This window comes from Flavobacterium coralii, from assembly GCF_019891545.1.
GTDB classification, from domain to species: domain Bacteria; phylum Bacteroidota; class Bacteroidia; order Flavobacteriales; family Flavobacteriaceae; genus Flavobacterium; species Flavobacterium coralii.
Map to the genome: position 1 here is coordinate 115,344 of NZ_JAHDIU010000003.1, position 55,925 is coordinate 171,268.

Genomic DNA, 55,925 nt, shown 5'->3' on the forward strand with positions numbered 1-55,925 from the left:
TAAAACGTTCTCCGGAGTTGAGCACGTTAACCAACAGCAGGTCCAGGTAACCGTTAAAGCGTACTTTGCCTTCGTCTTCATCATTACTGAAGCCTATAAAGCCGTCAAAGCTGTTTGGTTTTGCCTTCTCTAAATACACATATACTTTGGTAGAGTCTTCTTTAAACAGTATCTCTGGATACCGTATCTGGCTTACAAATTTTAGGGCATTAAAGTCGTTATACGCCCTTTGCAGGTTTTCTCGGTTAAAGGTCTTGCCCTTATATTTCTTTAAAATGCTCCTTCTTAACCCTTCCGGGAATTTTGTGTAGCCCTCAATCACCAGCCCGTCGAGCGTTCGTTTCTTTTCAATCTCTGCTTTTATGGCGGCAGTTATAATGTTATCTTTTCTTTCGTGTCCCGTTAGCTGAAGGTTGCTCAGGCTGTATCCTTTTTTTTCGAGTAAGGCCGTACGGTTTTCCATATACTGCTTTACAGCGCCAGTTGCCAATACTATTGTGTCTTCTGTTATGTCGAGCAGTTGCTTCTCATTCTCGCTAAGCCCGGCTGTATATATGTGTATGTAATCTGTTTTTTGGGCAAGTGAGAATACATATATAAAAGTGGTATCATTTACTTTTTCGTGCTTAACCTCCTGAGCTTCGAGGTAGCCTTTGCTTAACAGGCTTTGCAGTATATTTGCCGCTTCTGTTTCTACGGCTTTTGCATTTTCGTGGTTTCTTACGTATCCTAAAGAATCTATAACAGCGGTTTCGGCAGCATTAGTGCCTTCGGCTTTAAAGTACAGGTTTTGTGCCCCGCACCAAAAACAGGAAAATAACAGCGTATATATGCAGAAAAGAAATCTCAATGCAGAAAAATGATGTTGGTAAAAGTAACGCAAAAAAAGCGGAAAAAATATTTGAGCCTGCTGTATTGAAGAATACGCTTGAAAATTAATGAATTATGATTTGTTTTATTAATTATAATTCCTACATTTGCAACCCCGAAAAAAGCGGGTTTTTTAATTTATAGAAATATTTAATAACAATTATGCCTACAATTCAACAATTAGTAAGAACAGGAAGGGCCCAGATAACTAAGAAGAGTAAATCGGCTGCTTTAGATTCTTGTCCTCAGAGGAGGGGTGTTTGTACACGTGTTTACACAACTACGCCTAAGAAACCGAATTCTGCAATGCGTAAAGTAGCAAGGGTTCGTTTAACAAACGGCAACGAGGTAAATGCTTACATCCCGGGTGAAGGACACAATCTGCAGGAGCACTCGATAGTATTAGTTAGGGGTGGAAGGGTTAAAGACTTGCCAGGTGTTAGATACCACATTGTTCGTGGAGCTCTGGATACTGCCGGTGTAAACGGAAGGTTACAGAGAAGGTCTAAGTACGGTGCAAAACGCCCTAAAGACAAAAAGTAATTTAAAGAGTTTTTAAAGAGAAGACATGAGAAAAAGACAGGCTAAAAAAAGACCTCTTTTACCGGATCCGAGGTTTAACGACCAGTTGGTAACACGTTTTGTAAACAACTTAATGTGGGACGGTAAAAAATCAACTGCTTTTAAAGTGTTTTATGATGCTATAGACATCGTAGAAACTAAGAAACAAGACGAAGAAAAATCTGCGCTTGAAATGTGGAAAGACGCCCTAACTAACGTTATGCCTCACGTAGAGGTTCGTAGCCGCAGGGTAGGTGGTGCAACTTTCCAGATACCAATGCAAATCAGGCCGGACAGGAAAATCTCTATGGCCATGAAGTGGCTTATACTTTATGCAAGGAAAAGAAATGAGAAATCTATGGCTCAAAGGTTAGCTTCAGAAATTTTAGCTGCTGCTAAAGAAGAAGGTGCTGCTGTTAAAAAGAGAATGGATACTCATAAAATGGCAGAGGCTAACAAAGCATTCTCTCACTTTAGATTCTAATTTCATAAAGAAAACAATACAATGGCAAGAGATTTAAAATATACAAGAAACATAGGGATTGCTGCTCACATTGATGCCGGTAAAACGACAACAACAGAGCGTATCCTTTTTTATACGGGTAAATCACACAAAATTGGTGAGGTACACGATGGTGCTGCTACCATGGACTGGATGGCGCAGGAGCAGGAAAGGGGTATTACCATTACCTCGGCTGCTACAACCTGTACCTGGAATTTCCCTACAGAGCAAGGTAAGCCGGTAGATAACACTACAGGTTACCACTTTAACATCATTGATACTCCCGGACACGTTGACTTTACTGTTGAGGTAAACCGTTCACTTAGGGTACTTGACGGACTTGTGTTCCTTTTTAGTGCTGTAGACGGTGTAGAGCCACAATCTGAAACAAACTGGAGGCTTGCAGATAACTACAGAGTTCCGCGTATGGGCTTTGTAAACAAAATGGACCGCCAGGGTTCTAACTTCCTTGCAGTATGCCAGCAGGTTAAAGACATGCTTAAAAGTAACGCTGTGCCAATTGTATTACCAATTGGTGACGAGGCCGATTTTAAAGGTGTTGTAGACCTTATCAAAAACCAGGCTATCGTTTGGCATGATGATACTCAGGGCGCTACTTTTGATGTTGTTCCTATTCCGGACGAGATGAAAGAAGAAGCACACCAGTATCGTGCACAGCTTATAGAAGAAGTTGCCGCTTATGATGAAAACCTTCTTGAGAAATTCATGGAAGATGAAGATTCTATCACAGAAGATGAAATCAACAATGCGCTTCGCAGGGCTACTATCGATATGGCTATCATACCGATGCTTTGCGGTTCTTCATTCAAAAACAAAGGTGTTCAGTTTATGCTTGACGCGGTTTGTAAATTCCTTCCTTCGCCACTTGATAAAGAAGCGATTGATGGTACAAACCCTGATACAGACGAGCCTATTTCGCGTAAGCCATCTGTAAGCGAGCCATTTGCTGCACTTGCATTTAAAATTGCTACTGACCCTTATGTGGGCCGTTTGGCATTCTTCAGGGCTTACTCAGGGCGCCTTGATGCAGGTTCTTACATCCTTAACACACGTTCAGGAAACAAAGAGCGTATTTCTCGTATCTACCAGATGCACGCTAACAAGCAAAATGCCATCGACTTTATTGAAGCGGGTGACATTGGTGCAGCAGTAGGTTTTAAAGATATTAAAACGGGTGACACACTATGTGATGAGAAACACCCAATTGTACTTGAAAGTATGAACTTCCCTGATCCGGTAATCGGTATCGCGGTAGAGCCTAAAACTAAGGCAGACGTTGATAAAATGGGTATGGCTCTTGCAAAACTTGCAGAAGAAGACCCAACATTTACCGTAAGGACAGACCATGCTTCAGGACAAACTATTATCTCTGGTATGGGTGAGCTTCACCTTGACATTCTTGTTGACCGTCTTAAGCGTGAGTTTAAGGTAGAGGTTAACCAGGGTGAGCCACAGGTAGAGTACAAAGAGGCTATTACACGCAGCGCTAACCACAGGGAGGTTTACAAGAAACAGTCTGGTGGTCGCGGTAAGTTTGCTGATATCGTATTCAAACTTGAGCCGGCTGACGAAGTTGACGGTAAAGCACCAATGGGGCTTCAGTTCGTTAACGAAGTTAAAGGTGGTAACGTACCAAAAGAATTTGTTCCTGCTGTAGAGAAAGGCTTTAGGGAAGCAATGAAACAAGGCCCTCTTGCAGGTTATGAAATGGACAGCATGAAGGTAACTCTTCTTGACGGTTCATTCCACCCGGTTGACTCTGATGCACTTTCATTTGAACTTGCTGCAAAAATGGGTTATAAAGAAGCCGCTAAAGCTGCCGGTGCCGTAATCCTTGAGCCTATCATGAAGCTTGAAGTGCTTACTCCGGAAGAAAACATGGGTGATATTGTAGGTGACCTTAACCGTCGTCGTGGCCAGATTAACAACATGGACGACAGGGCAGGTTCTAAAGTAGTTAAGGCAAGCGTTCCGCTATCTGAAATGTTTGGTTATGTAACTACACTAAGGACATTGTCTTCTGGTAGGGCAACATCTACAATGGAATTCTCTCACTATGCAGAGACACCTTCTAACATTGCGGATGAAGTAATTAAAAAAGCTAAAGGAAACGCTTAATTATTAAAGGAAAATGAGTCAGAAAATCAGAATAAAACTAAAATCATACGATCACAGCCTTGTAGACAAGTCTGCTGAAAAGATCGTTAAAACTGTAAAGAGCACCGGAGCAGTGGTTACAGGCCCAATTCCGTTGCCAACACACAAGAAGATCTTTACCGTTCTTCGTTCTCCGCACGTAAACAAAAAGAGCAGGGAGCAGTTTGAGGTAAGCTCATACAAGAGGCTTCTTGACATCTACAGCTCTTCGAGCAAAACCATTGATGCCCTAATGAAATTAGAGCTTCCAAGCGGTGTAGAAGTAGAGATAAAAGTGTGATAATAAAGAAAAGGGAATTTGAGGATTGAGTATAGAGTTTCTTCTCTTTACTCAATTCTCATATCTCATATCTAAGAAAAAGTATTTTATTTTTTAATTAATAATTATTTATATGTCTGGGTTAATTGGTAAAAAAATAGGCATGACCAGTATTTTCGATGAAAACGGTAAAAACATTCCGTGTACAGTAATTGAAGCTGGCCCATGCGTAGTTACCCAAGTCAGAACCAACGAGGTTGACGGGTATAAGGCGTTGCAACTTGGTTTCGATGACAAAACAGAAAAGCATGTAGTTAAAGCTGCCGAAGGGCACTTTAAAAAAGCAGGTACTTCTGGCAAGAAAAAGGTCGTTGAATTCAAGTATTTTGAAACAGAGCACAACTTAGGTGATGTGCTTACAGTAGACCTTTTTAAAGAAGGTGAATTTGTAGATGTTCAGGGAGTATCTAAAGGTAAAGGCTTTCAGGGTGTTGTTAAACGCCATGGCTTTGGCGGTGTTGGGCAGGCTACTCACGGTCAGCACAACCGTTTAAGGGCTCCGGGTTCTGTTGGTGCATCATCATATCCATCAAGGGTATTTAAAGGTATGCGTATGGCAGGAAGAACTGGTGGAGAGAAAGTAACAATACAAAACCTTGTAGTTTTAAAAGTTGTGGCAGAGAAAAACCTTCTTGTTATTAAAGGTGCTGTGCCCGGCCACAAAAACTCGTATGTAATCATTCAGAAGTAATGGAAGTAAAAGTATTAAACATAAACGGAAAAGAAACTGGCAGGACGGTAACCCTTTCTGATTCAGTATTCGCTATAGAGCCAAACAAGCACGCTGTATACCTTGATGTTAAACAATACCTGGCTAACCAAAGGCAGGGTACCCACAAAAGTAAAGAGCGTAACGAGGTAACCGGTAGTACCCGCAAAATTAAAAAACAAAAAGGTACCGGTACAGCCCGTGCAGGTAGCGTTAAGAACCCATTGTTTAAGGGTGGGGGTACAATTTTTGGCCCAAGGCCAAGAAGCTACTCTTTTAAGCTTAACAAAAACCTTAAGCGCCTTGCAAGAAAATCTGCCCTTGCATTAAAAGCAAAAGAGTCTAACCTGATAATTGTAGAAGACTTTAATTTTGATGCACCAAGCACTAAAAATTTCATTAACGTTTTGAAAGCTTTAGGGTTAGATAACAAAAAATCTTTATTTGTGTTGGGTGATACAAATAAAAACGTATATTTGTCGTCACGCAATTTAAAAGCGTCTTCTGTTGTAACTTCTTCAGAATTAAATACTTACGCGATAATGAACGCTAATAATTTAGTTCTTACAGAAGGCTCGGTAGAAGGAATTACAGAAAACTTAAGCAAATAAACAGGGATATGAGCATTATAATTAAGCCTATCATCACTGAAAAAGTAACCAAAGACGGTGAAGTTTTTAACCGTTTTGGTTTTGTTGTTGATAAAAGGGCCAACAAAATCCAGATAAAAAAAGCCGTTGAGGCTGCTTATGGGGTTTCTGTGGTTGAAGTTAACACAATGAACTACAGGGCTGATAGAACAGTTAAGTACACAAAAAGTGGACTGATAACAGGAAAGACAAGTGCTTACAAAAAAGCAATTGTTCAAGTACAGGAAGGAGAAACAATAGATTTTTACAATAATATCTAATAGAAAATGTCAGTTAGAAAATTAAAACCTATTACCCCGGGCCAGCGTTTTAGAGTTGTAAATAGCTTTGACACTATTACAACTGATAAGCCGGAGCGTTCTCTTATCGCACCGAAAAAAAGCTCAGGAGGTAGAAATAGTCAAGGAAAAATGACCATGCGTTACACAGGCGGTGGTCACAAAAAAAGGTATCGTATTATAGATTTTAAAAGAGCTAAAACCGGCGTTAACGCAGAGGTTTTAACTATAGAGTACGACCCTAACCGTTCAGCATTTATATCCCTGGTACAATATACTGACGGAGAAAAGGCATACATTGTAGCCCCTAACGGGCTTCAGGTGGGCCAAACTATTGTTTCCGGAGAAAATGCAGCACCAGAAATTGGTAACGCACTTCCTTTAAGTAAAATTCCTCTGGGAACTGTTATATCTTGCATAGAACTACGTCCGGGACAAGGTGCTGTTATAGCACGTAGTGCCGGTACTTTTGCCCAGCTAATGGCAAGGGACGGAAAGTATGCTACTATTAAAATGCCAAGTGGTGAAACAAGGCTTATCCTTTTAACCTGTATGGCTACAATAGGAGCTGTTTCTAACTCAGACCACCAGCTTATCGTTAGCGGTAAAGCAGGTAGGAGCAGGTGGTTAGGCCGCAGGCCAAGAACAAGGCCGGTAGCTATGAACCCTGTAGATCACCCGATGGGTGGTGGTGAAGGACGCTCTTCAGGAGGTCACCCACGCTCTAGGAAAGGTCTTCCGGCTAAAGGTTACAGGACTCGTTCTAAAGTTAACCCGAGTAATAAGTATATCGTAGAACGTAGAAAGAAATAATAAGTAAGATATGGCACGTTCATTAAAAAAAGGACCTTACGTTCACTACAAACTGGAAAAGAAAGTTCTTGAAAATATAGAAAAAGGTAACAAAGGAGTTGTTAAGACATGGTCTCGCGCCTCTATGATTACCCCTGATTTTGTAGGACAGACTATAGCAGTGCACAACGGTCGTCAGTTTGTTCCTGTATATGTTACAGAGAACATGGTAGGTCATAAACTAGGAGAATTTTCGCCGACCCGCTCTTTCAGGGGCCACGCCGGTGCTAAAAATAAAGGAAAAAAATAATAAGCAATGGGAGTTCGTAAAAGACAGGCAGCAGATGCCAGAAAAGAGGCTAACAAGTCAGTTGCTTTTGCAAAGCTTAACAACTGCCCTACTTCTCCAAGGAAAATGCGTATTGTAGCAGACCTTGTAAGGGGACAAAAAGTAGAATTAGCACTTAATATATTGAAATTTAACAGCAAGGAGGCTTCCCGCAAACTTGAAAAACTTTTGCTTTCTGCCATTAATAACTGGCAGCAAAAGAACAGCGAGGAAAACCTGGAAGAAGCCGGCCTGTTTGTAAAAGAGATAAGGGTAGACGGTGGTACTATGTTAAAAAGGCTTAGGCCTGCACCTCAGGGCCGCGCCCACAGGATAAGGAAACGCTCTAACCATGTTACAATTGTACTTGGAGCTATTAATAATAACACACAAAGCAATTAATAAGCAGTATGGGACAAAAGACAAATCCAATAGGAAATCGCCTTGGTATCATCAGAGGCTGGGATTCTAACTGGTATGGTGGAAATGATTACGGCGATAAACTTGCCGAAGACCACAAGATCAGGAAATACATCCATGCGCGTTTATCAAAAGCAAGTGTGTCTAAAGTAATTATCGAGAGGACTCTTAAACTTGTAACCGTTACTATCACCACTGCCCGTCCCGGTATCATTATCGGTAAAGGTGGCCAGGAGGTAGACAAGCTAAAAGAGGAGCTTAAGAAGATTACTGACAAAGAGGTTCAAATCAACATCTTTGAAATTAAAAGACCGGAACTTGATGCTTACCTTGTAGCATCAAGCATTGCCCGCCAGATAGAAAGCAGGATTTCTTACAGGCGTGCTATTAAAATGGCTATTGCTGCTGCTATGCGTATGAACGCAGAAGGTATCAAAGTTATGATTTCCGGCCGTTTGAATGGTGCTGAAATGGCACGTTCAGAAATGTTTAAAGAAGGTAGGATCCCTCTTTCTACTTTCAGGGCGGACATTGATTATGCACTTGCAGAGGCTCATACTACTTATGGTAGGATGGGTATCAAAGTGTGGATCATGAAAGGTGAGGTTTATGGTAAGAGAGATCTTTCTCCGTTAGTAGGTATGGACAAAAAACAGTCTAAATCTGCAGGATCTCAAAAACCGGCCGGAGCAGGCAAACCGCGCAAAAGAAAGTAATTTTTTAAAAGAAAGAAAAAATGTTACAGCCTAAAAGAACGAAATACCGTAAGGTACAGAAAGGTAAAATGAAGGGCGTGTCTCAAAGAGGGCACGAACTTTCTAATGGTATGTTTGGCATAAAATCTTTAGATTCATCTTTTATTACTTCCCGTCAGATAGAGGCTGCGCGTATCGCTGCAACCCGTTTTATGAAAAGGGAAGGGCAATTATGGATTAAAATTTTCCCGGATAAGCCTATAACCAAAAAACCTCTAGAGGTAAGGATGGGTAAAGGTAAGGGTGCCGTAGAATATTGGGCAGCCGTTGTTAAACCGGGAAGGATAATGTTTGAAGTAGGTGGTGTGCCGCTTGCAGTAGCAAAAGAGGCTTTACGCCTTGCAGCACAAAAGCTTCCTGTTAAAACTAAGTTTATTGTTGCCAGAGATTTTGAAGCATAATCAACAATTATTATGAAACAATCAGAAATTAAAGATCTATCTGCAGCTGAGTTACAAAGTAAACTTGGTGAGCTAAGAAAGACATATGCCGACCTAAAATCAGCTCACGCTATCTCTCCAATCGAGAATCCGTTACAAATCAGGACCGTAAGAAGGTCTATTGCGAGAGTAGCTACTGAGTTAAGCAAAAGAGAGTTACAATAATTGTAGTCTAAGCTGAAAGATGGAAAAAAGAAATTTAAGAAAAGAACGAGTAGGTGTTGTAACCAGCAACAAAATGACAAAATCTATTGTTGTTTCTGAAACGAGGAAGGTTAAGCACCCGTTATATGGTAAGTTCGTGTTAAAGACTAAGAAATATGTTGCACACGACGAAAAGAACGACTGTAACATTGGAGATACTGTAAGGATTATGGAAACACGTCCTTTAAGTAAAACTAAATGTTGGAGATTAGTAGAAATCATTGAAAGAGCGAAGTAATTATGGTACAGCAGGAATCCAGATTAAAAGTAGCAGATAACACGGGAGCTAAAGAAGTTTTAACTATCCGTGTTCTAGGAGGTACAAAAAGGCGTTATGCTTCTGTGGGCGATAAAATTGTAGTGGCTGTAAAAGATGCAACACCAAACGGTAACGTTAAAAAAGGTGCTGTTTCTACCGCTGTAGTTGTTCGTACCAAGAAAGAAGTTAGGAGAGCCGACGGTTCATACATCAGGTTTGACGATAACGCTTGCGTATTGTTAAATGCTGCCGGTGAAATGAGGGGAACCCGCGTTTTTGGCCCTGTAGCAAGAGAACTTCGTGAAAAACAATTCATGAAAATTGTATCATTGGCACCTGAAGTGCTTTAATTGATTTTAGAGATGATAAAGCTAAAGATAAAATCAGGAGACACAGTAAGGGTAATTGCCGGCGACCACAAAGGTAGCGAGGGTAAAGTGCTTCGTGTTCTTCGTGAAAAGAATAAAGCGGTAGTAGAGGGTGTAAACATGGTGAGCAAGCACACTAAGCCAAGCGCCAAAAACCCTCAGGGTGGTATCGTGAAGAAAGAAGCTCCTATCCATATTTCTAACATTGCACTTGTAGATCCTAAAACTAAGGAAACTACAAAAGTGGGTGTAAGGACAGAAGGAGATAAGAACGTGAGATTTTCAAAAAAATCTAATCAAGTATTATAGTAATGGCTTATATACCAAGATTAAAACAAGAATATAAGGACAGGGTTATAGCTGCCCTTAAAGAAGAGTTCGGTTACAAGAACGTGATGCAGGTTCCTAAACTTGAGAAAATCGTTCTTAGCCGTGGAGTTGGAGCCGCTGTATCAGACAAGAAACTTATTGACTATGCAGTTGAGGAATTAACTAAAATTACCGGCCAGAAAGCTGTTGCCACCATTTCTAAGAAAGACGTTGCTACGTTTAAACTAAGGAAAGGTATGCCAATTGGTGCTAAAGTAACACTTCGTGGCGAAAGGATGTATGAATTTCTTGACAGGCTAATTACATCAGCTTTACCACGCGTAAGGGACTTTGGTGGTATTAAGGCTACAGGTTTTGACGGAAGGGGTAATTATAACCTGGGTGTAACCGAGCAAATCATTTTCCCAGAAATTGATATTGATAAGGTTAACAAAATATCAGGTTTAGATATTACATTTGTAACTTCTGCAGAAACTGATAAAGAAGCAAAATCATTATTAGCAGAACTGGGTTTACCTTTTAAAAAGAATTAAGATATGGCTAAAGAATCAATGAAAGCCCGTGAGGCAAAAAGAGAGAAGCTGGTAGCTAAGTATGCCGAGAAAAGGAAGGCTTTATTAGAAGCCGGAGATTATGAAGGTTTACAAAAACTGCCTAAAAACGCTTCCCCTGTTCGCCTGCACAACCGTTGCAAACTAACAGGAAGGCCAAGAGGGTATATGCGTCAATTCGGTATTTCACGTGTTACATTCCGTGAAATGGCCAATAACGGATTGATACCGGGAGTTAAAAAGTCAAGTTGGTAATTAAGATTAAAAGGAAAAACAAATGTACACAGATCCTATAGCAGATTTTCTAACCAGGATTAGAAATGCAGTAAGGGCTAACCACAAAGTGGTTGAAATTCCTGCTTCTAACCTGAAAAAAGAAATCACAAAGATTTTATTCGATCAGGGATATATCTTAAGTTACAAATTTGATGACAACTCTGTACAGGGTACAATCAAAATAGCCCTTAAGTATGATAAAGATACTAAAGAGCCGGTAATAAAAGATATCCAGAGAATTAGTAAACCGGGTTTACGTAAATATGCAGGTTCATCTAACCTTCCAAGAATCCTTAACGGTCTTGGTATTGCTATTGTTTCTACATCTAAAGGACTGATGACAGGAAAACAGGCAAAGCAACTTAATGTTGGTGGTGAGGTAATTTGCTACGTATACTAATTAAAAGAGACTTATACAATGTCAAGAATAGGTAAAAATCCAATTACAATACCATCCGGCGTAACTGTAGAGGTTAACGGAGATGTTGTTAAGGTAAAAGGTAAAAGGGGCGAACTTACCCAAAACTTTTCTGATGTTACCGTAAAGGTAGAAGATGGCAAGGTTTTAGTTGAAAGGTCGTCTGATGATAAAGAACAGCGATCTAAGCACGGTTTATACAGGGCGCTTATCAACAACATGATTGTTGGCGTTTCTGAAGGCTTTACAAAACAGCTTGAACTTGTGGGTGTAGGTTACAGGGCTTCTAACCAGGGTCAAAAACTGGATATTGCGCTTGGTTTCTCTCACAACATAGTTCTTGATGTAGTGCCTGAAGTAACTGTAGAAACAGTATCTGAAAAAGGTAAAAACCCTATCATTAAACTAACTTCACACGACAAACAACTTGTGGGCCAGGTAGCGGCTAAAATCCGCTCTTTCCGCAAGCCTGAGCCTTACAAAGGTAAAGGTGTTAAGTTTGTTGGCGAAGTATTAAGAAGAAAAGCAGGTAAATCAGCTTAAAAATTAAGACTATGTCATTAAACAAATCTGAAAGAAGACAAAGAATTAAGTTCAGGATCAGAAAGATTGTAAGCGGAACTGCTGCTAAGCCAAGGCTTTCTGTTTTCAGGAGCAATAAAGAGATCTATGCACAAATCATAGACGACGTAAACGGTGTAACTTTGGCCTCTGCATCTTCAAGAGATAAAGGAGTTACCAGAGGTACTAACATCGAAACTGCTTCGGCTGTTGGCAAAATGATTGCCGAGAAAGCCCTACAGGCAGGTATAGAAACTGTTTCTTTTGACAGGGGCGGTTACCTTTACCACGGACGTGTTAAATCATTAGCTGAAGGCGCAAGGGAAGCCGGACTTAAATTCTAAAGTAAATTATGTATCATAATTATAAAAACGTAGAAATAGTAAAACCAAGCGGGCTTGAGCTTAAAGACCGCCTGGTTGCTGTAAATCGTGTAACCAAAGTTACTAAAGGTGGTAGGGCTTTCGGCTTTTCTGCCATAGTAGTGGTGGGTGATGAAAACGGAGTGGTAGGCCACGGCCTTGGTAAATCTAAAGATGTATCTGAAGCTATTGCTAAAGCAGTAGAGGATGCTAAGAAAAACCTTGTTCGTATACCACTTGACAGCCAGACTGTGCCGCATGAGCAAAAAGGTAAATTTGGCGGTGCACGCGTGCTGCTAATGCCTGCATCTCACGGTACCGGTGTTATTGCCGGTGGTGCTGTTCGTTCAGTACTTGAGTCTGTTGGTATTCACGATGTATTATCTAAATCACAGGGTTCATCTAACCCTCACAATGTTGTTAAAGCTACTTTTGATGCTTTACTTCAAATGAGAAGCGCATCTACTGTTGCAAAACAAAGGGGCCTATCTCTTGATAAAGTATTTAAAGGTTAATTCAGGGAAATCATGGGAAAAATCAGAGTAAAACAAGTAAAGAGTAAAATCAACTGTCCGCAAACACAAAAGCTTACGCTTGAGTCTTTAGGCCTACGCAAGCTTGGACAGGTTGTTGAGCACGAAGCAACTCCTGCTATCCTTGGAATGGTAAACAAAGTTAAACACCTGGTTTCTGTAGAGGAAACTAACTAATAAATACAGAAATGGATTTAAGTAACTTACAACCGGCAGAAGGTTCAGTTCACAACAAAAACAAAAGAGTAGGCAGGGGCGAAGGTTCAGGCAAAGGCGGTACTGCCGCACGTGGCCACAAAGGAGCTAAGTCTCGTTCTGGTTACTCTAAGAAAATTGGTTTTGAAGGTGGCCAGATGCCTTTACAAAGGCGTGTTCCTAAATTTGGTTTTAAAAACATAAACCGTAAGGAGTATGCAGGTGTTAACCTGGACACGCTTCAGGCTCTTGTAGATAATGGTGTAGTTACCGATACTGTAGATTTTGCAGTACTGGTTAACAACCGCCTTGCTACAAAAAATGAACAGGTAAAGATTTTAGGAAGAGGAGAGCTTAAAGCAAAACTAAAAGTAACTGCTCACAAATTTACTGCTACTGCCAAGGCTGCCATAGAGGCTGCTGGCGGAGAAGCTGTAAGTTTATAATCTTTAAACAGCAATGAAGAAATTTTTCGAAGCGTTTGCCAATGTCTGGAAGATAGAGGAACTAAAGAACAGGATTTTAGTTACTCTTGGATTACTTCTTGTATACCGTTTTGGTGCACACGTAACCCTTCCTGGTATTGATGCTACAAAATTAAACAGCTTATCAGATCAGACCCAACAGGGTATTGGCTGGCTTATCGATGTATTTACAGGTGGTGCGTTCTCGCAGGCATCTGTATTTGCATTGGGTATCATGCCTTATATTTCAGCCTCGATCGTGGTACAGCTTATGGGTATTGCAATACCTTACCTGCAAAAACTACAGAAAGAGGGCGAAAGCGGCAGGAAAAAGATAAACCAGATAACCCGTTGGCTTACCATTGTTATTACACTGGTGCAGGGACCCGGTTATATTTATAACCTGTACAGGACACTGCCTGCAGATGCATTCCTGTTACCGTCTGACTCTTTCCAGTTCCTTTTCTCTTCAGTAATCATCCTTACCACAGGTACTATATTTGCTATGTGGCTGGGCGAAAAAATTACTGACAAGGGTATTGGTAACGGTATATCGCTGTTAATTTTAGTTGGTATTATTGCAAGGATGCCTCAGGCATTTATACAGGAATTCTCTTCAGTAGTAACAGATAACCAGGGTGGGCCGCTTGTGCTTGTGCTGGAGGTTGTTGCATGGCTGTTGGTAATTATAGTATGTATATTGCTTATTATGGCTGTCCGCAGAATTCCTGTACAGTATGCAAGGCGCACTGTAACGGGTGATTATGAGCAGGACGCAGCCGGAGGCAACAGGCAATGGATACCGTTAAAGCTAAATGCTTCGGGAGTTATGCCAATCATATTTGCACAGGCTATTATGTTTATTCCTGCTGCTGTGGCAGGGTTATCCGAGTCTGACATGGCACAAACCGTTACGGCACAGTTTCAAAATGTGTTCGGTTTGGCCTACAATGTTGTTTTTGCGTTATTAATTATAATTTTTACGTACTTTTACACCGCAATTACAGTACCTACCAATAAAATGGCCGATGACCTTAAGAGGAGCGGTGGTTTTATACCGGGCATTAGGCCGGGTGTAGAAACCGGAGATTATCTTGACAAAATTATGTCATTAATCACTTTCCCTGGTTCATTATTCCTTGCGCTTATAGCCATACTTCCTGCTATCGCAGTTAGCTTTGGCGTTCAATCGCAATGGGCATTGTTTTACGGTGGTACCTCTCTGCTTATTATGGTAGGGGTTGCAATAGATACTATTCAGCAAATCAACTCATACCTGCTAAACAGGCATTATGACGGTTTAATGAAGAGTGGTAAGAATAGAAAAGCGGTAGCTTAATAATTTTTATGGCAAAACAAGCAGCAATAGAACAGGACGGATCAATAATTGAGGCATTATCTAATGCTATGTTCCGTGTTGAATTAGAAAACGGGCACGTAGTGATTGCTCATATTTCAGGTAAAATGCGAATGCATTACATCAAATTATTACCCGGTGATAAAGTGAAACTTGAAATGAGCCCTTACGACTTGTCTAAAGCAAGAATTACTTATAGATACTAAAGCTATATTAAAATGAAAGTAAGAGCATCAGTAAAGAAAAGAAGTGCCGATTGCATAATAGTGCGCAGGAAAGGCAGATTATACGTTATTAACAAAAAGAATCCTAGATTTAAACAAAGACAAGGATAATTATGGCGAGAATTGCAGGGGTAGATGTACCCAAAAATAAAAGAGGAGTTATTGCTTTAACCTATATCTTCGGTATTGGTAACAGCAGGGCTAAAGAAATCCTGGCTAAAGCTCAGGTTAGCGAAGATAAAAAGGTTCAGGAATGGAATGATGATGATATCAGTGCAATCCGTGAAGCTGTATCTTACTACAAGATAGAAGGTGAGCTTCGTTCTGAAATATCGCTTAACATAAAACGTCTTATGGACATTGGTTGTTACAGGGGTATCCGCCACAGGGCAGGTCTTCCGCTTAGGGGCCAGCGCACCAAAAACAACTCAAGGACTAGGAAAGGTAAGAGAAAAACTGTTGCTAACAAGAAAAAAGCAACTAAATAATAAGAAGTAGTAATGGCTAAAGCGAATACAAAAAAACGTAAAGTTGTTGTAGAATCTACAGGCGAGGCCCACGTTTCTTCAACTTTTAACAATATCATCATCTCTCTTACAAACAAGAAAGGTGAAGTTATTTCTTGGTCTTCTGCCGGTAAAATGGGTTTCAGGGGTTCTAAAAAGAACACTCCTTATGCTGCCCAGATGGCTGCTGAAGATTGTACAAAAGTTGCTCTTGAAGCCGGCCTTAAAAAGGTTAAAGTTTACGTTAAAGGCCCGGGTAACGGACGTGAGTCTGCTATCAGGTCTCTGCACAACGGAGGAATTGAAGTTACCGAGATTATCGATGTAACCCCGCTACCACACAATGGTTGCCGCCCTCCAAAAAGAAGGAGAGTTTAATTTTTATTTTATAGTATAACACGAACAGGATACGGGTTATCGGAGGATGAGACCTGAATTCATAGCTCCCTGTTCAATAATTTTTTAAAATGGCAAGATATACTGGTCCAAAAACTAAAATCGCCCGTAAATTTGGTGAGGCGATCTTCGGAGACGATAAGTCTTTCGAAAAAAGAAATTACCCTCCGGGACAACACGGAAACGCCAGAAGGCGCGGTAAAAAATCTGAATATGCTGTACAGCTTATGGAAAAGCAAAAAGCTAAGTACACATACGGCATCCTTGAAAAACAATTCAGGAACCTGTATGAAAAAGCTGCTGCAACCAAAGGTGTAACCGGTGAAGTTCTTTTACAGCTTTGCGAAGCAAGGTTAGACAACGTGGTTTACAGAATGGGTATTGCACCTTCAAGAAGGGCTGCAAGGCAAATTGTTGGCCACAGGCATATTACAGTAAACGGCGAGGTGGTTAACATACCTTCATACCACTTAAAGCCGGGCGATAAAGTAGCGGTTCGCGAAAAATCTAAGTCTCTTGAGGCTATCGACCGTTCTTTATCTAATTCATCAAGCGTATATGAGTGGATTACCTGGAACAATGATACTAAAGAAGGTACTTTTGTTTCAGTTCCTGCCAGGATACAAATCCCTGAAAACATCAAAGAACAACTAATCGTTGAGTTGTATAACAAATAATAATTGACATTAGTCGAAATATGGCAATATTTAATTTTCAAAAGCCCGATAAAGTTATCATGATCGATTCTACCGATTTCGTGGGGAAATTCGAATTCCGTCCACTGGAACCGGGCTACGGACTGACCGTTGGTAACGCACTAAGAAGAGTTTTACTTTCTTCGCTGGAAGGTTATGCAATTACTTCAGTTCGTATTGAAGGAGTAGAACATGAATTCTCTACCATACCAGGGGTTGTTGAAGATGTTACAGAAATTATACTTAACCTTAAGCAGGTTCGCTTCAAGCGTCAGATAGAAGATATCGACAACGAATCTGTTACGGTTTCTTTTACCGGAAAAGACCAGCTTACAGCAGGTGATTTCCAAAAATTCATTTCAGGCTTCCAGGTGTTAAACCCTGAGCTTGTTATCTGCAACATGGACAGCAGCATAAACATTAACCTTGAGCTTTCTATAGAAAAAGGCCGTGGTTATGTTCCTGCTGAAGAGAATAAAAAGCCAAATGCACCTATAGGAACTATTTTTACAGATTCAATTTACACTCCTGTAAAGAATGTAAAATATACAATAGAAAACTTCCGTGTAGAACAGAAAACCGACTACGAAAAGCTGGTTTTTGAAATAGTTACTGACGGTTCTATTCACCCTAAGGATGCACTTACTGAGGCAGCAAAAACACTGATTCACCACTTTATGCTGTTCTCTGATGAGAGGATTACACTTGAGGCCGATGAAATTGCCCAGACTGAATCATATGACGAGGAGTCGCTGCACATGAGGCAGTTGCTTAAAACTAAACTTGTAGATATGGATCTTTCTGTAAGGGCGCTTAACTGCCTGAAAGCGGCTGAAGTTGATACACTGGGAGACCTGGTATCGTTTAACAAAAACGACTTAATGAAGTTCCGTAACTTTGGTAAAAAGTCGCTTACAGAGCTTGATGAGCTTGTAGCTTCTAAGAACCTGCACTTCGGTATGGATCTAAGCAAATACAAATTAGATAAAGAATAATCTGAATCAAGCCACTGATTCACATTAAAGATAACAATGAGACACGGAAAGAAAATAAATCATCTTGGCAGGCAGGCAGGGCACAGGAAACTGATGCTTGCTAACATGGCCTGTTCACTTATAGAGCACAAGCGTATTAATACGACTGTGGCTAAAGCCAAGGCCTTAAAACAGTATGTTGAGCCTTTGGTAACAAAATCTAAAGAAGATACTACCCACAACAGGCGTGTTGTTTTCTCTTACCTGAGAAACAAATATGCTGTTACTGAACTATTCAGGGAAGTTGCCGCTAAAGTAGGCGACCGTCCGGGTGGTTATACACGTATCATTAAACTTGGTAACCGTCTTGGTGACAACGCTGATATGGCAATGATAGAGCTTGTAGATTTCAACGAACTATACAACGCTACTAAGAAAGAAGCTAAGAAAACTACACGCCGTAGCAGGGCTAAGAAAACTGAAACAGCTCCGGCTGCACAGGCTGCTCCTGCAACAGAAGCTGATAACGCTCCTGCGGCTGACGAAAATAAAGAAGCTACAGAATAATAATGAAGCATTTGAATTTTCAATAATACAAAAAAGGATAAACTCTCAGGGTTTGTCCTTTTTTTTTGCAGTTAAGTTACATGCCCTGCATGGTACGGAAATTGCACAAACTTTTTAGCGACACAATTTTTTAGAGTAAATTTGCACACAACACAACAACAAACTACTTAAATGAAATATTCTAACAGAAAGCAGGCAATACTACTTTTAGCTGACGGCACAATTTTTCACGGAAAATCTATAGGTATAGAGGGTACAACCTTTGGTGAGGTTTGTTATAATACCGGTATGACAGGCTATCAGGAAATTTTTACAGACCCTTCATACTTTGGGCAGATAATGGTTGCAAGTAATGCCCATATTGGCAACTACGGTACTAATGAAGAAGAAATTGAAGCCGATAAAGTGATGATATCGGGGCTGGTTTGTAAAAACTTCAGCTTTAACCACTCGCGTACCAATTCAAATCATAGCCTTAAAGAGTATTTTGAGGCACATAACCTTGTAGCCATTTCTGATGTTGATACAAGAGCACTGGTAAGTTACATACGCGATAATGGCGCTATGAATGCCGCTATATCTACAGATGGCACGCCTGTTGAAGAACTGCGCAGGCAACTTGCAGAAGTGCCTGATATGAAAGGGCTGGAGCTTTCTTCAAAGGTTTCTACAAAAGAGCCTTACTTTATCGGTAACCCTGATGCTAAATATAAAATATCCGCACTTGACCTTGGTATTAAAAAGAATATATTAAGGAACCTTGCCAAGCGGGACTGCTATATAAAAGTTTTCCCGTATGATGCAAGTTATGAAGACCTTAAGAGTTTTAACCCTGATGGTTACTTCCTTTCTAATGGTCCAGGCGACCCTGCACCACTTGTTGTAGCGCAGGAAACGGCTAAGAAAATCCTTGAAAAAGATGAGCCGGTTTTCGGTATCTGCTTAGGGCACCAGGTGCTTGCACTTGCCAACGGCATCCCAACCTATAAAATGTTTAACGGGCACAGGGGCATAAACCATCCTGTAAAAAATATACTTACAGGCGAGGGCGAAATTACCTCTCAAAACCACGGCTTTGCAGTTGTGCGTGAAGAGCTTGAAAAACACCCGGATTTTGAAATTACACACGAACATATTAATGATGGAACGGTAGCCGGTATGCGCATGAAGAACAAAAACTGTTTTTCTGTGCAATATCACCCGGAGGCCAGCCCGGGCCCTCACGATGCATCTTACCTGTTTGATATGTTTGTCAGCAATATAGAAAAAGCAAAAAATAAATAAGGCCTACCTAAAACGTTTGCGTTTATAACTTTTTGTTTCTTAGCAGTTTTCGTATTTATAATTATATAAATTTGTGTAAAACATAATAAAATCAACCAAAAATTAATAATTCAAAACTCATGAGCATAATTATTAAAGTATATGCAAGGCAGATACTGGATTCGCGCGGAAATCCTACAATCGAAGTTGACGTTATAACAGAAAACGGCATTTTAGGAAGAGCTGCGGTACCATCAGGAGCATCTACAGGAGAGCATGAAGCAGTAGAGCTTCGTGACGGTGGAAGCGCTTATATGGGTAAAGGTGTTTCTAAAGCTGTTGAAAATGTAAATACTATTATAGCCGCAGAGATTGTTGGTACATCTGTATTCGAGCAGAACGGTATAGATAAAATGATGATTGAGCTTGACGGTACTTCAAATAAATCGAAACTGGGCGCTAATGCAATACTTGGTGTGTCGCTTGCTGTTGCTAAGGCTGCCGCTAACGAGCTTGGCCTGCCGTTATACCGTTATGTAGGCGGTGTATCGGGCAACACCCTGCCTGTGCCGATGATGAATATCATTAACGGTGGCTCGCACTCTGATGCGCCTATCGCTTTCCAGGAATTTATGATTATGCCTGTAAAAGCAAAGAGTTTTACGCATGCTATGCAAATAGGTACAGAGGTTTTCCACAACCTTAAAAAGGTGCTTCATGACCGTAACCTTAGCACTGCAGTAGGTGATGAGGGTGGCTTTGCGCCAAACCTTGCCGGTGGTACAGAAGATGCACTTGATACCATTAAACTAGCCGTTGAAAAAGCGGGATATACTTTTGGAGGTGATGTAATGATAGCGCTTGACTGTGCCGCTTCTGAATTTTATGTAAACGGAAAATATGATTACACAAAATTTGAAGGCGAGACAGGTAAGGTAAGGACATCTCAGGAGCAGGCAGATTACCTTGCTGAGCTTGCCGCTAAATATCCTATCATTTCTATTGAGGACGGTATGTATGAAGACGATTGGGAAGGCTGGAAATATCTTACCGAAAAGATAGGCGATAAAGTACAGCTTGTTGGCGATGACCTTTTTGTTACTAACGTAGAGCGTCTTTCTACAGGTATAGAGAAAGGTATTGCAAACTCTATACTTATAAAAGTAAACCAGATTGGTACACTTACTGAAACTATTGCGGCTGTAAACATGGCGCACAATGCAGGTTACACTTCTGTGATGTCACACCGTTCGGGTGAAACTGAAGATAACACGATAGCCGACCTTGCTGTGGCGCTAAATTGCGGACAGATAAAAACAGGTTCTGCTTCACGCTCTGACCGTATGGCAAAATATAACCAACTACTTCGCATTGAGGAAGAACTGGCAGAAGTGGCTTATTTTCCGGGTGAGAAAGCATTTAAAATAAAGAAATAGTTTAACCCTTTTTCAGGTTATACAGGCACCCTGCTTATGCAGGGTGCTTTTTTTATGGCAAATTCTAAATTAAAGCAGGCAAATTCTAAACAGTAAATTATAATTTGATAGTAAGTTATACTTTTGTTGTTGTATAACCTTTAGTGTATGAAAACCTTAAAACTAATCCTGCTGGCTTTACTGTTGGTATGCGGCAGTATGCTGACTGCACAAACCAAAGTGCTGGACAGCCTTACTGATTTGCTTGCTAAAGCTGATACCGCTAAAGATAAGGCAGGGCTGATGAACCTTATAGCATCTGAATACACGGGCAATGATCCTGATAAAATTAAACATTATGCCGAAAAAGCCCTTGCCATTGCCAAAAAGGGAAATATAAGGGCAGAGGAGGCCAACGCATTGCTGAATCTTGGTAATGTAAGCATTATGATGAGTAACTATCCACAGGCGGTAAACAGGTTTACACAGGCTCAGGATATACTCGAAAAAATGCTTACCGAAACAGCATATGCATCTGACGCTAATATCAAAAACACGCTTGCCAGTATATACGGCAGCCTTGGAGTAGTTTTTAGTGAACAGAACAATTATGCAAGGGCGCTGGAATATTATTTTAAAGCCCTTAAAATATATAAAGCCGATAAGCAGGAATATATAGAGGCTGCCTTGTATAACAACATAGGTGTTGTTTATAAAAGCCATGAGGAATATGATAAAGCACTTACTTATTTTGAGAAAGCGCTTGCGTTGCAACAAAAGCTGAAAGACAGGTTTTCATCTTCCACTATGGCTAATATTGGGAATGTATATCTTGAAAAAGGGCAATATGATAAAGCTCTTAACTATTATAACGATGCGCTTGCCATGCTTACTAAGTATGAAGATAAGCGTGCACTTGCAGAATTGTATAATAATTTCGGGGACTACTACAGCAAAACAGGTAATATTAATAAAGCGGAAGAAAGTTATAAAAAAGCGCTTGCTATTTTTAATGAAGCAGGCGAGAAGTTCGGGGCATCTGCATCGCTTAATTTATTGGGCGAGCTCTACCTGAAAAAGAAGAATGATAAACAGGCTTTAGATTATTTCAGCAAGTCTTCTGCCTATGCACAGGAGATAGGCTCGCTTGAACACGTGCGGGACTCTGAAAAGAGCATCAGCAGCCTTTATGAAAAACAGGGCAATTTTAAAGAGGCGCTTGTTCATTATAAAAAATATACGGCAGCACAGGACAGTATTATTAATGCCGAGAACATCCGTACTATGGTCCGTGAAGAGATGAACTACGAAATGGAACGCCGCGAAGCCCTGCAAAAAAAGGAAAATGAAAAGCGGGAAGCCATCTACATAGAGCAGGAAAAGCGCCACCGCCAGCAAATGATATTTGCAGGGCTTATAGTTACTTTGCTTGTGGGGCTTGTTTTTGTTATTTACAACAGGCTTCAGCTTAAAAAGACGCTAACCCTGCAACGCGACCTGGCAGAATATGAGCAAAAAGCGCTGCACCTGCAAATGAACCCGCATTTTGTTTTTAACTGCCTCGGCTCCATATCCAGTTTTATAGTACAGAACGGTACCGATTCTGCTATAAAGTACCTTTCAAAATTCAGTAAGCTGATGCGCCTTACATTAGAGTACAGCAAGGAATCACTTATCCCGATAGACAGCGAAATAGAGGGCTTGCAGAACTACCTTGAACTGGAGCAATTGCGCTTTAACAGGATGTTTGAGTTTACCATTACAAAAGACCCGGATATAGAAGATGATATGGCCATACCGCCGCTTTTGCTTCAGCCGTTTGTAGAAAATGCCATTATACATGGAATTATCCCAAAAAAAGAAAAGGGTACTATTATGGTAGATTTCAGGCTGGTAAACAACAAGCTGGTTTGCACGGTAACGGATGATGGTATCGGTTTCAGCAAATCGAAGGAAATGAAAGAAAAATCGGTAACGGTACATAAATCGATGGCGTTAGAGATAACCCGCAAGAGGCTGGAAGTGATACAGGCATTTACCTCTAAAACATCGCAGGTTGAGATTACAGAACTGCACAATGCTGCAGGAGAGCCGGCGGGAACCAAAATAGTATTAAATTTACCAATACAATATGCTTCAAACTGATATGATTACTGCACTGCTAATAGATGACGACAGCAACCTGAGGACAGGGATGAAAGGCCTTTTGGGTATGTATGCACCCGATATACATATTTTGGGTGAGGCAGACAGCGTGAAAACAGGTATTAATGCAATAGAGCACTACCAGCCAAACGTAATTTTTCTTGATATACAGCTTGGCGATGGTACCGGGTTTGATATACTGGAGCAGCTCGCGCAAAAGCGGGGCAGTATTAATGCCCATGTTGTTTTTATAACCGCACATGAACAGTATGCGGTTAAGGCATTCAGGTTTAGCGCGCTTGATTATCTTTTAAAGCCCGTAGATCCGGAAGATTTGCGAAAAGTAACAGAGAAGATTAAAAAAGTGGTTACAGGCAATGACAGCTTTGCCCACATAGATTTATTGCTGGAAAACATAAGAAAGAAAGTAGATAAATTTAAAAGGATAGCGCTTTCTACAGCCGAGGGAATACACTTGTTTGAGGTAAGTGATATTATCAGGCTTGAAAGCCAGGATAATTATACTAAGTTTTATATTAAAGACAACAAGCCTGTACTCATCTCGAAAACGCTTAAAGAGTATGAAGATTTACTGAGCGAGCAGGGTTTTGAAAGGATACACCAGTCGCACCTTATTAACCTTGCCTACCTTAAATCATACATAAAAAAAGACGGTGGATATGCCGTAATGGCCGATAACAGCCACCTGCCTATTTCGCAGCGAAAAAAGGAAAGATTACAGGAATTGCTCCGCACGCTGTAACGAATTCTAAATGAGGCTGGGCAAATTCTAAGTGAAAAAGCCTGTATACTTTAATTAGTATATTTTTGTGATACCACACGCTCAAAATAAATAAGTTATGAAAAAATTACTACCCATTATAGTGTCACTGCTTATAAGTGCTGCTGCCGGGGCACAAATTGTAAACATACCCGATGCCGCTTTTAAATTAGTGTTGCTTTCGGCAACTGCTGATAATGATGTAGCACGTAACCTTGATAACGACCCCGCTGTTATTGACATAAATAATGATAATGAAATACAGGTTAGTGAAGCACTGAATATTTCAAGGCTTGATGTTAGCGCAGCGGGAATATATTCCCTTGAAGGTATAGAAGCCTTTATAAACCTTGACCACCTTGAGTGTGCGGATAATTATTTAGATACGCTGCCAATATCAGCCCTTATAAACCTTGAGGAGCTTAATTGTGCCAATAATAATATTACTGACCTTGAGCTTAGCGGGCTTATTAATATTGCTGAACTGATTTGCGGCGGCAACCCTTTTACCACGCTTGATGTATCTGAACAGGTTAACCTTGAAGTTATAGACTGTACAGCCGCTGTAATAACCGAGCTTGACCTTAGTAATAATCCGCTGCTGGTTAATTTTGTTATAAACGATTGTATATCTCTACAATATCTTAATATTAAAAACGGTACTATACTACCATCGCCAGAACTTTCAGGAATAAATAATACTCCACAGTTATCATTTATATGCGTAGATGAGGGTGAGGCGGCCATACTTGAATTGTATTTTTCAGTTTACATGAGTACTTACTGTACATTTACTCCGGGTGGAGCATATAATACTATAACAGGTACTGTAAAGTATGATGCCGGTAATGACGGGTGTGATGCATCTGACCTGCCGCAGCAGTTTGTAAAACTGAAATTATCAGACGGACTGAATGAAGGTTGTGTGTTTACAAATGCAGCAGGGAATTATGATTTTTATACAGGCGCCGGTGATTATACTGTAGTACCTGAATTTGAAGATAATTACTTTACTGCAACACCGGCTTCGGCAAGTGTTAACTTCCCGATTGCAGATAATAGTGTCGCCACAGAAGATTTTTGTATTACAGCTAACGGCACAAGTGCTGATATAGAAGTGGTAATGGTACCTGTTATACCTGCACAACCGGGTTTTGATGCAGTTTACAAGATTGTGTACAGGAACAAGGGCAATACTGTACTCTCGGGCACCGTAAATTGCCAGTGGGATCCGGCACCTTTTGAATTGATAAATTTAGTACCTAATGCAGATATAAGCATGCAGGGGGATTATACCTGGAACTTCTCGAACCTGCAGCCGTTTGAGAACCGTGAAATACTAATGACGCTGAATGTAAATTCACCTTCAGATACCCCACCGGTTAATATTGATGATGAGCTTTTATTTACTGCTAATGCCGCAGTAACAGGCGATAGCTATCCCGGTGATAACAGCTTTGCCCTAAACCAAATTGTTGTAGGCTCTTTTGATCCGAACAACATAATATGCATACAGGGTGAAACCGAGCCCGCAGATGCTATTGGCGAGTACCTTCATTATGTGGTGAATTTCGAGAATACAGGAACTGCGCCTGCAAGTTTTGTAGTGGTAAGGCATGATTTTAATGCAACAGATTTTGATGTAGCCTCGTTGCAAATGCTTAATAGTTCGCATGATGTTTCTGCAAGGATTGTTGGCAATACTGCCGAGTTTATTTTTCAGAACATCAACCTGCAGGCAGCAGGGCATGGCAATATATTATTCAGGGTTAGGACAAGGAGCAGTGTAATGGCAAACGAGATGGTTACTAATAATGCTAAGATTTTCTTTGACTACAATTTGCCAATTGCAACCAATGATGCCAATACAACATTTGAGATATTAAGTAAAAATGACTTTGCGAAAGATGCTTCGGTTACTGTATATCCAAACCCGGTAATTAATACTGTTAACCTGTCGGCAGCAAGCACCATAACTTCTGTTCAGCTTTATGATATACAGGGCAGGCTGTTAGAGGTAAGCACTATAAATTCAGAAAATGCAGTAATAGATATCAGCAACAGGCAGTCGGGAGTTTACTTTATAAAGGTTATAACAGAAAAAGGAAGCAAGGTAGAAAAACTGGTTAAACAATAAATTTAAGAATTTTCAGATAATAAAAGGATGCTTTAAACAGTTATAGTATTGTTTTGTCACCTTTTAATCATTATTTACTTTTTGTTTAGTTTCTGATAAGTGCCACCGCTATGCGGTGGCACTTGCATTTTTAATGCATATTTATCACATTTTTTAAATTTAGCAAGTCTAGCTTTTGAGAATATACGATTTATCAACTGATAATGTAGTAATTGTATATAATTAGCAGGCATTTTCTATATTTGCCGAAAAGCAAACAAATGTATGTTACAATTAAATGTAAAGAACGAGACTTCGCGTCTTCGTGCGGTTATACTGGGTACAGCCGTTAGCAATGGCCCCACACCCGAACCTCATGAAGCCTACGACCCTAAATCATTAGAGCATATCCTTAAAGGCACTTATCCTACCGAAGAAAATATGGTAAAGGAAATGGAAGCACTCAATGATGTTTTCCTAAAATATGATGTTCAGGTATTCCGCCCTGAAATAATAGAAAACTATAACCAGATATTTAGCCGCGATATTGGCTTTGTGATAGATGATTACTTTATAAAAGCCAATATACTGCCCGACAGGGAGCGCGAGCTTGATGCAATACAATATGTAATTGACAGGATAGAGCCTGCAAAAGTGGTTCGCCCGCCGGAAGAGGTGCATATAGAGGGTGGTGATGTTATGCTGTGGGACGACCATATCTTCATCGGCACCTATAAAGGCAGCGATTACAAAGATTATATAACGGCGCGCACCAACATGCATGGCGTTAACTTTATTAAAGAAATGTTCCCCAACAAAATTGTAAAGGAGTTCGATCTCGTAAAATCGAGGATTGAGCCAAGGGACAATGCACTTCACCTTGACTGCTGCTTTCAGCCGGTAGGTAAAGATAAAGGTGTAATTTACAAGAGTGGGTTTAGGGAAGAGGCAGATTATCTGTATCTTGTAAATCTTTTCGGGAAGGAAAACCTGTTCCATATCGAGCGTGAAGAAATGTATCACATGACCTCTAATTTCTTTTCTATAGATACAGATGTAGTGGTTATAGAAAAAAACTTTACAAGGCTTAAAAACTGGTTGCTGGAGAAGGGCTTTACTGTTGAAGAGGTGCCTTATGCCGAAATATCAAAACAGGAAGGGCTGCTGCGTTGCTCTACACTGCCACTTATACGCGATTAACTTTAACGACATGAAACAGACAACAAACACAATATTGATGATTCGCCCGGCTGCCTTCAGGATGAACGAGCAAACGGCTGTAAATAACTATTACCAAAGGGTACTGAACAACCTGATTGCAGATACGGTAAATGCTAAAGCACAGCAGGAGTTTGATGCCTTTGTAGAAAAGCTCCGCTCGGTTGGTGTTAATGTGCTTGTAGTGCAGGATACGCTTGACCCAGATACACCCGATTCGGTTTTTCCGAATAACTGGGTGTCTTTCCACGATAACGGAGATGTGGCACTGTATCCTATGTTTGCCGAGAACCGCCGCCATGAGCGCCGTGAGGACATATTAGACATGCTGGAAGATGAAGGCTTTAAAATAGAGAACATAGTTGATTATACTTCTGCTGAAGAAGATGGCTTCTTTTTAGAGGGGACAGGCAGTATAGTACTTGACAGGGTAAACCAAAAGGCATACTGCGCACTTTCGCCACGGGCCGATGAAGAGCTCTTTATTGAGTACTGTGAAGACTTTGAGCTTAACCCGATAATATTTGAGGCTTTTCATGATGTAAACGGCGAGCGCAGGCATATATACCACACCAATGTTATGATGTGCATAGGCGATACCTTTGCGGTTATATGCGCTGATTGCATAGATGATAAAAAGGAGCGCAAAATGGTACTTTCCAGTCTTAAGGAAGATGGTAAGGAAATAATCCTACTAACTGAAGAGCAGCTGAACCACTTTGCAGGGAATATGCTGCAGGTTACTGGCGCAGGCGGAAAAACCTATCTTGTGATGAGTGATTCGGCTTATAATAGCCTTACAAAAGACCAGGTTGCCAGGATTACTAAACATACAGAAATACTTTCTGCAAACCTTGATACCATAGAAGCTTGTGGCGGCGGCAGTGCACGCTGCATGATGGCAGAGGTATTCCTGCAAAAAGAAGAGTAGATGCTTTCAAAAAAAACGAAATACGGATTAAAGGCCCTTGTTTATATTGCCAAGCAGGCAGACAATGGGCCTGTCCTTATTTCTGATATTTCAGAAAAAGAAACTATACCTAAAAAATTTCTTGAAGCCATTTTGCTTGACTTAAAGAAATTCGGCATACTGGGTTCCAAAAAAGGTAAGGGTGGGGGTTACTATCTTTTAAAAGACCCGAAGGAAATCACTATGGCAACATTAATAAGGGTTTTAGACGGGCCAATAGCAATGCTGCCCTGCGTAAGCCTTAATTTTTATGAGCGTTGCGAAGATTGCCCCAATGAAGAATTATGTTCATTACACCACTTTATGGCACAGGTTAGGGACAACACACTTAACCTGCTTCAGCAAAAATCGTTATACGATTTAACACTGCTTTAAAAAATTTTTCTCATTACTCTATAAAATCTATAGAGTAATAGTTATATTTGGCAATCGAATAACTGCAAATCATTTTATGGTTTGCAGTATAAAGGAAACAGTATGTCAGAGATAGAAAGTGACCTTGAATATTTAAACCGCGCTGTAGAAGGCATGTCTTTAGCAGATGCCATAGCATTTGTTACTACCCACATAAAAGGGAAGAAAGTTTTTTCTACTTCATTTGGCATAGAAGACCAGCTGCTTACGCATTATGTGGCACCGCATAACAACATAAACGTATTTACACTTGATACCGGCAGGCAGTTTAATGAAACCTATGAAGTTTTCCAGAAAACGCAGCAAAAATACCCGCAGCTTGCCATAGAAACATATTACCCTCTGGAAGAGGATATAAGGGAATATACCAAAAACAGTGGCATTAATGGTTTTTATGACAGTATAGAGAAGCGTAAGTCATGTTGCTACATCAGGAAGGTAAAACCGCTACAGAGAGCTTTATCGGGCGCTTCATTATGGATTACCGGGCTGCGTGCAGAACAGTCTGCTAACAGGAATACCATGCGTTTTTTGGAGTGGGATGAAAACCATAAGCTGATTAAGTTTAACCCGCTGCTGCATTATAAGCTGGAAGAAGTTGAAGAGGAGGTTAAGCGTTTAGATATACCTGTTAACAGCCTTTATTATAAAGGCTATTTAAGCATTGGCTGTGCACCCTGTACACGTGCGCTTGCCCCCGGAGAAGACTTTCGTGCCGGGCGCTGGTGGTGGGAAGATGGCAAAAAAGAGTGTGGGCTGCATATTCATGCAGACAAAAATTTTTAATTGTGAGTACAAATAGTTAGTTTGTATATATTTAAAGTTGTTTGCAAACCGCCTGAAAGGGCGGTTTTTTATTGCAGGCTGTTTTTTTTAAATCTGTTTAATGCACCGAATTTTATATTGCCAATAAACTATGGTTATTAGTTTGAAAAACAGATATATTGAAAGTGACTTGTAGAGTAAGAGTTAATCCGCTTTTTATGTTGAAGTAGACGAAAGTTAAAGATAATTTAAAATAATATTAAGAAACAAATAACCTTATATTTTTGGGTTCATTATTTGTTGTGAGCAGATCTTTAACTAATTATTACTAATTTAATTTATCCAAACTAAAATGAAAAAAAGAATTTTATTATTCGCTGTTACACTATTCGCTATCAGTTTTACTTCTTGTAGCAATGATTCGGATCAAACCGAAAACAATCAAAACAATCAGATGGTAATGAAATCAGACTGGCCAAAAGTTAAAGAAGGTGGCGTGAAAACAGTCTGGACAATTGGCCGTAAATCGAGGAATTGTGATGGTATAGGAATATGCAGGCATGAAAAAACTTCAGGCTACATCAAATTTGAGCAGGGGACTTTAAATTTTACAATTGCAAAGTCATCAGCTGACAGGGATATTTTGGCTTATGTTTCTCCTGCACCAAATTCTAATGGTTTTTCACTTTTAATTGATGACGCCGGTATGGAAAAAGTAAAAAAATACTTTGGTTCTGAGGCGCTGGTTCTTGAAGAAGATTATCAGTTCACATTACAGGATTATGATTCTGATGTAGAAGTTAACATTGACTACCTTATCAAAGCAGGTACTTATAACTTTAGTTATGACAGTACTTATGGTTGCTATGAAATAGTATTTAATGACTAAAATTAACTGAAATGAGAATTTTATCATTATTATTTCTATGCATGGTTAGTTTAACTGTATCTGCACAGGGTAACAGCAAGCTTTATCTCGAAAAATATGGTATTTATAAAGATTCGATTAACGAGTTGTCTTTTAAGAGCGAAGAAGAATTTAAAAAATTTATAAGCGCTTTCGAGGTTGAGGAAGGATTTGAGCTGCCAAAATTTTTAATAATTGACAATACGGGTAAGTTATTAAAACACAGACTGGATGTTCTTATCAGCCAATGCGGAAAGGGCGATGTAAATGGTTTAAAAAAGAAATATTTTAAAGATCTTCCTGATTTAAACAGATTAAATACCTATTTAAATGAACAGCTTAAAACTCCTGAAGAAAATAACTTTATTGTAATTTTTGTATGGCATGAAGCTGCTGACAAATACAATAAGCATACCTTTGAAACTTATCATGCATGGAAAGAAGATGATAATATTTCATTTTATTTTCTTGATTTAAACATGACAAAATAAAGTATTTGCTCACAACGATAAAACAATAAGGCAATTAGTTTAATTTGAACTAATTGCCTTTTTATTTGAAACTTACCGTTTGCAGGATGTTTACGATAGAGCTGCTTATATACTCTACACCAATAGCTATAACAATAAAGCCAATAATCCTGGAAATTGCCACAATGCCCGAAGCGCCAAGTATACGCGACAGATAGTGTGCACTGCGCATAATAAGAAAAATGCTTATGGCTACAGCAAACATAGCTGAACATGCAATTGCCTGCTCTGTAATGCCTGTGTACTCCTGATATAGCGCTATAAGTAGTGATATAGAACCAGGTCCCGCCAGCATTGGTATGGCAAGTGGTGTAAGTGCTATATCGTTTCTTTTTTGGGCATCATTCTCAACTTCTTTGTTAATACCCCTTGTTTTACTGAATTTACCTGTTAGAAGTGAAAATCCGCTGTTAACAATGATGAAACCGCCCGCAATGCGAAGCGCGTTAATGCTTATCCCAAAAAAATTAAGCACATACTGCCCTACAAAAAAGGATATTAGCAAAATGAGAAAAACATTAATAGCCGCCCATAACGATATGCGTGAGCGTTCGGTTTTGGTGTCGTCCTGAGTAAGACCCACAAATATTGGCACGGCACCTAAGGGGTTAATTACAGAAAAAAGTGCGGCAAAAATGTATATGAATAGCTCCATGTGGTTAGGTTAGTATCACAAATATATTATTAAATACCTTAAAACCCTACTACAATCAGTTAAGTGAAAGGGTTTTTACCTGAGATATAATCCTGCCATCCGGACCAATGCCTTCTATTAATACCTTTACAGAACCCTGCTGGCTGTACGGCATCGATATTTTAAAATGCCCTTTTTCATCGGTTGCTATTATTGGCTCCCAACCTATAATCCCAAAGTTCTCAAAACCTTTAGTGGCGGTAGAGAGATACTGGCTGTTCTTAAAAGTATCTATAATACTGAACCCTTCTGCAACCATAAACGAAGTAGGCGATTTTGTTTTCGCTTTTGAGCTGATATTCTTCTTCATGTATATTTTTATGATACCTTCCCGATTATCCACACTGGGTACAGTAGCATGCTGGTTTACATAAAACTCATCAACATCAGATGTCTGCATCATAAACAATATATCATAGTCCATCACAATAATATTGTCTATATATATCATCGGAGTGGTTTTTTGCCCGTTAATGGTCCTGACGCTCCTGCCTGTTATGCTTACCGAGCCTCCCTTTATAGTAACATCAAAGCCATGATAACGTATCAGGTCGGTTATATAAAAGAAACTCCTGCTATCAGTTTCGGTTATTTTATACGGCCTGAGCTGCGAGTTACCAAAGGCGGTTTTATACTTAAGCCGTGTTGGGTCGGCCTCTATTTTAACCTCTTCCAGCATGGTAGCGTTAGTGGGTGCGAGATAGTCGGGTAATTCAGGAAACTGATCGGCAGTAGCTGTATTGGTGTCAGGACAAAAAGAGGCTGACGGCTTGTATGATTTATTATATGTCCTCTTATTATTAAATACCTGCGGATACAATTTCACCTCTTTCTTTTCATCTCCCTTAAGCAATATAAAGTCCAATTTTGTAGAGTCTGCAAGGATAAGGTGGTCTAAATAAAACTCGTTATTGTTGTCTATTTCAACAATTTCATCCAGTTGTCCTGAAAGTGATGAAACACGCAATTTATATTTTCCCGATCCGGGTATGTTCTGGTTGATTTTGCCTTTAAGCGCAAGCCCGATATCAAAAGTATAACTACTGGAAGGTGGGCTATTCTTGATATTTTCCCATTTATATTTACTGCCCTTGCCCATTAAAAACAAGTCAAGCTCATATTGGTTACGACGGTTAGCATCACTTAAATAATTTCTTGCGGCAATACCCTGGCTGCTGTCGAGGTAGGGTGCAAGCAAGAGTGAATTATAAATGTCACTTTCTTCGTTTACAGTTAGCGTATTAGAAGGGAGCATAGATATACTCAGGTTCATATTAGGAGCATATACATTTCCGGATAGCTCTATATTGCCTTGGGCATCTTTTGTATAAGAGAGGTTTATGTTATTACTGTTTTCTTGAGGGTAAATATAAAAAACCCTGTTTGCCAGTTCATTCAGGTTACCATCTAACAGGCGGACAGTGTTAAGCCCCTCAAACAAGTCTGTATTGCTTATAACCAGTACTTCCTCATTTTTTCCAGCTTCGAATTTTACATCAAAAATCACGGATTTTTCATCCTTGTGTGCGAGGAGGAATAAAGCATTGTTGCTTTTTTCTGCCTTAGCTGTCCTTACTTTTACAATAGTTTTTCCGGGCATGGCAAAGCTGTTAACTTCTATTGCTGCTCCCGTTAACTGCGGATAAGGCAGCGGCTGCTTATGTTCTGTTCCGTTAACATTTACAGAAACAGTATTTACCTTTCCAGACTCGGGTACGTAATCAAATTTGCCAAAACCTTTATCATTAATAGCAACCGTTTTCAGTATTCTGCCCTGAGAATCTATAAGGTGTGCTTCGTTAAGTATTGTAACCGGCCTGTTATTGCAGTCGGTAATGCTTAAAGCTATATTGTTGTTTATGCCCGCTATAAGCTTTCCGCCTTCCGGGTGCAAGTCAATATTTATTTTAGAATAATTCGGCGCGTTAAGTAAAGCGGGTGCGTTTTTATTTATAACCCTTATTTCTTTTACAAAAGACTCATCCTCGCTAAAATTATTCATCCAGTTTGTGTAAAACTGTACATAGTACCTGCCTGTTGGCAAATTAGTGTCAAGGTTAAAACTGCCGCTGAAAGTTCCCATATTGCCATACAATAGCTGGCTGTCCAAAACCTTCCCGGAATCATCTATAAGGCTGGCAAATATATTTACACACGAATAAAATGGCTTACCGGTTTTGCGGTGGTAAACATAACCTTTAAACCAGACTTTCTCATCCGCAAGGAAAACATCTTTATCAAAATGGGCATGGATATTTTCTCTTTCTAAAAAGAAGTAATCATTTAAAACTTTACTGATTTGTTCTTTTTTGGCTTCCTGTGCAAAGGTTAAAAATGACATGAAGCAGCAAATGAAAGTTAAGATAAAAACTGTCTTTTTCATTATGTGTAATTTGTGTTGGAAATGTTTTTGCTAAAATAACGATGTTATTATTATAATAGCGTAATTCATAAATGTTAAAAAATAAAGGGGATGTATTTTACATCCCCTTTATTATACTATATGCAGTTTGATGCAAAATTACATCATGCCCGGCATTCCGCCGCCCATTGGCATTCCGCCACCTGCATTTTCTTCTTTTATGTCTATAAGAGCACATTCTGTAGTAAGTATCATACCCGCAACAGAGGCAGCGTTTTCCAGCGCTACACGTGTTACTTTCTTAGGGTCTATAATACCTGCGCTAAGCATATCTACATACTCATCTGTTTTAGCATTGTAGCCAAAATCAGCAGTACCTTCTGCAACCTTAGCGACTACTACAGAGCCTTCAAGGCCTGCGTTCTCTACAATGGTGCGTAGCGGTGCCTCTACAGCGCGAGATACAATCTGAATACCTGTAGCCTCATCGCCGTTTTCTGCCTGAATGCTGGCAAGAACCTGCTTAGCCCTTAGTAATGCAACACCACCACCGGCAACAATACCTTCTTCTACGGCAGCCCTTGTAGCGTGTAATGCATCATCTACACGGTCTTTTTTCTCCTTCATTTCAACCTCGCTGGCTGCACCTACATAAAGTACGGCTACACCACCTGCAAGCTTGGCAAGGCGCTCCTGAAGTTTTTCCCTGTCATAGTCAGATGTTGTAGCTTCCATCTGAGATTTTATCTGGTTAACACGGTTTTTAATCATATCCGCATCACCTGCACCGTTAACTATGGTAGTGTTATCTTTATCTATGGTCACTTTTTCGCAAGTACCCAGCATATCAAGTGTAGCATTCTCAAGTGTATAGCCCTGCTCTTCTGCTATTACGGTACCACCTGTAAGTATAGCGATGTCTTCGAGCAATGCCTTTCTCCTGTCGCCAAATCCCGGAGCTTTAACAGCCGCGATTTTAAGCGCACCGCGAAGTTTGTTTACAACAAGTGTTGCAAGAGCCTCACCATCTACATCTTCTGCGATGATAAGAAGCGGCTTGCCGCTTTGCGCTACCGGTTCAAGTACCGGAAGCAGGTCTTTCATCGAAGATACTTTTTTATCATACAGTAAAATGTATGGCCTTTCAAGTTCGGCCTCCATTTTTTCTGAATTTGTTACAAAGTAAGCTGAAAGGTAACCCCTGTCAAACTGCATACCTTCTACAACATCTACATAAGTATCTGTACCCTTAGCTTCTTCAACGGTAATAACACCTTCTTTACCAACTTTGCCGAACGCAGTAGCAATCAGTTCACCAATTGCTTCGTCGTTATTAGCAGAAATAGAAGCTACCTGCTTAATTTTGTCGGTAGAAGTACCTACTTCTTTTGTTTGGTTAGACAGGTCTGCAACAATTGCCTCAACAGCTTTGTCTATACCACGCTTCAGGTCCATAGGGTTTGCACCTGCGGCAACGTTTTTAAGACCTTCTTTTACTATAGCCTGTGCAAGCACAGTTGCAGTAGTAGTACCGTCACCTGCAAGGTCGTTGGTTTTCGAGGCAACCTCTTTAACCATTTGTGCACCCATGTTTTCAATAGGGTCGGTAAGCTCAACCTCTTTAGCTACAGATACACCATCTTTGGTTACTGTTGGCGCACCAAATGATTTGCTGATGATAACGTTACGTCCTTTAGGGCCTAATGTTACCTTAACAGCATTAGCCAGTGCATCTACACCACGCTTTAAACCGTCGCGTGCTTCAATATCAAATTTTATTTCTTTTGCCATTGTATTAGTTGTTATTGTTTTTAAATATTAAACTGTTTTTAAAGTACTGCGAAAATCTCGTCTTCTTTCATTATAAGGTAATCTTTACCTTCAAATTTAAGCTCTGTACCTGCATATTTTCCATAAAGAACAGTGTCGCCCACCTTAACGGTCATTTCATAGTCTTTACTACCGTTGCCTACGGCTACAACAACACCTTTCTGCGGTTTTTCTTTTGCAGTGTCAGGGATAATGATTCCGGAAGCAGTTTGTGTTTCTGCAGCAACCGGTTCAACCAGAACACGGTTTGAAAGCGGTTTAATGTTTAAAGCCATATAATTTAAATTTTGTTTGTTATTAAAGTTTGACGCTTTCTGTTTTTTCAGAAATTATGCCAATTGAGAAAACTGACATATAATGCAAAAAAAAATGCCAGCATGTCAGTGCCGGCATATATATATTTTGATATAATATTTTTTATTGCTGAGGTGCAGCCTCTTGCGCCGGTGTAGTAGCCGGAGCCGGTGTAGCAGCGCCTTCACCCTGTGCAGGAGTGGCAGGAGTTGTTGCAGCAGGTGCAACAACAGACTCATCTATATATTTACTGTCTCCGCCGTAGCTGTTAGAAAAGCTAAGTGTTGACAAAATGATAAGCACTACAAGTGCAGTAGCCAGGAACCATGTGCCTTTATCAAGGAAGTCAGACGTTTTTTGAACACCACCTACTATCTGAGAACCGCCAAATGATGAAGAAAGACCGCCACCTTTCGGGTTTTGTACCATTATGAATATTATCAGTAAAAGGCAAACAAATGCTATCAGCGCTAAAAATATTGAAAATCCCATTTCTATACTAAATTATTATTTTGTTGTAAACTACGTATTTCTGTAATTCGGTCTGCAAAGAAAACACTTTTTTCCGGATATTTCAAAATTAAAATTTCATAAGCCTGTATGGCTTTTGCATATTTTTTTTGTTCCAGGTAAACTTTTGCAAGTGTTTCTGTCATAAGGCTGCTGTTATCTGCGGTTTCATTAAGCGTAGCAGGTGCAACCGATATTGTTTTTGAGGGAATAATTTTCGGATTCGACTCTATAAAACGGTCTATCAGGTCAAGTTTTTTAATAAGCCCGCTTTCATCTTCCTGCTTTTCAGGCTCAGGTGTGCTTTCTTCTCGCTTAACAGGCGTTATTTTAGAAAGCTGCAGCCATTCGCTGAACGAATGTGTTTCTTCTTTGCTGAAAGGTAGTGGCCTGCCTATTTCGAGTTTTTGTTCTGTCTCTGTTAGTGGGCTTTCACTGGCGGTTTCGGCTGTAGTACCTGCTTTTTCAGGCTGTGTAGCTTCCGATTCTCTAATGGTAAGCTTTATAGACTCTTCCAACTTGTTTACAGGTTCGGCAGGTTTTTGCTCTTCAGCTTTAATTTCTTCGATATGATTAACAGCTATTTCTTCCACAGCTTTTTCTGCCGCTTCAAAAGAATTTTTCTCTATACTCTGAAACTGTTCTGAAGTAATAAAATCAAACAGCACCGACCTGTCAGTGGTGTAGGCTGCCGTTTTTTTAAGCTCGGTATTGTACCGGAAGCTGTCATTATTATATAAACCCTTTAAATAAATAGCACGCGCACTTTGCAGGAAAGGAAACTCGGCAAGTATCTTTTCCAGTTCAACAGTCTGCTTCTCGTTTAAAGAGGAAGGCCTGTTAAGCAGCGCTATGTATTCTTTAGTGTTCAAGTTTTTGTCTGATGTTGGGTGTCCTATGTCCGAAGTCAAAGGACACTTAATAGTTTAGATATGATATATCGGACTTCCTGCATCCGATATGTGACAGTTTACCATTTCGCCAGCGATTCATTAAAAATATCCTGTGTTATCCTTTCAAATATTTCATCAAGGGCGGTAGTAAGAATCCGTCCGTTTAACAATTCGTCGGCGGGATAATCATAAAAGAAACTGAAAGGTTTCTCAAAATTATCATCTTCTTTTTTCCTGTTGGTAAACCTCACGTTTACAGTTACCGTAAGCCTGTTCTGTGCTGCGCGCTGGTCGGCTGTTGCCGTCATAGGTGTAATGCGGAACTGTGTTATCTCTCCTTCATACACAAGGTCGCCGCCACTATTAGTAAGGCTCAGGTTAGTCTGGTTCTGTATAAGGTCTTGTAACGCCCTTGTAAAGGTTAGTTCCACGCCCGGCTCTACGATATCAGCGTTGTTCTGAAAGTAATTCACCTGAAATGTCTCAGCGTCAATTTTTCCGGTTCCCGTAAAGTTATATATGCCGCAACCGTTAAGCATTACAGCTACAACTGCAAGCAATAAAAATTTTATATTTTTCATTCCTGTTTTAAAGGTCATACTGTTTTATTTTCCTGTATAATGTCCTTTCGCTTATGCCAAGTTCATCGGCTGCTGCCTTTCGCTTGCCTTTATTTCGCTCTAATGCTTTTTTAATCAGTTCCACTTCTTTTTCATCAAGGCGCAGTGTTTCTTCTTCCTCAACTGTTTCTGCAAAAAGGTAATTACCGTCATCATCATCTTCGTCATGGTGCTCTACTATAGGCTCGGGCCTGCTTACATGCTGCGAAGGCAATATATCATTACGCGACATTTCTTCAAATATCCTGCCGTCTTCCTGCGGAGTGCCATAAATACGCTGAATCAGATTTTTATTAGATTCCTGCACTTTAGCACCGTTTCCGTTTTGCATCAGCTCCATTGTCAGCTTCTTAAGGTCGTTAAGGTCGCTGCGCATATCAAACAATACCTTATATAGTATCTCCCTTTCATTGCTGAAGTCGCTTTCCGGTTTTTTGTCCCTCACCACTGCTGGCAGGTTGGTGCCGGCTTCAGGAAGGTAACCTCTTAACGTGTTGCCTGTAATGTTGCGGTTTGTTTCCAGTACAGATATTTGTTCTGCAATGTTTCGTAGCTGACGTATGTTACCGCTCCAACGGTACTTCAGCAAAAGCTGCACCGCGTCATCCTCCAGCCTTATAGGCGGCATTTTATATTTCTGAGCAAAATCTGCCGAAAATTTCCTGAATAGGAGGTGTATATCATCTTTACGCTCACGAAGCGGCGGTAGCGATATCTCTACAGTGCTGAGGCGGTAGTAAAGGTCTTCCCTGAATTTCCCCTTTTCTATAGCCTCCATCATATTAACGTTGGTGGCTGCCACAATGCGTACATTGGTTTTTTGTACCTGGCTGGAGCCTACTTTAATAAATTCGCCATTTTCCAGCACGCGCAGCAGGCGCACCTGTGTAGTAAGCGGCAGTTCGCCCACTTCATCCAAAAAAATGGTACCGCCATCTGCAACCTCAAAATAACCCTCGCGGGTAGATGTTGCCCCGGTAAAGGCACCTTTTTCGTGCCCGAAAAGCTCACTGTCAATAGTACCCTCAGGTATGGCACCACAGTTTACCGCTATATATTTGCCGTGCTTGCGGTGCGAAAGGGCGTGTATAATTTTCGGGATGCTTTCCTTACCCACACCGCTTTCTCCGGTAACCAGTACCGAAATATCGGTAGGGGCTACCTGCATGGCTTTTTCAAGCGCACGGTTAAGGCGCGGGTCGTTCCCTATAATTTCAAATCGTTGTTTTATGGCTTGTACGCTTTCCATAAGCCCTATCTCCCTGAGGAGACATTTTATTTAGTAATTATTGATTTATTGTTTGAAAGCCCTCTGCATTTTCACCTTTTGGGTTTAGTGGACTGGTCATTATTTCACTATAGCCAACAGCCTCACCAATAAGTGTTGCCGAAGTGCACTCGGTAATTTTTACATTTACAAAGTCGCCCGGCTTGTAATCGCCCTTAGGGAATACAACCGTAGTGTTTTGCGAGTTGCGCCCGCTCCAGTGTGCATCGCTGCGTTTTGATGGTTTTTCTATCAGTACTTCAACGGTTTGGCCTACAAAACGCCTGGTGCGCTCCCATGCCATTTTTTGTTGCAGGTTTATTATTTCGGTTAGCCTGCGGTTCTTAACCTCCGTTGGTACATCATCTTCAAGTTTTCGTGCGGCAAGTGTACCGGGGCGTTCAGAATAGGCAAACATAAACCCGAAGTCATATTTGCAATGCTCCATCAGGCTTAGTGTGTCTTGGTGGTCTTCTTCGGTTTCGGTAGGGAAGCCCGCTATCATGTCCTGCGATAGTGAAATGTCAGGTATAATGCGGTAAATGTTATCCACCAGCTCCATATATTCCTCGCGGGTGTGCTGGCGGTTCATGGCCTGCAATATCCTTGTACTGCCGCTTTGTACCGGCAGGTGAATGTACTTACATATATTATGGTGCTTTGCCATAACCTCTATTACTTCAAGGTGCATATCCTGCGGGTTAGAGGTACTGAAACGGAAACGCATTTTAGGGAAGGCAGTAGCCACCATATCCAGTAGCTGAGCAAAGCCCACAGCAGTAGCCTTTTGCATTTCGCTGGCCTTGTCATAATCTTTTTTAAGCCCGCCGCCATACCACAGGTAGCTGTCCACATTCTGCCCCAGCAGCGTTATTTCTTTAAAGCCCCTCTGCCACAGGTCGGCTATTTCTTCCATTATACTTTGCGGCTCTCGGCTGCGCTCCCGCCCACGGGTAAACGGCACTACACAAAAAGTACACATATTATCGCAACCACGGGTTATAGAAACAAACGCGGTAACACCATTGCTGTTAAGGCGCACAGGCGCTATATCTCCGTAGGTTTCTTCTTTACTGAGGATAACGTTAACCGCTTCGCGGCCTTCATCAACTTCTTTAAGCAGGTTGGGTATATCTTTATAGGCATCTGGCCCCACAACCATATCTACAATTTTCTCTTCTTCAAGAAACTTGCTTTTAAGGCGTTCTGCCATACAGCCCAGTACACCCACCTTCATGCCTGGGTTTATTTTTTTGATGCTGTTATACTGGTCCAGCCTTTTCCTTACGGTTTGCTCGGCTTTATCACGAATAGAGCAGGTATTAACCAAAACAAGGTCGGCCTCCTCAATATTCTGGGTGGTGTTGTAGCCCTGTTCGGCTAATATAGATGCTACAATTTCACTGTCAGAAAAGTTCATCTGGCAGCCGTAGCTTTCTATAAAAAGTTTTTTGGTATTTTCTGTTTTCTGCTCTAAAACAAGGCTTTGGCCCTGCTTGCTTTCTTCAATTATCTTTTCCATAAATCACTCGGTAGTGCTTTTTTCTGAATTGGCAAAGATACTATTTAATTTGGATTGTATGACAAGATGACAGATTTGTTTATGCGCTTTTAAGGGTTTTAAGATTAGTGAGCAGGCGTAATATATATAAGGAGATAAACAAAAAGAAAACCATGTTTATGGCAAAAGAGGGTGTTATAAAAATAAAGGCAAGCGCAAAAGCCAATGCTGTGGCTATAAGGCGGCTTTTATAATCGTACAGAAGTATTTTGCCCCTTTCTGCCCTAACCATTAACAGCGAGACTAAACTTGATACCCCAATAAAGAACAGTAAGTCCTGATACGGATTTTCCTGCTGTACTACAGATGTTATAACAAGCCCCGCCGAAATAAGCAATCCTAATAATACCGAAGCGTTATCATAATTGACAGTAGGGAGATATTCCCTTGCGTTCTCATAAAAGCTCAGATCGAAATTATCAAATGCTTCGGCGGTCATAAACTGCCCGGTAAGGCATTTGCGTTTAAGCGTATCAATATATTTATGAGGGAAGCGGTCACGGAAGTCCATATAAATCCCAAGGAAAATATTTTCTGCATCATCCGGTACCGGAATTACCGATTTATAAAAGTCAAGTTTTATAACAACATGCCTGCAGTTGTCCTGCACCTGTACCAGTACGTGTTCTAAGTGGGCAATTTTTACAAGCAGGTTGCCCGCATCGTCATAAACCCTTATCCTTCTTGCGTGTGCCCAGTTATAGGGCAGTAGTAATTTTATTTCCATCTGTTTCATAATCAGCTTCTTTTTTTGGATGTCATTACAAGATACAAAAAATATTTATTTTACATCAATTTGTAATTTGTAGGTATTTTCAGCGTATAGTTAAGGTTAATCTTTTCCAAAAAACTATGCATTTAATTGTGCAGAAATCTAATATTTAAAAAATTCGCATACTTTTGCGCTCAAACAAATGTATGATGGCAAAGAATTTAGTGATTGTTGAGTCGCCTGCAAAGGCAAAAACCATAGAAAAATTTTTAGGGAAAGATTATCAGGTAGAGTCAAGCTACGGACACATTGCCGACCTTCCGTCTAAGGAAATAGGTGTGGATGTAGAGAATGGCTTTAAACCTAAGTATGAAGTTTCTCCTGATAAGAAGGCTTTGGTTAAAAAACTCAGGGATCTTTCTAAAAATGCCGAAACGGTTTGGCTGGCAAGTGATGAAGACCGCGAGGGTGAGGCTATTGCATGGCACCTTGCGGAAGAGCTGAAGCTGGACAGGGATAAAACCAAACGCATTGTTTTTCATGAAATTACTAAAACCGCCATACAAAAAGCCATACAAACCCCACGCAATATAAACTATGACCTTGTTAATGCACAGCAGGCACGCCGGGTGCTCGACAGGCTTGTAGGGTATGAGCTCTCTCCGGTTTTGTGGAAAAAAGTAAAGAGCGGGCTTTCGGCAGGCAGGGTGCAATCGGTATCGGTTCGCCTTATAGTAGAGCGCGAACGCGACATCCAGCATTTTAAACCGGAAGCTACCTATAATATTAATGCTGAATTCAGCAATGAAGCCGGAAAGACATTCAAGGCGAAGCTGCCAAAAAGTTTTTCTACTAAAGAAGAGGCTAAAGATTTCCTGAATAAAAATATTGGTTCTATATATAAGGTGTCAGACCTTGAGACAAAGCCGGCAAAAAAATCGCCTGCCGCACCATTTACAACATCTACGTTACAGCAGGAGGCGGCGCGTAAACTGTACCTGCCCGTTGGTGTTACCATGATGCTGGCGCAGAGGCTGTATGAGGCGGGACTTATTACCTATATGAGGACAGACAGCGTAAACCTATCGCAGGAGGCTATGGCTGCTGCCGAAGATGAAATAACAAGGTCTTACGGTAAAGAGTTCAGCAAGCCGCGCAACTATGCAACCAAAAGCAAAGGTGCACAGGAAGCGCACGAAGCCATTCGCCCAACAGATATGACCCGCCACACGGTTAATGTTGACCGTGACCAGGCAAGGCTTTATGACCTTATATGGAAACGAACGGTAGCCTCACAAATGAGTGATGCCCAATTAGAGCGTACTAATGTAAAGATAGAAGCAAACAACCATAACGAAATATTTACAGCATCGGGCGAGGTGCTTAAATTTGAGGGCTTTCTTAAAGTATATCTTGAAGGCCATGATGATGAGGATACAGAGCAGGAAGGCATGCTGCCTGCACTAAGGGTAAACGAAAAGCTTTTGGCAAACGGTATTACCGCTACAGAGCGCTTTAGCCGTCCGCCTGCACGATACACCGAAGCATCATTGGTTAAAAAGCTGGAAGAGCTTGGCATTGGCCGCCCGTCAACATATGCACCAACCATTTCTACCATTATCAGCAGGAACTATGTAGAGAAAGGAAGCTTTGAGGGCCAGGAGCGTAATTATACACAACTGGCACTAAAAGGCAACGAAGTAAAAGAAGAAATGCTTACAGAAAATGTAGGCTCTGATAAAGGTAAGCTTGTGCCTACTGACATCGGTATTATTGTGAATGATTTTCTTGTAAATCATTTTGATACCATACTCGATTATAATTTCACAGCTAAGGTTGAGCAGGATTTTGACGAAATAGCTTCGGGTAATGAAGACTGGACCAAAATGATGGAGGATTTTTACAGTCATTTCCATCCAACCGTAAAAGATGTAGAGAAGAATGCCGACAGGGAATCGGGCGAAAGAATACTTGGTGCTGACCCTAAAACCGGTAAACCTGTAAGTGTGCGTTTGGGCAAGTTCGGGCCAATGGCTCAAATTGGTGATGCCGAAGATGAAGAAAAGCAATTCGCAAGCCTGCTGCCTGAGCAGAATATTGGTACTATTACCCTTGATGAAGCACTTGGCCTTTTTATGCTGCCTAAAACTTTAGGCGATTATAAAGGAGAAGAGGTAGAGGTTAACAATGGCCGCTTTGGCCCATACGTAAGATTTGGCAAAACATTTATATCATTACCAAAAGGCGAAGACCCGCTTGATGTTACTTTTGAAAGGGCTAAGGAACTGATTGCTGAAAAAGAACAGGCCGACGCACCAATAGGTACTTATAAAGGTGAACCGGTGCAAAAAGGAGTGGGGCGTTTCGGCCCATTTATAAAATGGGACGGCATGTTTATCAATGTCAATAAAAAATATAATTTCGACAGGTTAACGCAGTCGGATATTAATGAGCTGATAGAAGATAAGCTGCAAAAGGAGCGTGACAAGGTTATCCATAACTGGGAAGAAGAAGGCATACGTGTAGAAAAAGCACGCTGGGGCCGCTCGGTTATATTAAAGGGTAAAACCAAAATAGAGCTTAATAAAGATGTAGATGCCACAAAGCTTACCCTTGATAAGGTAAAGGCCCTGATAGAAGAAAAAGCACCAGCAAAGAAAACGGCAGCCAAAAAAGCAACTGCCACGAAAAAAACGGCATCTAAAAAAGTTTCAGCAAAAAAGAAATAAAATTATGGCTTTTGAGTTTTTACAGCCTCTTGATGCCTCGCTGGCAGATTTTATAGAAGGACTATCACCACAATCGCTGGGTAAAAAAGCCCTTTTGCATCTTGAGGGAGATTTTCCAGATACAGAAGGTGTTTCGGTGGCCATAATAGGAGTGTTGGAGAACAGGGGCAGGGGAGAAGCGGTACTTCATCCACACCTTAATTATATAAGGAAACAACTTTACTCATTATTTCCGGGTAACTGGTACACAAAAATTGCCGACCTGGGCAATATAAAACCGGGTGCTTCGTTACAGGATACTTATTATGTGTTAAAAACTGTAGTTGAGGAACTGATAAAAAACAAAGTTATACCTATAATAATAGGTGGCTCGCAGGATTTAACCTATGCCATTTACCGAGGGTATGACAGGCTGGAGCAAATGGTTAACCTTGCCGTTATAGACAGCCGGTTCGACTTTGGTAAGGAAAATGAGGCAATAAACGCAGGCTCTTACCTTACACGTATAATTGTAGAAGAGCCCAACAACCTGTTTAATTACAGCAACGTGGGTTACCAAACCTATTTTAACCCTCAGGAAGAAATAGATTTGATTGAAAAATTGTATTTTGATGCTTACCGCCTGGGTGAAGTAAGCGCCAGCCCTGCAATAGCAGAGCCTGTTTTCAGGGATGCCGATATCGTAAGTGTTGATATGGGGGCTGTTAAGTCAGGAGATTCAGGCAAAATTGTTAATTTTTTGCCAAATGGTTTTAATGGCAAAGAAATTTGTACATTAGCACGCTACGCAGGGATTAGCGATAAGGTAACATCTTTCGGGGTTTTTAATCATGATGATACGAAACAGGAAGCAGTACTTATTGCACAGGTGATATGGTATTTTATAGAAGGTGTAAATTACAGGAGTAACGAATATCCGTTCAATACTAAAGATACCTACCTTAAATATATAGTACCTGCGGAAGACGAAGAACTGGTGTTTTACAAAAGCGATAAAACAGACAGGTGGTGGATAGAAGTGCCCGTTGTGGCAGGTGTAGATAATAAATTAAAGCGTAACACGTTATTACCATGTACGTATGATGATTATATAGGCGCATGTAATAACACTTTTCCTGAAAGATTGTGGAAAGCTCAAAGAAAAAACATTATTTAATCTTTTTGTTATAATTAGTGGTTGTATTCCTTTTACTATTTAAATCTTTATCTTGTGTTGAGGTTTTTTTAATAAAAAAATTGTTTTTTTAAAAATAAATAAATAGGTTTACGCCCTTAAAAATAGAATTACATTAATAACCCAAATTTATGAAGAAGTTCATTGCATTAACAGCAACTTTATCATTATTAATCAGCTGTGGTTCCAGTGACCGGGGGGAGCTGGTAGGTGTTAGAGGAAAAAACTGGAGGCCAGAGCAACCGTATGGTATGACCTTAGTTCCGGGCGGCGCTTACATTATGGGTAAATCTGACGACGATTTAGCTAATGTGCAGGATGCTCCTACTAAGACTGTAACTGTGCGTTCTTTTTATATGGACGAAACAGAAATTACAAACAGCGAATACCGCCAGTTTGTAGAATGGGTTAAAGACTCTATTATCAGGACAAGGCTTGCAATCCTTGCGGATGAAATGGGAATGAAACCCGGAGGTGAAGGCGGAATAGGTGAATATGCCTTTTTAGATCAGGTTGCAGAAGGTGAAGAGCAGTCTCCATACGATAAATATATGTATGAGAATTACTATAGTATAGGTATGGATCCTAACGACCCTTATGTTGGCAGGAAGCTAAACCATGATGTTGACCTTATCGATGATCCGCAGGAATACCCGGATGAATATTATGTTGAGGTAATGGACTCAATGTACCTGCCTGCGTCAGAATCTTATAACGGTTTAAGGACTGTGGATGTTTCTAAGCTTAAGTTCAGGTATTCATGGATGGATATCGATGCTGCTGCAAAAGATAAATCTAAAAATACAAGGAGCAAGAGGAGTAAGTATATGAAGCACGAGCAGGTTGAGGTTTATCCTGATACTACTGTGTGGATAAAAGACTTCTCATACTCATATAACGAACCAATGCACAATGACTATTTCTGGCATGATGCGTATGGAGAATATCCTGTAGTGGGTGTTACCTGGGGTCAGGCTAAAGCGTTCTGTGCCTGGAGGACATTATACAAAAATGCTTACCAGAAAAGCAAAGGAAGGCAGTATGTAAACTCTTTCCGTTTACCAACTGAGGCCGAATGGGAGTATGCTGCAAGGGGCGGATTACAATCTGCTACTTATCCTTGGGGTGGTCCTTATGCTAAAAACGACAGGGGTTGTTTCCTTGCTAACTTTAAGCCAAACAGGGGTGACTATGCTGCCGACGGTGCGCTTTATACTGTTGAAGCCAAATCTTTCGATCCTAACGAATTTAACCTGTACAATATGTCAGGTAACGTAGCGGAGTGGACAGATTCATCATATGATGCAGCTTCTTACGAATATGTATCTACTATGAACCCTAATGCTCCGGATCCTTCAAACAAACGTAAGGTTACACGTGGCGGTTCATGGAAAGATGTGGCTTACTTCCTTCAGGTAAGTACAAGGGACTGGGAATATGCCGACTCATCAAGGAGTTACATAGGCTTCAGGACTGTTCAGGATTACATGGGTACTCAAAACACAGGTAATCAATAATTTTTAACCAACTCTATTTTTTGAATATTTAAATTAAATTTAACTTAACTAAAAACTAAAATTATTTCATTATGGCACTACCTAAAAAAGTTATGAATTTTGCCTATGGTATGGGGGCAGCGGTTGTAATTATCGGAGCATTATTTAAGCTTATGCACTGGCCAGGTGCTAGTTTGATGCTTATAGTTGGTCTTAGTACTGAAGCTCTTATATTTGGTCTTTCTGCGTTTGACCCGGTAGAAAAAGAGTTGGACTGGTCGTTGGTTTATCCTGAACTTGCGGGTGGCGATGCTAAGAAAAAAGATGCTAAGAAAGAAAACCCTGCTGAAGCGCAAGGCCTGCTTTCTCAAAAACTTGACAACCTACTTAAAGAAGCTAAAATTGACGGTGAGCTTATGGCAAGCCTTGGTAACAGCATCAAAAACTTTGAATCTGCTGCTAAAGGTATATCTCCAACAGTTGACTCTATTGCTTCTCAGAAAAAATACAGCGAAGAAATGTCTATGGCTGCCGCTCAGATGGAGTCTCTGAACAGCCTTTATAAAGTGCAACTTGAAAGTGCAAGCCGTAATGCTGAAGCTAACAGGGATATTGCAGAAAATGCTGCCAAGCTACAACAGGAAATGGCTGCTATGACTAAGAACATATCTGCGTTAAACAATGTTTACGGCGGTATGCTTTCTGCAATGGGTAACAGGGCCTAATTAGGTCTTACTTTGACTAACTTTATAAAAACAAGAGACTAATTAGAAAATGGCAGGAGGAAAATTAACCCCAAGGCAAAAGATGATTAACCTGATGTATCTGGTTTTCATCGCGATGCTTGCACTAAATATGTCGAAAGAGGTACTATCCGCTTTCGGACTTATGAACGAACAGTTTGAGGAAGCAAATACTCAGGCTACTAAAAACAACGAAGCCCTTTATGAAGCTCTTGCAGCTAAGGCAGCCGAAAACCAGTCTTTCGTAGCGGCTAAGCAGGTGTCAGAGAAAATTAAAGGTATCTCTAACCAGTTTTATGCTTACATAGAGAAACTTAAAGGTGATGTAACCAGCCAGTTTGAGAAGGAAGATGTTAACGGTGTTATGAAACTTCCTTATGAGGCAATGGACAAAGGTGACATGATTGATGAGAAGTGGTTTGAAGGTGACGGACTTTCTCCTAAAGGAAAAGAAATCATCGCTACCATGGAGAAGTATAAAAATGACATGAAAGCGGCTATTGGTAACGACGTTAAGTATGTTGCTATTATCAAAGAACTTAATAGTAAATTTGATACTTCTGAAGTTACAGATGGCGAAGGTGTAAAGAAAAACTATCTTGATTATCACTTTAAAGGCTTCCCTGCAATTGCTTCCTTAACGAAGCTAACAGCTATGCAGAATAGTGTTAAAGTTATAGAGGCTAACGTTTATAACATTGCACTTGGTAAAGCAGCTATCGAAGCTACATCACTAAATAAGTATAAAGCTATTGTTATCCTTGATAAGAATGCTTACTTCCAGGGTGAGAAAGTTACAGGTAAAGTTGTACTTGGTAGGTATGACGAAAACACTAAGCCTGTATCTTTTGAAGGTCCGGGTAAAATTGATCCTGCAACAGGCCAAGCCGTAATTGAGCTAAGTGCCGGTTCTATAGGTGAACAAAAAATAGCAGGTAAGTTTAACTTTATTGAAGACGGCAAGCAGGTACCACTTCCTTTTGAAGGTACTTATGTAGTAGTTCCCCGTCCTAACGAAGCTACTATCTCTGCTGACAAGATGAATTCTGTTTACCGTGGTGTTGAAAACCCAATGACAATATCTTTCGCAGGTATATCTGACAATAACGTTACAGCTTCTGCACCGGGCTTAAATAAAGCTGGTGGTACAGGAAAATACAACTGGAATGTTACAGGTGTATCAGGAACTGAAGCAACTATCAGTGTAACTGGTAAACTTCCTGACGGAACTTCTGTTTCTTCTAAGAAAGTATTTAAAGTTAGGGATATTCCTCAGCCAACTGCAACTCTTAGGGGTAAAACCAATTCATCTAAAGGTCGTGCAGCTGACTTAGCGGTATCAACAGTAAATGTAACTTTCCCTGATTTCGTTTATGATCTTAACGTTCAGGTTGTTTCTTTCGAGCTTTACGTTCCTGGTAATGCAGGTATGATTGTTCAGGGAGACAGGTTTGACGCGAGGGCTCAGGCTGCCATTAACAAAGCCAAAAGAGGTGACGTGATTACCATTACTGCAATCAAAACTAAGCTTGTGGGTAACAGTACTTACAGGATTAAAGATTCTACACCTTTCCTTTGGGAAGTACAATAATATAATTAAAAGAACGTTTTCTTTTATAGAACAAAGAGGATATGAATAGCAAAAGTTTTTTATTAGCGGCATTGTTTTTGGCTGGTGTAGGTTCTGCTACAGCACAATCTAACCTGCTAAACGCTAAAACGCCGGATGAGATCGGACAAAAAACTGCAGAGCAGGAAATGTTGGATAATGATAACCCGCTGCCATACGGCTACGTGGGTGACAGGGATGTTTTGTTCGCCAAAAAAGTTTGGGAAACAATAGACCTTAACCAAAGGATTAACTTCCCACTTCTTTTCCCGGTTGAAGAGAATATTGGAGACGACAGGAAATCGCTTTTCAACGTTCTTATTACAGCTATAAAAGACAGTACGCTTACAGAAGTGTATGCTGATTCTTATTTTACACAAAAGAAAACCCTTGAAGAGATACAGTCTAACTTTTACGTTAGCATGCTAAACAGCTATGGTGTGGAGGTTCTTAACCGTTATCCGGGAGAAACTGAAGAAGCACTTAAAGCTAAAGGCGTACTTACTGCTGAGCATTTTGATACTCAGGAAGTAACAGCCAATGACGTTGCTGCTTACAATATTGTTGGTACATGGTACTTCGATAAGAGGCAGGGCGAGCTTAAGTACAGGATTTTGGGAATCTGCCCACTTGCTGTAGATGCTCTTAGTAAAATGCGTATGGGTGACACCGCTGAACCTATCGAGCTTTTCTGGGTATTCTATCCGGGTGCGAGAGATGTGCTGCACCGCCACAAAGCATTTAATGAGAAAAACTCTGCAATGCCTATTACTTTTGACCACCTGTTAAATTCAAGGCGCTTTAGTGCTGTAATTTATAAAGAGGAAAACGTTTATGGTGACAGGCTTATTAAGGAATACCTTAAAGACAACGCACAAATGCAGTTGTTAGAGTCTGAGCGTATTAAAGATAAGATACGCAACTTTGAACAAGACATGTGGAATTATTAATAATTCTTCATAATACTATAAAAACTCTTACCGCGAGGTAAGAGTTTTTTATTTTTGTACCCATGAAAGATTTTATCATAGTTGGCGGCGGCATTGCAGGCATTAGCTTTGCTGAAACCTGCCTTTTAAATCAAAAAGAGTTTGTGCTGATTACCGAAACGTCCGGTAGCGCTACAACGGTTGCAGGTGGTGTGTATAATCCTGTTATTTTAAAGCGCCTCAATTTGCCATTGGATGCCGCTGCACACATGCAATTCATTATGCCGTTTTACAGGCATATAGAGCAAAGGCTTGGTGTTTCTTTCATGCATGATATTCCGGTTTATCGCAAATTCGCCTCTGTAGAAGAACAGAACAATTGGTTTCAGGCAGCAGATAAGCCTGCATTAGAACCTTTTCTTGATACAGATGTAAAGCATACAAACTATATTGGCCTTCCGGCAACTTATGGTTTTGGCAGGGTCATCGGTACAGGTTATATGGATACTGCGTTATTCCTCAAAGAATATTATAACTTTTTGACAGAACAATCAAGGTTTTTAATTGAAGCTTTTGAATATTCTGAATTACAGGTAAACACCGACAGCGTCAGCTATAAAGGTATAGAAGCTAAGCATATAGTTTTTGCAGAAGGTTTTGGGCTTAAAAACAACCCATACTTTAACTATCTGCCGCTTAATGGTACAAAGGGCGAGCTACTGTTGATAAAAGCTCCCGGCCTTAACCTTAATGTTATTGCAAAAGGCAATGTGTTTATAATACCCCTCGGTAACGATATATATAAAGTTGGCGCAACATACGAATGGGAAGACAAAACTACTTTACCCACCGAAAAGGCACGTGCTGAACTTGTTGAAAAACTGGACGAACTTATTAACTGTCCCTATGAAATTATAGGGCAGACTGCAGGAATACGCCCTACAGTGACAGACAGGAAACCTTTGGTTGGTACGCATCACATGTATTCAAATTTACATTTGCTGAACGGCTTAGGTACGCGTGGCGTTATGCTGGGCCCGCCAATGGCAAGACATCTTTTCGATAGTATCGAAAATAACATACCTGTGCCAAAAGAAGTGAACCTTAACCGTTTTAAGGTTTAGGTTTTTTATCTGCATCTTTGCGGTAGCTAACAAAGAAGTTGATCCAGATATTGCGGCTAAGCCTCATTATAACGGACATAAAGACTACAAGCGTACCTATAATGGCAAAAAAAGATGTTTTAAGGCTTGTGCCCATAAGAATATAAGCAATAACAAATGCCGCAACGCTGAAGGCCACACCAAGCCCGTAACTTACATACATAGCTCCGTAAAAGAAGGATGGCTCTATTTTATAATGAAGTCCGCAGTGGCTGCATTTTTCGTGCATTTTATACACTTTGCTCAGGTGGTACGGATTTTTATCAATGTACATACTCTCCTGTTGGCAGCGCGGGCAGGTTCCTGTTAAAATACTATAGAGTTTAGATCCTTTTTTAAACATTTGCAAATTGAAATTTATATCCTCAAATTTACGCTTTTAATAGGACAATTATAATGCTGAACATACATAATCTATCGGTTTCATTTGGTGGTACTTATCTTTTTGAAGAGGTAACCTTCAGGCTCGGGGCAGGCGACAGGGTAGGCTTTGTGGGCAAAAACGGGGCAGGAAAATCTACCATGCTTAAAATACTATCGCGCGAACTTGCACCCGATAGTGGTACCATTGCTACCGAAAAGGAGGTTAAGATTGGTTTCCTGAAACAGGATATTGATTTTGTAAAGGGGCGAACAGTACTTGATGAGGCTTATCAGGCTTTTGAAGAGATTAAGAGGGCTGAGAGCCGCATTGAAGACATAAACCACCAGCTTGCTACCCGTACGGATTATGAAAGCGAAGAGTACAGCAAACTTATAGAAGACCTTAGCGATGTAACGCATCATTATGAAATACTGGGAGGCTATAACTATGTGGGTGACACCGAGAAGATACTATTAGGACTTGGTTTTAAGCGCGAAGATTTTACCAAGCTTAGCGATACTTTTTCGGGTGGATGGCGTATGCGTATAGAACTTGCCAAATTGCTTTTACAGTATAACGACGTGCTGCTGCTGGATGAGCCTACCAACCACCTTGATATAGAAAGTATCATTTGGCTGGAAAATTTCCTGAAAAGCTATCCGGGAGTTGTAATAATCGTATCGCACGATAAAATGTTCCTTGATAATGTTACCAACCGCACAATAGAAATATCTCTTGGAAAAATATATGACTTCCCGAAACCTTATTCGCAATACCTTGAGTTGCGCAATGAAATAAGGGAAAAGCAGCTTGCCACGCAAAAGAACCAGGAAAAAATGATTGAGCATACCGAAAAGCTCATCGAAAAATTCAGGGCAAAGGCATCTAAAGCCTCAATGGCTCAGTCACTCATTAAAAAGCTTGATAAGGTTGAGCGCATAGAAGTTGATGAAGATGATAATTCTGTTATGAATATATCGTTTCCGGTTTCCGTTACGCCCGGGCGGGTTGTTGTAGAGGCAGAAAATGTTACCAAAAAGTATGGTGATAAAACCATTTTAAGGGATATCGACTTGCTTGTAGAGCGTGGCAGTAAAATAGCTTTTGTGGGCCAGAACGGCCAGGGTAAGTCCACATTAATTAAGGCAATTACAGGCGATATAGACTACACAGGTACAATTAAGCTGGGGCATAATGTTCAGCTTGGTTATTTTGCACAAAACCAGGCCGAGTACCTGGATGGTGAAATTACTCTTCTTGATACCATGACGAATGCCGCTAACGACAGTAACCGCAGCAAGGTGAGGGATATGCTGGGCGCGTTCCTTTTCAGGGGAGATGATGTAGAGAAAAAGGTTAAGGTGCTTTCAGGGGGCGAAAGAAACCGCCTTGCGCTTTGTAAACTGCTGTTACAGCCCATAAATGTGCTTGTGATGGATGAACCCACCAACCACCTTGATATAAAGTCTAAAAACGTTTTAAAAGCCGCCCTTAATAAATTTGAGGGCACTTTACTGCTGGTATCGCACGACAGGGATTTCCTGCAGGGGCTAAGCAACATTGTTTATGAATTTAAAGACCACAAGATAAGGGAGTATTTAGGCGATATCAATTTTTACCTGGAGCAGCGCAACATGCAGAACATGCGTGAGGTTGAAAAACGCGAAGTTGTTAAGGAAGATAAAGCCCAGAAACAGGCAAAGCCGCAACTTACTTATGAGGAGCAGAAGAAAAACAAAACCCTGCAAAATAGGCTTTCTAAAATAGAGAGCCAGATACAAAGCCTTGAGAATGACATTCAGCATGATGATAAACGCCTTGCGTCAGATTACGAAAAGCTGATGGCAGATGCCGCATTTTTTACGGCTTATGAAAATAAGAAAAAAGAACTTGACAACCTGATGGCAGAGTGGGAGCAGGTTCAGGAAGAACTGGAACAGGCATAAAAAAGAGTTGCCTCAAGAAATAATCATATTTTGAGGCAACTTTTGATTTATTAATCCGTTTTTATCTGGATTTCTTTCTTGTCACGAGAAATGGTTACATTATTTTCTTTGTCACCATTCTTGTTTTGCACGCTAACACCATCCTCGTTTATATTTACCGATGTGCCGTCATTATCTTCTTCAACAGGTACGGTTGTGTTAACGGTTGGCTCCGGTGTTGCAGGCGGTGCCGGGTTCTCTACCGGTGGCGGTGTTGCAGGCATTTCAGGCTCTTCTTTTTTATCCTTGCAGGATGCCAGCAGCAACGCTGCAATAGCTCCCGAAAGCATCATCATTTTTCTCATAGTTATAGGTTCTTTATGGTTAATATTTCCTAAATTAAACAATTAGGTTTACACGCCGAGCGGCTATAACTAAATTTTAAGAAACTATCCCAATTTTTCGGGAGTGCTCAATAGCCTCGTTACTGTCTTTAAAATAGCAAACGGCAATATTTAAAGATTCTATGTTTTGCAGTGCTGCAACAGCTTTCGGTTTTTTGCTGCGCCCTGTCTGCCTTATATATACTGCTATGACCGTCTGCGGGAAAATTTTGCAAATATTCTCATAAAGGTAAGGGTCGTGTTGGCTGTCATCTCCCAGCAGGGTATATTTCAAATGCGGATAAAATTCCAGTATGTGCTTTATCTTGTCAAATTTATGGTTGTGGTTGCCGCGCCCTGTCACTAAAAAATCGGCAAGGCTGGTCTTTATATCCTTAAGCAGCATAACAGCCCTGGGCAATTCGTGTATCTTGGTAAATTTTACAATAAAGCTGTACAGGTTCCACTCGCTGCTCGATACATAAAAAAAAGCGTTGCGCTCTTCTTTGTTGTTCCTCCCCGCGGTGCTTAGTGCCTGGTAGTGGGGAACCACACCTTCAAACAGCCGCCTGTCGTTTACGTTTTTCCATAACAGTATATAAAGCTTTTTAAAGAAGTTTCGGGTGTGTGAGACAAGGAAAGTGTCATCTATATCAGAAATGAAGCCTAAATCGCCTTTAAATGGCCTTATATATGATCCCTTTTCACGTATCTCTTCGCCATTATGGTATATACTCACATAATAATCGGTCCAGCCGTAGCCGATTTCATGCTTGAGCGGAATGCAGAATTTAAAATAGCCGTCATTTAATGCTTTGGTGTGTATTACCTGCCCGTTGTGCTCGAGGTAAACATCTTCATTGGGTATGGTGCTTACCATAAACATCCTGATTATAGAGCGGGCATTTTTAAACCGCCTTTTCTCAAACTCATAGTCATTGGCAGTATTGGGTTTAAAAACATGCCCGAAAACAATCAGCTCCTGTTCATTGGCATAACCGCGGTATAACTTTAAAATCGGCTTCATTAAAATTTATATATTTCATAAGATATTTCACCATCCAATTTACTTACTTTTATTCGAAATTTCTCTATTCAAAAAGTTAAGATGAAGCCAAAGGATACTTTTATACTCGTGGTGAACCCGATAGCAGGGGGGCAGGACAAAGCAAACCTTACCCAGCAGGTTAAAGATTTTACCGCCAGGCAGGAGGTAACGCTTATTGAATATGAAACAACCGGCGAAGCCGATGAAGACGCGATAAAAAAACTTTTTGATGAACACAACCCGCAACGCATACTGGTAGCAGGGGGCGATGGTACCATAAAAATGGTAGCCGAAGCGCTGGAATATAAAGATGTGGTTATAGGGGTGCTGCCTTCAGGGTCCGCAAACGGGCTTTCAGTAGATCTTAACCTGCCGAAAACTATAGAAGACAATCTTGCCATAGCCTGTAAAGGTGAATATGTTGAGATGGACATGGTTGATATAAACGGCAAAAAAAGCCTTCACCTTAGCGACCTTGGTGTTAATGCGGCACTTATAAAAAATTATGAGAGCGGGCGCGTGCGTGGTAAGTTGGGTTATGCGCTGCAGATTATTAATACCCTGACCGACCTGGATGACCCTTTCTGGATTACCATAGAAGCCAACGGGAAGAAAACAACTTCTGAAGCGCGAATGGTAGTAATAGCCAATACCAATAAATATGGCACAGGGGTAACAATAAACCCGATAGGTAAGTTTAATGACGGCAAGTTTGAAGTTATAATCTTAAAGAGCCTTGACATTATTACCATAGGCAAAATACTGGCAGGCAACATACCTGTAGATGATAACGAAGATGTAGAGATTATAAGTACTGAAGAAGCACTGATTGTAACCGACAAGCCCGTGAGCTTTCAGATAGACGGAGAATTTTATGGTGAAGAAGACAGGCTGCGTGTAAAGATACTGCACAGACAACTGAAGGTGGCAGTGCCTGCAAAACCGGAAAATATTACTTAAAAGGGCTGCGCGCTTTCCACTCCACTTTTGGGTCGAAATAAGTAAAAAGCTTTTCTATGAACAGGTTCAGGACAGGGTTGGTATGTTTTATAA

At 40.6% G+C, this 55,925-nt stretch carries 67 protein-coding genes (2 of these 67 cut by a window edge); 52 read left to right on the forward strand and 15 right to left on the reverse strand.

Annotation, left to right across the window (positions count from 1 at the left end; all coding sequences use genetic code 11):
* Positions 1-850, reverse strand: the 5' portion of a protein-coding gene (locus tag KJK34_RS05610; RefSeq protein ID WP_223052885.1) for a BamA/TamA family outer membrane protein. Its footprint begins 818 nt before the window's first position; only the first 850 of its 1,668 coding nucleotides appear in the window; its start codon is at positions 848-850; the stop codon falls past the left edge of the window.
* A 182-nt stretch (positions 851-1,032) separates the two neighbouring features.
* On the opposite strand from KJK34_RS05610, the gene rpsL reads away from it, so the two are divergent.
* The 43 genes from rpsL to KJK34_RS05825 all read left to right on the forward strand — a co-directional run bounded on the left by rpsL (position 1,033) and on the right by KJK34_RS05825 (position 30,527).
* Positions 1,033-1,413, forward strand: a complete 381-nt coding sequence (gene rpsL / locus KJK34_RS05615) for a 30S ribosomal protein S12 (protein ID WP_035129761.1) — start codon at positions 1,033-1,035, stop codon at positions 1,411-1,413.
* A gap of 25 nt (positions 1,414-1,438) precedes the next feature.
* Positions 1,439-1,915: a 30S ribosomal protein S7 gene (rpsG, locus tag KJK34_RS05620; RefSeq protein WP_223052886.1), complete on the forward strand. Its 477-nt coding sequence runs from the start codon at positions 1,439-1,441 to the stop codon at positions 1,913-1,915.
* Between the two features lie 21 nt (positions 1,916-1,936).
* Entirely contained in the window at positions 1,937-4,072 is a 2,136-nt protein-coding gene (fusA, locus tag KJK34_RS05625; RefSeq protein ID WP_223052887.1) for an elongation factor G, read from the forward strand.
* 13 nt (positions 4,073-4,085) lie between these two features.
* Positions 4,086-4,391: a 30S ribosomal protein S10 gene (gene rpsJ / locus KJK34_RS05630; RefSeq protein WP_020213633.1), complete on the forward strand. Its 306-nt coding sequence runs from the start codon at positions 4,086-4,088 to the stop codon at positions 4,389-4,391.
* Between the two features lie 112 nt (positions 4,392-4,503).
* Positions 4,504-5,121, forward strand: coding sequence for a 50S ribosomal protein L3 (gene rplC, locus KJK34_RS05635; RefSeq protein WP_223052888.1), 618 nt, complete (start codon positions 4,504-4,506; stop codon positions 5,119-5,121).
* Positions 5,121-5,750, forward strand: a complete 630-nt coding sequence (gene rplD / locus KJK34_RS05640) for a 50S ribosomal protein L4 (protein WP_223052889.1) — start codon at positions 5,121-5,123, stop codon at positions 5,748-5,750. Before rplC ends, rplD begins: the two co-directional genes overlap by 1 nt.
* Positions 5,751-5,758: 8 nt before the next feature.
* Entirely contained in the window at positions 5,759-6,049 is a 291-nt protein-coding gene (gene rplW / locus KJK34_RS05645; RefSeq protein WP_223052890.1) for a 50S ribosomal protein L23, read from the forward strand.
* Positions 6,050-6,055: 6 nt separating this feature from the next.
* On the forward strand, positions 6,056-6,880 hold the full coding sequence (gene rplB / locus KJK34_RS05650) for a 50S ribosomal protein L2 (protein WP_223052891.1): 825 nt from the start codon (positions 6,056-6,058) through the stop codon (positions 6,878-6,880).
* Between the two features lie 10 nt (positions 6,881-6,890).
* Positions 6,891-7,169, forward strand: a complete 279-nt coding sequence (rpsS, locus tag KJK34_RS05655) for a 30S ribosomal protein S19 (RefSeq protein WP_223052892.1) — start codon at positions 6,891-6,893, stop codon at positions 7,167-7,169.
* A 6-nt stretch (positions 7,170-7,175) separates the two neighbouring features.
* The gene (gene rplV / locus KJK34_RS05660; RefSeq protein WP_223052893.1) at positions 7,176-7,589 is read left to right on the forward strand and encodes a 50S ribosomal protein L22; all 414 of its coding nucleotides are present in this window, start codon (positions 7,176-7,178) and stop codon (positions 7,587-7,589) included.
* Positions 7,590-7,597: 8 nt separating this feature from the next.
* On the forward strand, positions 7,598-8,323 hold the full coding sequence (gene rpsC / locus KJK34_RS05665; protein WP_223052894.1) for a 30S ribosomal protein S3: 726 nt from the start codon (positions 7,598-7,600) through the stop codon (positions 8,321-8,323).
* 20 nt (positions 8,324-8,343) lie between these two features.
* Positions 8,344-8,763, forward strand: coding sequence for a 50S ribosomal protein L16 (gene rplP / locus KJK34_RS05670; RefSeq protein WP_223052895.1), 420 nt, complete (start codon positions 8,344-8,346; stop codon positions 8,761-8,763).
* A 12-nt stretch (positions 8,764-8,775) separates the two neighbouring features.
* Positions 8,776-8,967, forward strand: a complete 192-nt coding sequence (rpmC, locus tag KJK34_RS05675; RefSeq protein WP_223052896.1) for a 50S ribosomal protein L29 — start codon at positions 8,776-8,778, stop codon at positions 8,965-8,967.
* Between the two features lie 19 nt (positions 8,968-8,986).
* A complete protein-coding gene (rpsQ, locus tag KJK34_RS05680) occupies positions 8,987-9,244 on the forward strand; it encodes a 30S ribosomal protein S17 (protein WP_223052897.1) in 258 nt (85 codons plus the stop codon).
* Between the two features lie 2 nt (positions 9,245-9,246).
* Entirely contained in the window at positions 9,247-9,615 is a 369-nt protein-coding gene (rplN, locus tag KJK34_RS05685; protein WP_116787132.1) for a 50S ribosomal protein L14, read from the forward strand.
* A 12-nt stretch (positions 9,616-9,627) separates the two neighbouring features.
* A complete protein-coding gene (rplX, locus tag KJK34_RS05690) occupies positions 9,628-9,942 on the forward strand; it encodes a 50S ribosomal protein L24 (RefSeq protein ID WP_223052898.1) in 315 nt (104 codons plus the stop codon).
* A 2-nt stretch (positions 9,943-9,944) separates the two neighbouring features.
* Complete coding sequence (gene rplE / locus KJK34_RS05695; RefSeq protein ID WP_223052899.1) at positions 9,945-10,496, forward strand: 50S ribosomal protein L5; 552 nt, start codon at positions 9,945-9,947, stop codon at positions 10,494-10,496.
* 3 nt (positions 10,497-10,499) lie between these two features.
* Positions 10,500-10,769 (forward strand): 30S ribosomal protein S14, encoded by a 270-nt coding sequence (rpsN, locus tag KJK34_RS05700; protein WP_223052900.1) that lies wholly within the window; start codon positions 10,500-10,502, stop codon positions 10,767-10,769.
* A 22-nt stretch (positions 10,770-10,791) separates the two neighbouring features.
* Positions 10,792-11,190 carry a 30S ribosomal protein S8 gene (gene rpsH, locus KJK34_RS05705; RefSeq protein ID WP_159800542.1) on the forward strand — a complete coding sequence of 133 codons (399 nt, stop codon included), beginning with the start codon at positions 10,792-10,794 and terminating at the stop codon, positions 11,188-11,190.
* Between the two features lie 18 nt (positions 11,191-11,208).
* Positions 11,209-11,751 (forward strand): 50S ribosomal protein L6, encoded by a 543-nt coding sequence (rplF, locus tag KJK34_RS05710; protein ID WP_223052901.1) that lies wholly within the window; start codon positions 11,209-11,211, stop codon positions 11,749-11,751.
* Between the two features lie 11 nt (positions 11,752-11,762).
* Positions 11,763-12,113 carry a 50S ribosomal protein L18 gene (gene rplR, locus KJK34_RS05715; protein ID WP_223052902.1) on the forward strand — a complete coding sequence of 117 codons (351 nt, stop codon included), beginning with the start codon at positions 11,763-11,765 and terminating at the stop codon, positions 12,111-12,113.
* 8 nt (positions 12,114-12,121) lie between these two features.
* Entirely contained in the window at positions 12,122-12,646 is a 525-nt protein-coding gene (gene rpsE, locus KJK34_RS05720) for a 30S ribosomal protein S5 (RefSeq protein WP_223052903.1), read from the forward strand.
* Positions 12,647-12,658: 12 nt separating this feature from the next.
* On the forward strand, positions 12,659-12,841 hold the full coding sequence (rpmD, locus tag KJK34_RS05725) for a 50S ribosomal protein L30 (protein ID WP_223052904.1): 183 nt from the start codon (positions 12,659-12,661) through the stop codon (positions 12,839-12,841).
* An 11-nt stretch (positions 12,842-12,852) separates the two neighbouring features.
* The gene (rplO, locus tag KJK34_RS05730) at positions 12,853-13,305 is read left to right on the forward strand and encodes a 50S ribosomal protein L15 (protein WP_223052905.1); all 453 of its coding nucleotides are present in this window, start codon (positions 12,853-12,855) and stop codon (positions 13,303-13,305) included.
* A gap of 13 nt (positions 13,306-13,318) precedes the next feature.
* A complete protein-coding gene (gene secY / locus KJK34_RS05735) occupies positions 13,319-14,662 on the forward strand; it encodes a preprotein translocase subunit SecY (protein ID WP_223052906.1) in 1,344 nt (447 codons plus the stop codon).
* An 8-nt stretch (positions 14,663-14,670) separates the two neighbouring features.
* Positions 14,671-14,886 (forward strand): translation initiation factor IF-1, encoded by a 216-nt coding sequence (gene infA / locus KJK34_RS05740; RefSeq protein WP_035129818.1) that lies wholly within the window; start codon positions 14,671-14,673, stop codon positions 14,884-14,886.
* Positions 14,887-14,898: 12 nt separating this feature from the next.
* On the forward strand, positions 14,899-15,015 hold the full coding sequence (gene ykgO, locus KJK34_RS05745) for a type B 50S ribosomal protein L36 (protein WP_074961360.1): 117 nt from the start codon (positions 14,899-14,901) through the stop codon (positions 15,013-15,015).
* A 2-nt stretch (positions 15,016-15,017) separates the two neighbouring features.
* Positions 15,018-15,392 (forward strand): 30S ribosomal protein S13, encoded by a 375-nt coding sequence (gene rpsM, locus KJK34_RS05750; protein ID WP_223052907.1) that lies wholly within the window; start codon positions 15,018-15,020, stop codon positions 15,390-15,392.
* 12 nt (positions 15,393-15,404) lie between these two features.
* Positions 15,405-15,788 carry a 30S ribosomal protein S11 gene (rpsK, locus tag KJK34_RS05755; RefSeq protein ID WP_223052908.1) on the forward strand — a complete coding sequence of 128 codons (384 nt, stop codon included), beginning with the start codon at positions 15,405-15,407 and terminating at the stop codon, positions 15,786-15,788.
* 89 nt (positions 15,789-15,877) lie between these two features.
* Positions 15,878-16,483 carry a 30S ribosomal protein S4 gene (gene rpsD / locus KJK34_RS05760; protein ID WP_223052909.1) on the forward strand — a complete coding sequence of 202 codons (606 nt, stop codon included), beginning with the start codon at positions 15,878-15,880 and terminating at the stop codon, positions 16,481-16,483.
* 20 nt (positions 16,484-16,503) lie between these two features.
* Positions 16,504-17,496 carry a DNA-directed RNA polymerase subunit alpha gene (locus KJK34_RS05765; RefSeq protein ID WP_223052910.1) on the forward strand — a complete coding sequence of 331 codons (993 nt, stop codon included), beginning with the start codon at positions 16,504-16,506 and terminating at the stop codon, positions 17,494-17,496.
* Between the two features lie 36 nt (positions 17,497-17,532).
* Entirely contained in the window at positions 17,533-18,042 is a 510-nt protein-coding gene (rplQ, locus tag KJK34_RS05770; RefSeq protein WP_223052911.1) for a 50S ribosomal protein L17, read from the forward strand.
* A gap of 171 nt (positions 18,043-18,213) precedes the next feature.
* Positions 18,214-19,326 carry a glutamine-hydrolyzing carbamoyl-phosphate synthase small subunit gene (gene carA / locus KJK34_RS05775; protein ID WP_223052912.1) on the forward strand — a complete coding sequence of 371 codons (1,113 nt, stop codon included), beginning with the start codon at positions 18,214-18,216 and terminating at the stop codon, positions 19,324-19,326.
* Positions 19,327-19,445: 119 nt separating this feature from the next.
* Positions 19,446-20,741: a phosphopyruvate hydratase gene (gene eno, locus KJK34_RS05780; protein ID WP_223052913.1), complete on the forward strand. Its 1,296-nt coding sequence runs from the start codon at positions 19,446-19,448 to the stop codon at positions 20,739-20,741.
* A 147-nt stretch (positions 20,742-20,888) separates the two neighbouring features.
* Positions 20,889-22,865: a tetratricopeptide repeat-containing sensor histidine kinase gene (locus KJK34_RS05785; RefSeq protein ID WP_223052914.1), complete on the forward strand. Its 1,977-nt coding sequence runs from the start codon at positions 20,889-20,891 to the stop codon at positions 22,863-22,865.
* A complete protein-coding gene (locus KJK34_RS05790; RefSeq protein ID WP_236937597.1) occupies positions 22,852-23,628 on the forward strand; it encodes a LytR/AlgR family response regulator transcription factor in 777 nt (258 codons plus the stop codon). Before KJK34_RS05785 ends, KJK34_RS05790 begins: the two co-directional genes overlap by 14 nt.
* A gap of 97 nt (positions 23,629-23,725) precedes the next feature.
* Positions 23,726-25,783, forward strand: coding sequence for a DUF7619 domain-containing protein (locus tag KJK34_RS05795; protein ID WP_223052915.1), 2,058 nt, complete (start codon positions 23,726-23,728; stop codon positions 25,781-25,783).
* A gap of 264 nt (positions 25,784-26,047) precedes the next feature.
* On the forward strand, positions 26,048-26,962 hold the full coding sequence (locus KJK34_RS05800) for a dimethylarginine dimethylaminohydrolase family protein (RefSeq protein WP_223052916.1): 915 nt from the start codon (positions 26,048-26,050) through the stop codon (positions 26,960-26,962).
* Between the two features lie 10 nt (positions 26,963-26,972).
* Entirely contained in the window at positions 26,973-27,911 is a 939-nt protein-coding gene (gene ctlX / locus KJK34_RS05805) for a citrulline utilization hydrolase CtlX (RefSeq protein ID WP_223052917.1), read from the forward strand.
* Entirely contained in the window at positions 27,912-28,325 is a 414-nt protein-coding gene (locus tag KJK34_RS05810) for an RrF2 family transcriptional regulator (protein WP_223052918.1), read from the forward strand.
* A gap of 102 nt (positions 28,326-28,427) precedes the next feature.
* On the forward strand, positions 28,428-29,150 hold the full coding sequence (locus KJK34_RS05815; protein ID WP_223052919.1) for a phosphoadenylyl-sulfate reductase: 723 nt from the start codon (positions 28,428-28,430) through the stop codon (positions 29,148-29,150).
* Between the two features lie 439 nt (positions 29,151-29,589).
* Positions 29,590-30,018, forward strand: coding sequence for a hypothetical protein (locus KJK34_RS05820; protein ID WP_223052920.1), 429 nt, complete (start codon positions 29,590-29,592; stop codon positions 30,016-30,018).
* Between the two features lie 11 nt (positions 30,019-30,029).
* A complete protein-coding gene (locus KJK34_RS05825) occupies positions 30,030-30,527 on the forward strand; it encodes a hypothetical protein (protein ID WP_223052921.1) in 498 nt (165 codons plus the stop codon).
* Between the two features lie 61 nt (positions 30,528-30,588).
* Here KJK34_RS05825 and KJK34_RS05830 read toward each other — a convergent pair whose 3' ends face one another.
* The 10 genes from KJK34_RS05830 to KJK34_RS05875 form a co-directional block, all read right to left on the reverse strand.
* Entirely contained in the window at positions 30,589-31,221 is a 633-nt protein-coding gene (locus KJK34_RS05830) for a MarC family protein (RefSeq protein WP_223052922.1), read from the reverse strand.
* A gap of 55 nt (positions 31,222-31,276) precedes the next feature.
* A complete protein-coding gene (locus KJK34_RS05835; RefSeq protein WP_223052923.1) occupies positions 31,277-33,601 on the reverse strand; it encodes a hypothetical protein in 2,325 nt (774 codons plus the stop codon).
* 180 nt (positions 33,602-33,781) lie between these two features.
* Positions 33,782-35,413 (reverse strand): chaperonin GroEL, encoded by a 1,632-nt coding sequence (groL, locus tag KJK34_RS05840; protein ID WP_223052924.1) that lies wholly within the window; start codon positions 35,411-35,413, stop codon positions 33,782-33,784.
* A gap of 38 nt (positions 35,414-35,451) precedes the next feature.
* A complete protein-coding gene (locus KJK34_RS05845) occupies positions 35,452-35,727 on the reverse strand; it encodes a co-chaperone GroES (protein ID WP_223052925.1) in 276 nt (91 codons plus the stop codon).
* Between the two features lie 142 nt (positions 35,728-35,869).
* Entirely contained in the window at positions 35,870-36,238 is a 369-nt protein-coding gene (gene secG, locus KJK34_RS05850) for a preprotein translocase subunit SecG (protein ID WP_223052926.1), read from the reverse strand.
* Positions 36,239-36,240: 2 nt separating this feature from the next.
* Positions 36,241-37,128 carry a tetratricopeptide repeat protein gene (locus tag KJK34_RS05855; RefSeq protein WP_223052927.1) on the reverse strand — a complete coding sequence of 296 codons (888 nt, stop codon included), beginning with the start codon at positions 37,126-37,128 and terminating at the stop codon, positions 36,241-36,243.
* A gap of 98 nt (positions 37,129-37,226) precedes the next feature.
* Entirely contained in the window at positions 37,227-37,730 is a 504-nt protein-coding gene (locus KJK34_RS05860) for an LptE family protein (protein ID WP_223052928.1), read from the reverse strand.
* Positions 37,731-37,737: 7 nt separating this feature from the next.
* Positions 37,738-39,018 carry a sigma-54 interaction domain-containing protein gene (locus KJK34_RS05865; RefSeq protein WP_223052929.1) on the reverse strand — a complete coding sequence of 427 codons (1,281 nt, stop codon included), beginning with the start codon at positions 39,016-39,018 and terminating at the stop codon, positions 37,738-37,740.
* Between the two features lie 37 nt (positions 39,019-39,055).
* Positions 39,056-40,558, reverse strand: coding sequence for a tRNA (N6-isopentenyl adenosine(37)-C2)-methylthiotransferase MiaB (gene miaB / locus KJK34_RS05870; protein WP_223052930.1), 1,503 nt, complete (start codon positions 40,556-40,558; stop codon positions 39,056-39,058).
* A gap of 79 nt (positions 40,559-40,637) precedes the next feature.
* Entirely contained in the window at positions 40,638-41,333 is a 696-nt protein-coding gene (locus KJK34_RS05875; protein ID WP_223052931.1) for a hypothetical protein, read from the reverse strand.
* 185 nt (positions 41,334-41,518) lie between these two features.
* Between KJK34_RS05875 and topA the strand changes: the two genes are divergently transcribed.
* The 7 genes from topA to KJK34_RS05910 all read left to right on the forward strand — a co-directional run bounded on the left by topA (position 41,519) and on the right by KJK34_RS05910 (position 51,113).
* A complete protein-coding gene (gene topA, locus KJK34_RS05880) occupies positions 41,519-44,038 on the forward strand; it encodes a type I DNA topoisomerase (protein WP_223052932.1) in 2,520 nt (839 codons plus the stop codon).
* A 4-nt stretch (positions 44,039-44,042) separates the two neighbouring features.
* On the forward strand, positions 44,043-45,194 hold the full coding sequence (locus KJK34_RS05885; protein WP_223052933.1) for a formimidoylglutamase: 1,152 nt from the start codon (positions 44,043-44,045) through the stop codon (positions 45,192-45,194).
* Positions 45,195-45,343: 149 nt separating this feature from the next.
* A complete protein-coding gene (gene porK, locus KJK34_RS05890) occupies positions 45,344-46,729 on the forward strand; it encodes a T9SS ring complex lipoprotein PorK/GldK (RefSeq protein WP_223052934.1) in 1,386 nt (461 codons plus the stop codon).
* Between the two features lie 68 nt (positions 46,730-46,797).
* A complete protein-coding gene (porL, locus tag KJK34_RS05895) occupies positions 46,798-47,433 on the forward strand; it encodes a type IX secretion system motor protein PorL/GldL (protein ID WP_223053205.1) in 636 nt (211 codons plus the stop codon).
* A gap of 49 nt (positions 47,434-47,482) precedes the next feature.
* On the forward strand, positions 47,483-49,042 hold the full coding sequence (gene porM, locus KJK34_RS05900; RefSeq protein WP_223052935.1) for a type IX secretion system motor protein PorM/GldM: 1,560 nt from the start codon (positions 47,483-47,485) through the stop codon (positions 49,040-49,042).
* Positions 49,043-49,083: 41 nt separating this feature from the next.
* On the forward strand, positions 49,084-50,010 hold the full coding sequence (porN, locus tag KJK34_RS05905; RefSeq protein WP_223052936.1) for a type IX secretion system ring subunit PorN/GldN: 927 nt from the start codon (positions 49,084-49,086) through the stop codon (positions 50,008-50,010).
* Between the two features lie 62 nt (positions 50,011-50,072).
* A complete protein-coding gene (locus KJK34_RS05910) occupies positions 50,073-51,113 on the forward strand; it encodes an NAD(P)/FAD-dependent oxidoreductase (protein ID WP_223052937.1) in 1,041 nt (346 codons plus the stop codon).
* On the opposite strand, the gene KJK34_RS05915 is transcribed toward KJK34_RS05910, so the two are convergent.
* A complete protein-coding gene (locus KJK34_RS05915) occupies positions 51,103-51,495 on the reverse strand; it encodes a DUF983 domain-containing protein (RefSeq protein ID WP_223052938.1) in 393 nt (130 codons plus the stop codon). The genes KJK34_RS05910 and KJK34_RS05915 overlap by 11 nt on opposite strands.
* 53 nt (positions 51,496-51,548) lie before the next feature.
* On the opposite strand from KJK34_RS05915, the gene KJK34_RS05920 reads away from it, so the two are divergent.
* Positions 51,549-53,462: an ABC-F family ATP-binding cassette domain-containing protein gene (locus KJK34_RS05920; RefSeq protein ID WP_223052939.1), complete on the forward strand. Its 1,914-nt coding sequence runs from the start codon at positions 51,549-51,551 to the stop codon at positions 53,460-53,462.
* 50 nt (positions 53,463-53,512) lie between these two features.
* Here KJK34_RS05920 and KJK34_RS05925 read toward each other — a convergent pair whose 3' ends face one another.
* Complete coding sequence (locus KJK34_RS05925; RefSeq protein WP_223052940.1) at positions 53,513-53,806, reverse strand: hypothetical protein; 294 nt, start codon at positions 53,804-53,806, stop codon at positions 53,513-53,515.
* 76 nt (positions 53,807-53,882) lie between these two features.
* Positions 53,883-54,851: an App1 family protein phosphatidate phosphatase gene (locus KJK34_RS05930; protein ID WP_223052941.1), complete on the reverse strand. Its 969-nt coding sequence runs from the start codon at positions 54,849-54,851 to the stop codon at positions 53,883-53,885.
* A gap of 81 nt (positions 54,852-54,932) precedes the next feature.
* On the opposite strand from KJK34_RS05930, the gene KJK34_RS05935 reads away from it, so the two are divergent.
* Positions 54,933-55,832, forward strand: coding sequence for a diacylglycerol/lipid kinase family protein (locus KJK34_RS05935; protein WP_223052942.1), 900 nt, complete (start codon positions 54,933-54,935; stop codon positions 55,830-55,832).
* Here KJK34_RS05935 and KJK34_RS05940 read toward each other — a convergent pair.
* Positions 55,825-55,925, reverse strand: partial view of a GNAT family N-acetyltransferase gene (locus KJK34_RS05940; protein ID WP_236937599.1) — the final stretch only. It continues 1,069 nt past the right edge of the window; only the last 101 of its 1,170 coding nucleotides appear in the window; the start codon falls outside the window, past its right edge; its stop codon occupies positions 55,825-55,827. The two genes, KJK34_RS05935 and KJK34_RS05940, sit on opposite strands and share 8 nt — an antisense overlap.

Excerpts from the sequence above, each read along its gene's own strand:
- eno (WP_223052913.1), top strand. The coding sequence starts at position 19,446 with ATGAGCATAATTATTAAAGTATATGCAAGGCAGATACTGGATTCGCGC.
- rplO (WP_223052905.1), top strand. The coding sequence starts at position 12,853 with ATGGATTTAAGTAACTTACAACCGGCAGAAGGTTCAGTTCACAACAAA.
- infA (WP_035129818.1), top strand. The coding sequence starts at position 14,671 with ATGGCAAAACAAGCAGCAATAGAACAGGACGGATCAATAATTGAGGCA.
- rpsC (WP_223052894.1), top strand. The coding sequence starts at position 7,598 with ATGGGACAAAAGACAAATCCAATAGGAAATCGCCTTGGTATCATCAGA.
- rpsN (WP_223052900.1), top strand. The coding sequence starts at position 10,500 with ATGGCTAAAGAATCAATGAAAGCCCGTGAGGCAAAAAGAGAGAAGCTG.
- KJK34_RS05765 (WP_223052910.1), top strand. The coding sequence starts at position 16,504 with ATGGCAATATTTAATTTTCAAAAGCCCGATAAAGTTATCATGATCGAT.
- KJK34_RS05920 (WP_223052939.1), top strand. The coding sequence starts at position 51,549 with ATGCTGAACATACATAATCTATCGGTTTCATTTGGTGGTACTTATCTT.
- rplR (WP_223052902.1), top strand. The coding sequence starts at position 11,763 with ATGTCATTAAACAAATCTGAAAGAAGACAAAGAATTAAGTTCAGGATC.
- groL (WP_223052924.1), bottom strand. The coding sequence starts at position 35,413 with ATGGCAAAAGAAATAAAATTTGATATTGAAGCACGCGACGGTTTAAAG.
- rplC (WP_223052888.1), top strand. The coding sequence starts at position 4,504 with ATGTCTGGGTTAATTGGTAAAAAAATAGGCATGACCAGTATTTTCGAT.
- rplB (WP_223052891.1), top strand. The coding sequence starts at position 6,056 with ATGTCAGTTAGAAAATTAAAACCTATTACCCCGGGCCAGCGTTTTAGA.
- KJK34_RS05835 (WP_223052923.1), bottom strand. The coding sequence starts at position 33,601 with ATGTCATTTTTAACCTTTGCACAGGAAGCCAAAAAAGAACAAATCAGT.
- rplP (WP_223052895.1), top strand. The coding sequence starts at position 8,344 with ATGTTACAGCCTAAAAGAACGAAATACCGTAAGGTACAGAAAGGTAAA.
- porM (WP_223052935.1), top strand. The coding sequence starts at position 47,483 with ATGGCAGGAGGAAAATTAACCCCAAGGCAAAAGATGATTAACCTGATG.
- KJK34_RS05910 (WP_223052937.1), top strand. The coding sequence starts at position 50,073 with ATGAAAGATTTTATCATAGTTGGCGGCGGCATTGCAGGCATTAGCTTT.
- KJK34_RS05830 (WP_223052922.1), bottom strand. The coding sequence starts at position 31,221 with ATGGAGCTATTCATATACATTTTTGCCGCACTTTTTTCTGTAATTAAC.
- KJK34_RS05790 (WP_236937597.1), top strand. The coding sequence starts at position 22,852 with ATGCTTCAAACTGATATGATTACTGCACTGCTAATAGATGACGACAGC.
- KJK34_RS05795 (WP_223052915.1), top strand. The coding sequence starts at position 23,726 with ATGAAAAAATTACTACCCATTATAGTGTCACTGCTTATAAGTGCTGCT.
- KJK34_RS05785 (WP_223052914.1), top strand. The coding sequence starts at position 20,889 with ATGAAAACCTTAAAACTAATCCTGCTGGCTTTACTGTTGGTATGCGGC.
- rpsL (WP_035129761.1), top strand. The coding sequence starts at position 1,033 with ATGCCTACAATTCAACAATTAGTAAGAACAGGAAGGGCCCAGATAACT.
- carA (WP_223052912.1), top strand. The coding sequence starts at position 18,214 with ATGAAATATTCTAACAGAAAGCAGGCAATACTACTTTTAGCTGACGGC.
- KJK34_RS05820 (WP_223052920.1), top strand. The coding sequence starts at position 29,590 with ATGAAATCAGACTGGCCAAAAGTTAAAGAAGGTGGCGTGAAAACAGTC.
- rplX (WP_223052898.1), top strand. The coding sequence starts at position 9,628 with ATGATAAAGCTAAAGATAAAATCAGGAGACACAGTAAGGGTAATTGCC.
- ykgO (WP_074961360.1), top strand. The coding sequence starts at position 14,899 with ATGAAAGTAAGAGCATCAGTAAAGAAAAGAAGTGCCGATTGCATAATA.
- rpsG (WP_223052886.1), top strand. The coding sequence starts at position 1,439 with ATGAGAAAAAGACAGGCTAAAAAAAGACCTCTTTTACCGGATCCGAGG.
- rplF (WP_223052901.1), top strand. The coding sequence starts at position 11,209 with ATGTCAAGAATAGGTAAAAATCCAATTACAATACCATCCGGCGTAACT.
- KJK34_RS05885 (WP_223052933.1), top strand. The coding sequence starts at position 44,043 with ATGGCTTTTGAGTTTTTACAGCCTCTTGATGCCTCGCTGGCAGATTTT.
- KJK34_RS05865 (WP_223052929.1), bottom strand. The coding sequence starts at position 39,018 with ATGGAAAGCGTACAAGCCATAAAACAACGATTTGAAATTATAGGGAAC.
- rpsH (WP_159800542.1), top strand. The coding sequence starts at position 10,792 with ATGTACACAGATCCTATAGCAGATTTTCTAACCAGGATTAGAAATGCA.
- KJK34_RS05875 (WP_223052931.1), bottom strand. The coding sequence starts at position 41,333 with ATGAAACAGATGGAAATAAAATTACTACTGCCCTATAACTGGGCACAC.
- ctlX (WP_223052917.1), top strand. The coding sequence starts at position 26,973 with ATGAAACAGACAACAAACACAATATTGATGATTCGCCCGGCTGCCTTC.
- rpsM (WP_223052907.1), top strand. The coding sequence starts at position 15,018 with ATGGCGAGAATTGCAGGGGTAGATGTACCCAAAAATAAAAGAGGAGTT.
- porN (WP_223052936.1), top strand. The coding sequence starts at position 49,084 with ATGAATAGCAAAAGTTTTTTATTAGCGGCATTGTTTTTGGCTGGTGTA.
- rpmD (WP_223052904.1), top strand. The coding sequence starts at position 12,659 with ATGGGAAAAATCAGAGTAAAACAAGTAAAGAGTAAAATCAACTGTCCG.
- KJK34_RS05845 (WP_223052925.1), bottom strand. The coding sequence starts at position 35,727 with ATGGCTTTAAACATTAAACCGCTTTCAAACCGTGTTCTGGTTGAACCG.
- rplN (WP_116787132.1), top strand. The coding sequence starts at position 9,247 with ATGGTACAGCAGGAATCCAGATTAAAAGTAGCAGATAACACGGGAGCT.
- topA (WP_223052932.1), top strand. The coding sequence starts at position 41,519 with ATGGCAAAGAATTTAGTGATTGTTGAGTCGCCTGCAAAGGCAAAAACC.
- rplE (WP_223052899.1), top strand. The coding sequence starts at position 9,945 with ATGGCTTATATACCAAGATTAAAACAAGAATATAAGGACAGGGTTATA.
- KJK34_RS05930 (WP_223052941.1), bottom strand. The coding sequence starts at position 54,851 with ATGAAGCCGATTTTAAAGTTATACCGCGGTTATGCCAATGAACAGGAG.
- KJK34_RS05935 (WP_223052942.1), top strand. The coding sequence starts at position 54,933 with ATGAAGCCAAAGGATACTTTTATACTCGTGGTGAACCCGATAGCAGGG.
- KJK34_RS05810 (WP_223052918.1), top strand. The coding sequence starts at position 27,912 with ATGCTTTCAAAAAAAACGAAATACGGATTAAAGGCCCTTGTTTATATT.
- rplQ (WP_223052911.1), top strand. The coding sequence starts at position 17,533 with ATGAGACACGGAAAGAAAATAAATCATCTTGGCAGGCAGGCAGGGCAC.
- KJK34_RS05800 (WP_223052916.1), top strand. The coding sequence starts at position 26,048 with ATGTTACAATTAAATGTAAAGAACGAGACTTCGCGTCTTCGTGCGGTT.
- miaB (WP_223052930.1), bottom strand. The coding sequence starts at position 40,558 with ATGGAAAAGATAATTGAAGAAAGCAAGCAGGGCCAAAGCCTTGTTTTA.
- KJK34_RS05825 (WP_223052921.1), top strand. The coding sequence starts at position 30,030 with ATGAGAATTTTATCATTATTATTTCTATGCATGGTTAGTTTAACTGTA.
- KJK34_RS05860 (WP_223052928.1), bottom strand. The coding sequence starts at position 37,730 with ATGAAAAATATAAAATTTTTATTGCTTGCAGTTGTAGCTGTAATGCTT.
- rpsK (WP_223052908.1), top strand. The coding sequence starts at position 15,405 with ATGGCTAAAGCGAATACAAAAAAACGTAAAGTTGTTGTAGAATCTACA.
- porK (WP_223052934.1), top strand. The coding sequence starts at position 45,344 with ATGAAGAAGTTCATTGCATTAACAGCAACTTTATCATTATTAATCAGC.
- rplW (WP_223052890.1), top strand. The coding sequence starts at position 5,759 with ATGAGCATTATAATTAAGCCTATCATCACTGAAAAAGTAACCAAAGAC.
- secG (WP_223052926.1), bottom strand. The coding sequence starts at position 36,238 with ATGGGATTTTCAATATTTTTAGCGCTGATAGCATTTGTTTGCCTTTTA.
- KJK34_RS05815 (WP_223052919.1), top strand. The coding sequence starts at position 28,428 with ATGTCAGAGATAGAAAGTGACCTTGAATATTTAAACCGCGCTGTAGAA.
- rpmC (WP_223052896.1), top strand. The coding sequence starts at position 8,776 with ATGAAACAATCAGAAATTAAAGATCTATCTGCAGCTGAGTTACAAAGT.
- rpsE (WP_223052903.1), top strand. The coding sequence starts at position 12,122 with ATGTATCATAATTATAAAAACGTAGAAATAGTAAAACCAAGCGGGCTT.
- rpsS (WP_223052892.1), top strand. The coding sequence starts at position 6,891 with ATGGCACGTTCATTAAAAAAAGGACCTTACGTTCACTACAAACTGGAA.
- rpsQ (WP_223052897.1), top strand. The coding sequence starts at position 8,987 with ATGGAAAAAAGAAATTTAAGAAAAGAACGAGTAGGTGTTGTAACCAGC.
- KJK34_RS05925 (WP_223052940.1), bottom strand. The coding sequence starts at position 53,806 with ATGAGAAAAATGATGATGCTTTCGGGAGCTATTGCAGCGTTGCTGCTG.
- fusA (WP_223052887.1), top strand. The coding sequence starts at position 1,937 with ATGGCAAGAGATTTAAAATATACAAGAAACATAGGGATTGCTGCTCAC.
- rpsJ (WP_020213633.1), top strand. The coding sequence starts at position 4,086 with ATGAGTCAGAAAATCAGAATAAAACTAAAATCATACGATCACAGCCTT.
- rplD (WP_223052889.1), top strand. The coding sequence starts at position 5,121 with ATGGAAGTAAAAGTATTAAACATAAACGGAAAAGAAACTGGCAGGACG.
- secY (WP_223052906.1), top strand. The coding sequence starts at position 13,319 with ATGAAGAAATTTTTCGAAGCGTTTGCCAATGTCTGGAAGATAGAGGAA.
- KJK34_RS05915 (WP_223052938.1), bottom strand. The coding sequence starts at position 51,495 with ATGTTTAAAAAAGGATCTAAACTCTATAGTATTTTAACAGGAACCTGC.
- rpsD (WP_223052909.1), top strand. The coding sequence starts at position 15,878 with ATGGCAAGATATACTGGTCCAAAAACTAAAATCGCCCGTAAATTTGGT.
- rplV (WP_223052893.1), top strand. The coding sequence starts at position 7,176 with ATGGGAGTTCGTAAAAGACAGGCAGCAGATGCCAGAAAAGAGGCTAAC.